Below are 57,671 nucleotides of genomic sequence, written 5' to 3'. Positions count from 1 at the left end.
GCTGGGGGCTCATGCCCAGACGGCGCAGCAACCTGCCGTTCACACGCATCACCGTGCGCCGGTAGCGCAGCAGGCCGATCACCCCGGTCAGTGCCGTGCACAGCAGCAACGCGCTACCCAGCAACATGCTTTCCTGGCTGCGCCCCAGGCTGTGAAACAGCGCATAGCCGGCAATCGCCAGCATCGCGCAGAAAAAGAACACCAGGTCGTTCAGCTGGTCCATGGCAAACACCGCGCCGCTGCGCGCCGGGCCGATACGGTCGCGTGCCAGCAGGGCCATCAGGGTCAATGGGCCGCCGCTGCCGCCGGGGGTGGTGCAGATGGCGAACTCGGTGGCCATCACCACACCCAGGCTGCGCATGCGCCCAAGCCTTGCCCCTTGCTGGCCGAGCAGCAGGCGCAGGCGAATGGCGTTGATGACCCAGCACAGCAGGATCATGCCCAGCAGGGTCAACATCAGGCTGGGGGCGAAGCGCTGCAGCCTTGGTAGCAGCTCGCTGCCTCCCAGCAGGGCCGGCACCAGCACGGCGCCGAGCAGTGCCAGGCCCAGCCAGGCCAGGCGGTTCATGCGGTGGCCTGGCGGTCGAGCCAGGTAGACTTGGTCAGGGGCTCGCGGCCCTGTGCCAGTAGCATGTGCAAGGTATTCAGCCAATAGTCGCGGGACGCGTGATGGCGCATGTCCACCGGGTGCAGGCCCAGTCGCAGCGTGTGGGCATCCCGCCAGCGCCGGCATTGCCAGTCGCACAACACCCGCGACAGGCCGCGGCGCCAGGCGCTGCGGGCACTCCAGACCAGCCCTGGGGCCTTGATCGCGGTGAAGTCCGGCAGGCGGTACAGGTGCTGCGGTGTGCTGGTGTAGCGCAGCGGCAGATGGCGCAGTGCCTGGCGTGTGCCTTCGCTCATCAGCCATGCCGGTGCGACAAAGCCGGCCACTGGCCAGCCCTGCTGGGCGAACAGGCCCAGGCCTTGTTCCAGGCGTTGCAGGGCTTGCTGCTGGTCGAGGGTGTAGAACTCGCCTTCATGGGTATAGATGCGGCGCATGAAGTACTCGGTGGGTGTGCGCGGTGGCGGGCCGTTGTCGGCATGGTAGAAGCCGTGCAGCGCAAGCTCGTCACCCTGGGCCAGGCGCCGTTCGAGCAAGCGGCAGAAGGTAGGCGAGCGCTGCAGCGGGTTGCGGTGGTGGAAGTCCGGCACCACCAGCCAGGTCATGGGAATGCCGCCGATGGCGTCAACGGCCTGGACGAAGGGTTGGTAATCGGGCCAGGTCTCGGGCGCGACATCGTGCAGCACCAGCATCAGGCTGCGTGCGGCCGGCAGTGGCTCAGCCATGGGCACGGACCTGCGGCTGGTGGCCAAGCACGGCCTGGTAGTGCTGCAGCAGGCCGGCGACCACGTGGTCCCACGAATAATGCTGCTCGGCATGGTGCCGGGCCTGTGCGCCGAGCTTGCGCACGCCGGCCTCGAACGCCTCTTGCACGGCCGTCGCCATGGCCTTGCTATCGTTGGGGCGGCACAGGCGCCCGCACTGGTCGTTGACGATTTCGCCGAAAGCGCCGGCGCGCACAGCCACCACCGGCGTGGCGCTGGCCATTGCTTCGAGAATGACCAGGCCGAAGGTTTCCTGGTCACCGGCGTGCACCAGCAGGTCGGCGCTGGCCATCAAGCGGGCAACTTCCGGTGCCGGGCAGAAGTGATCGATCACACTGACGTTGTGCGGCACGTTGGCGGGCATGTTCGAACCTACCAGCAGCAAGTGGTAGGGGTGGCCCAGGTGCTGCATGCACTCGAGCAGCACCGGCAGGTTCTTTTCCCGCGAGCCACGGCCCGCATAGATCAGCAGGCGACTGGTGTCGGCAATGCCCAGTTCGGCACGCAACTGCGGGTCGCGCTGGCTGGGGTGGAAGGTGGCCAGGTCGACGCCCAGGCGTTGCACGTGCACGTCGCGCACCCCCAGGCGGCGCAGTTTGTCGGCCATGACCTGGCTGGGGGCCAGGACCCGGTCGAAATTGCCGTACAGCTTGCTGACATACGCCTCCACATTGGGGGTGAACCAGTTGCCCATGCGGTTGCTGACGAGCAGCGGCAGATCGGAATGGTAGAAGCCGATCACCGGCACATCGAGCTTGCGTCGTGCTTCCAGTGCCGCCCAGGCGGTCAGGTAGGGGTCGCCGACTTCGATCAGGTCGGGCTTGAGCCTGCGCAGTACGTTGCACCAGGGCGCCAGGCGTACCGGGAAGCGGTAGCCGTTGCCAAACGGCAGCGGTGGTGCGGGGACCTGGTAGATACCATCGGCGTGGTGCGCGCTGGCACCGGGTATCAGCAAGCTGTGGCGCACGCACCTGGATGGCGTCGAGGCGGTGGTGTTTGGCATCAAGATAGGTACGTACGCCGCCGCTGGCTGGGGCGTAGAACATGGTGATGTCGGCGATGTGCACGATCAGCATCCCTCCGGGATCGTCTTCGGGTCCGTCATCCGGCGCTAGCGGGCCGGCGATGACGCGCCTAAAGGTTGACCTATCAGAAGGATAGTTTGTTCTATCGGGGTTGGGCGGGGCGGGGGAAGGCGGGGGAGCGGGGCGGGCTTCTTCGCGGGCTTGCCCGCTCCCACAGGGATTACACAGGCCTCAGGGGCTGTGCAGTTCCTGTGGGAGCGGGCGACGCGGATTGAGATCAGATGCGGAAGCTGCCCACCAGCTGCTTCAGGCGGCCGGCCTGCTGCTCCAGGTCGGAGCAGGCGCGCAGGGTGGCCTGCAGGTTTTCCACGCCTTCCTGGTTGAGCATGTTGATCTCGTTGATATCCATGTTGATGGCCTCGACCACGGCGGTCTGCTCTTCGGTGGCGGTGGCCACCGACTGGTTCATGCCGTCGATTTCGCCGATGCGTACGGTAACGCTGTCGAGCCGCTCACCGGCCTGGTTGGCGATCTGCATGCTGTCCTGGCTGTGACGCTGGCTCTGGTCCATGGTCTCGACCGACTCGCGGGCGCCGACCTGCAGTTCTTCGATCATGGTCTGCACTTGCTGCGCCGACTCCTGGGTGCGATGCGCCAGGTTGCGTACTTCATCGGCGACCACGGCAAAACCACGCCCGGCTTCACCGGCACGGGCCGCTTCGATGGCCGCGTTCAGCGCCAGCAGGTTGGTCTGCTGGGAAATGCTGGTGATCACCTCGAGGATCTGGCCGATGTTGACGGTCTTGCTGTTCAGCGTCTCGATGTGCGCGCTGGAGGTGACGATCAGATCCGACAGGCGGTTCATCGCCGCAATGTTGCGCTCCACCACCTGCTGCCCTTCTTCGGCGAGCAACCGCGCCGAACTGGCGTGCTGCGAAGCCTGTGCGGCGTTGCCGGCAATTTCCTGAGCGGCGGCGCCCAGTTCGTTGATGGCGGCGGCCACGCTGTTGGTGCGGTTGGACTGCTCGTCGGAGTTGGTCATCGACGAGTTCGAGGCACTGATGACCCGCAGGGCCACTTCGTTGACCTGTTCCGTGGCCGAGGACACTTCGCGGATCGAGCTGTGAATACGCTCGACAAAACGGTTGAAGGCGCTGCCCAGGATGCCGAATTCGTCGTGGTTGTGGATGCGCAGGCGCTTGGTCAGGTCGCCTTCACCTTCAGCGATGTCTTCCATGGCGCGGGTCATGGTGTGCAGCGGCTGCATCAGCACGCGGATCAGCAGGCCGAGCAGGCCGATGATGATCACCACCGCCACCAGCGTGGCGATCACCGCCGAGGTGCGGAAGCTGCTGAGCATGGAGAAGGCCTTGTCCTTGTCCACCGACAGGCCGATGTACCAGTTGGCCGACGGCAGGCCGGTGATTGGCGTGAAGGTCAGCAGGCGGGCCTGGCCATCGCTCTGCACTTCAGTCAATTCACCGGTCAGTTTCGGCGTGTGCTGTGGGAACAGGTCCGATAGCGACTTCATCACCAGGTCCTTGTCCGGGTGGACCAGGATCTTGCCCTGGTCGTTGACCAGGAAGGCGTAGCCCATGCCGCCGAAGTTCAGCGAGTTGATGATCTGCACCAGACCGTCCAGGGCCAGGTCGCCACCGACCACGCCGACACCACTGGACACCTTGTCGATGATGCCGATGACCATCTTGTTGGTGGCCATGTCGATGTAAGGCTCGGTCAGAATCGCGCCGGCGGCATTCATGCCGTCCTTGTACCAGGGGCGGGTGCGCGGATCGTAGCCGTCGGGCATCTTGGTGTCCGGGCGCACGCTGAAGCCACCGTCGACCTTGCCCACGTATACCGTGAGGAAGCTCGAGATCAGGGCATCCTGGCCCAACAGGGTTTCGGCGCTGGCCGGGTCCTGGGCAATGTTCTGTGCCAGGTTTTCCACCAGCTTGATACGGCCTTCGAACAGGTTGCGGATGTTGGTCGAAGTGGAGGTGCCCATTTCAGCCAGATAGTTTTCCAGGTCTTCGCGGATCGCATTACGCTGGAGGTAATCGTTGTAAAGCGTGAACAGGCTGAAGGCGAGTATCACGATCAGTGAGGCGGCCAAAAGAATCTTGTGGCTGAAACGAAGGCTTTTGTTCATGGCGTAATCGGTTCCGCTAAGGTTTTATATCAGGCGATTGCATGCGTTGAGTCGCAAAGCAATGCAACATCCCGAAAAGTCCCTTTTCGGTTGTCCCTCTCTATTAAGGCGAATATCACCCACAGGTATCGGCCGAATTAAGGTAAAGCTTGAGCAGAGGATTAAAGAGATGTCGGAAATTTCGACCATCGTTGTAGGTGCAGGCCCGGATGGCCAGCCAGTTGGGCAAGTGATGAGGCTGGCCAACCGCCATGGCCTGGTAGCCGGCGCGACGGGTACTGGCAAGACCGTCACCCTGCAGCATCTGGCGGAAGTGTTCAGTGATGCGGGGGTGGCGGTGTTCGCGGCCGATGTCAAAGGCGACCTGTGCGGCCTGGGCGCTGCTGGTTCGCCGCAGGGCAAGGTGGCCGAGCGTATTGCCGGCATGCCCTGGCTGGGGCACAGGCCGCAGGCTTACCCGTTGAGCTTGTGGGACATTGCCGGGCAGTCCGGCCACCCGCTGCGCACCACCCTTAGTGAAATGGGGCCGCTGCTGCTGGGCAACTTGCTGGAGCTGACCGACAGCCAACAGGCGGCGTTGTATGCGGCGTTCAAGGTGGCGGACCGTGAAGGCCTGCTGTTGCTCGACCTCAAGGACCTCAAGGCGTTGCTCGCGCACCTGAAGGACAACCCGCAACTGCTCGGCGAAGACAGCGCGCTGGTGACCACGGCCTCTACCCAGGCCTTGTTGCGCCGGCTGGCGACCCTGGAGCAGCAAGGCGCCGAGGCGCTTTTCGGTGAGCCGGGCCTGCAGCTCGAGGACCTGCTACGGCCAGACCCGGATGGCCGTGGGCGTATCCACCTGCTGGACGCCAGCCGTTTGGTGCACGAGGCACCCAAGGTGTACGCGACCTTCCTGTTGTGGCTACTGGCCGAATTGTTCGAGCAGTTGCCCGAGCGGGGGGATGCCGACAAGCCGGTACTGGCGTTGTTCTTCGATGAAGCGCACTTGCTGTTCAACGATACGCCCAAGGCCTTGCAGGATCGCCTGGAGCAGGTGGTGCGGCTGATCCGCTCCAAGGGCGTGGGAGTGTACTTCGTCACCCAGTCGCCGGGGGACTTGCCGGATGCGGTGCTGGCCCAGTTGGGCTTGCGCATTCAGCATGGCTTGCGGGCGTTTACTGCCAAGGAGCAAAAGTCGCTACGGGCGGTGGCCGATGGCTTCCGCCCCAACCCGGCGTTCGACACCCTGGCGGTACTGACCGAGCTCGGCATTGGCGAAGCGCTGGTTGGGACGCTGGAGGAAAAGGGCACACCTGCGATGGTGCAACGGGTACTGATAGCACCGCCGCAGTCGCGTATCGGGCCGTTGAGCGCGGCTGAGCGCAGTGCGCTGATTGCCGCTTCGCCGCTGGCGGGGCGTTACGACAAACCGGTGGACCGTGAATCGGCCTATGAAATGCTGACCCAGCGCAAGGGCGAACCGCTGGAGCCGGCGCCACAACCCAAGGTGGATGAGGAGAGCTTTGCCGACAAGGCCGGTGAGTTTTTGCAGAGTGCGGCGGGGCAGGCGATCAAGTCGGCGGTGCGCCAGGCGGCCAACCAGTTGGGGCGACAGTTGGTGCGGGGGTTGATGGGGTCGTTGCTGGGGGGCAAGAAAAGGTAGGTTGCCTGTACCGGCCCTATCGCCGGCAAGCCAGCTCCCACAGGTACTGCACAGGTCTTGTGGGCGGTGCAGTACCTGTGGGAGCTGGCTTGCCGGCGATAGGGCCGGTACAAAAATGACACCTATGAAAAAGGCGCCCATGAGGCGCCTTCTTCCTATTGCGGTATCACTCAGCCAATGGCTTTGGACGCCAGCCAGAACAGGCCGGCCGCCAGGCCCATCGACGCAGGCAGGGTCAGTACCCAGGCCAGCAGGATGGTCTTAACGGTGCCGCCCTGCAGGCCGCTCTTGTTGGCGACCATGGTGCCTGCCACACCGGACGACAGCACGTGGGTGGTCGACACCGGCAGGGCGAAGATGTTGGCCATGCCGATGGCGCAAGCCGCGGTGATCTGCGCCGACATGCCTTGGGCATAGGTCATGCCCTGCTTGCCGATCTTCTCGCCAACGGTCAGTACAACGCGCTTCCAACCGACCATGGTACCCAGGCCCAGGGCCAGGGCGACGGCCACGATCACCCAGAACGGAGCGTACTCGGTGGTGGCGGTCAGGTCTTTGCGCAGTTTTTCGAGGTCGGCCTTTTCACGGGCTTCCAGGCCCGGCAGCTTGCCGACCTTCTTCGCCGTGTCGTCCAGGCACAGCAGGTAGCGGCGCACTTCGACACGCTTGTCGGCACTCAGGCTGTGGTAGTCGGTCACGCCCTGAAGCGAGGACTGCAGCGCGGCAATAGTCGGCTCGGTCTGCTGCGGGTTGCAGCTGAACTGCTCCGGCAGGTCGCTGGACTTGGCCTTGCCCAGTGCCAGGAACTCGCCCAGGGTGGCGGCGTTGCGCTGATAGAACTGGCTCATGTGCAGGGTGGCGTCGCGGGTACGCTCGATCTGGTAGGTGGTGCTGTTCAGGTCGAGGACGAACTTGGCCGGAACGATGCCGATCAGCACCAGCATGATCAGGCCGATGCCTTTCTGGCCGTCGTTGGAGCCGTGCACGAAGCTCACGCCCATGGCCGAAACCACCAGTACCAGGCGGTTCCAGAACGGCGGGTGCTTCTTGTCGTCGAGCTTGCGGCGCTGCTCGGGAGTTTTGTGCATCTTCGACAGCGGTCGCCACCACTTCAGGCCAATCAGCACCAGGGCGGCAACGGCGAAGCCGGCCATGGGCGAGACCACCAGCGACATGGCGATGTCGATCGCCTTCTGCCAGTTGACACCGTCGCCCAGCGGGATGTCGTTGATCAGGGCATTGGCCAGGCCGACGCCAAGGATGGAGCCAATCAGGGTGTGCGAACTGGAGGCGGGGATACCGAAGTACCAGGTGCCCAGGTTCCAGGTGATGGCCGCAGCCAGCAGCGAGAAGACCATGGCCAGCCCGTGCCCGGTGTTCACATTTATCAGCAGCTCCACTGGCAGCAGGTGCACGATGGCATAGGCCACCCCGACACCGCCAAGCAGAACGCCAAGGAAGTTGAACACGCCGGAGAAGAACACGGCGAGGTGCGGCGGCATGGCTTTGGTATAGATGACGGTAGCTACCGCGTTGGCGGTGTCATGAAAGCCATTGATGAACTCGAAGGCGAGTACGAAGGTCAGGGCGAGCAGCAGGCTCACCAGTACCCAGGCATCCAGTCCGCTGAATAATTCGATCATGAAGGTTGTCTGGCGGTCTTAGGGGGGCGGGATTATGCCAGAAAACCTTGGCAATCGATGCATCTGCGACAGACCGACGGCAATCTTCCTGATGCGAGCGCGACATGAACGGCAGGGTGAGCGGGTAGGAAAATGCGTGCTAAAAGGCATAAAACAGGGCGAAAAACGAGAAAAAACCGGGGAAAAAACCGCTTCGCAAGCGTTCAAACGATCGTATGAAATTTGTGTGATTCCATTTCATCTTCGGCCTGACAGTAAAGATCGACCGCGCCCGGGCTGGCCGGGCGACGACGCGCTGGCGTGGTCCCGGGGCTAGGAATTGTCGCTGCGCAGCTCCTTTTCCATGCGTTCAAGTTCCTGGCTGAAGGCCTGATCGCGCACGCTGGCACGCTTGCGCCAAGGTTTGCGTTCCGGGTCCGGTTGTGCGGCATAAGTGGTGACTTCGCCACCGTAAACATCCTTGTAACGCTCAGCCTGGCGCTCGAGCTCCGCGCGCAGTTCATCTTTCGTCACATGAGTACCTGAATCAAGTTTGATGAGTGTTGTTGTGCGTTGTACCGAATGCACATGCCTTGCCGGCCGCAACGCTTGATACAGCGGAAGGTTCCATTACACGGAAGCGTCGGGGCCTGCGCTATCGATTATAGCAACCGATATTTCGCCGAACATCGTTATTTACCTGACCCTGACATCACCTGACGCAAGTAACGGGTGCATCCGACAACAGTTTGGGTCTTTTGTACAAGTTTGAAAGGCAAGAACGACAAAAGTTCGCTGCATCGCAGTCGCGAAGCCATTGACCGGATGTGTAATGAAAAACGGCCTCGCCAAAAGGCGAGGCCGTTGCCTGGGGACTTCTACGGTGGGTACCTGACCAGTCTCTCCAAAGAAGCCACAAGTGGCAGGAGAAAGGTATAAGTAAAAGTGTCAGCGGTCAATTGCGATTATCGGCCGTTTGTTCGATAATCGCACGAGTGGGCGCTTTTTTTTGAGGTGTGCGATGAGTGACGAAACCCTGGGCAACGATTCCGTCAATGCCGAATCGGCCAATCCAGAGCTGGCACGGCCTGTCTCGGCAGCCTTGGCACCGCCGATCGTGGCTTCGCCGGCGAAGCGCATCCAGGCCTTTACCGGCGACCCGGACTTCATGACCTCCCTGGCGCGCGGCCTGGCCGTGATCCAGGCCTTCCAGGAACGCAAGCGCCACCTGACCATTGCCCAGATCAGCCACCGCACTGAAATTCCCCGCGCGGCGGTACGCCGTTGCCTGCACACACTGATCAAGCTGGGTTATGCCACCACGGACGGGCGCACTTATTCGCTGTTACCCAAAGTGCTGACGCTGGGGCATGCATACCTGTCCTCGACGCCGCTGGCGATTTCTGCCCAGCCCTACCTGGACCGCATCAGCGACCAGCTGCACGAGGCGGCCAACATGGCCACGCTCGAAGGTGACGACATTCTTTATATAGCCCGTTCGGCCACGGTGGAGCGGCTGATTTCGGTTGACCTGTCGGTGGGTGGACGCCTGCCGGCCTATTGCACATCGATGGGGCGCATTCTGTTGGCGGCCATGGATGACACCAGCCTGCGTGAATACCTGGAACGTGCCGACCTGAAGGCGCGAACCAGCCGTACCTTGCATGATCCCGAGTCGCTGTTCGCCTGTATCCAGCAGGTACGCGCCCAGGGCTGGTGCGTGGTGGACCAGGAGCTGGAGCAGGGGCTGCGCTCGATTGCCGTTCCAGTGTATGACGCTTCGGGGCAGGTGTTGGCGGCGTTGAATGTGAGTACCCATGTAGGGCGGGTGACGCGCAGTGAGCTGGAGCAGCGCTTCTTGCCGATCCTGCTGGCGGCTAGCCGGGACCTTTGCCATCAGTTGTTTGGCTGAGCCCGCCGGGGGCGCAAAGCGCCCCCCTTTCAAATTTTGAACAGGCAAAACCCTTTCCTGTGCGATAAACGCACAGTGTCGTTCGCGGCGAATTGCTTCACCCCCGCCCGCTGATTAATGTCTCTCGCAACGGTCGGCTGCGCCGACCGAACAAGAAAAACCAAGAGGCACTTACCATGAATACTGTCCCCTCGCTGCCGCGGCCGCACCCGCGCGCAGTATCGTTGTATCCAGGCTGACGCCGGCCGCATTACCCCCAAACTATCGTCCTCTGTACCGTTGATCGCGTGCAGTGGCCTGGCTGTGCCCCCATTCTGGATAACAATAATGAACCAAGCGCAAATCAACGTCGGCAAAAGCCTCGACGTCCAGTCGTTCATCAATCAGCAGCCGCTATCCCGCTACCAGTGGCGGGTGGTGTTGCTGTGCTTCCTGATCGTCTTCCTCGATGGCCTGGACACCGCCGCGATGGGCTTCATCGCCCCGGCCCTGTCGCAGGAGTGGGGGATTGACCGTGCCAGCCTCGGCCCGGTCATGAGTGCGGCATTGATCGGCATGGTGTTCGGTGCCCTCGGCTCCGGCCCGTTGGCCGACCGTTTTGGCCGCAAGGGCGTGCTGGTGGGCGCGGTGCTGGTGTTCGGCGGCTTCAGCCTGGCCTCGGCTTATGCCACCAACGTCGACCAGTTGCTGGTGCTGCGCTTTCTGACCGGCCTGGGCCTTGGCGCAGGCATGCCCAATGCCACGACCCTGTTGTCTGAATACACCCCCGAGCGCCTCAAGTCGCTGCTGGTGACCAGCATGTTCTGTGGCTTCAACCTGGGCATGGCCGGTGGTGGATTCATTTCCGCCAAGATGATACCGGCCTACGGCTGGCACAGCCTGCTGGTGATCGGTGGCGTGCTGCCGCTGCTGCTGGCGCTGGTGCTGATGGTGTGGCTGCCAGAGTCGGCGCGGTTTCTGGTGGTGCGCAACCGGGGTACCGACAAGGTGCGCAAGACCTTGTCGCCCATCGCGCCGCAGGTGGTGGCCGAGGCGGGCAGCTTCAGCGTGCCCGAGCAGAAGGCGGTGGCCGCGCGCAATGTGTTTGCGCTGATTTTCTCCGGCACCTACGGCATGGGCACTCTGCTGCTGTGGCTGACCTACTTCATGGGCCTGGTGATCGTCTATCTGCTGACCAGCTGGTTGCCCACCTTGATGCGCGACAGTGGCGCGAGCATGGAGCAGGCTGCCTTCATCGGCGCACTGTTCCAGTTCGGCGGCGTGCTGAGTGCCGTCGGCGTGGGCTGGGCCATGGACCGCTTCAATCCGCACAAGGTGATCGGCATTTTCTACCTGCTGGCCGGGGTGTTCGCCTACGCCGTGGGACAGAGCCTGGGCAATATCACCGTACTGGCCACGCTGGTGCTGGTTGCCGGCATGTGCGTGAACGGCGCCCAGTCGGCGATGCCGTCGCTGGCGGCGCGCTTCTATCCGACCCAGGGGCGTGCCACGGGGGTATCGTGGATGCTGGGGATCGGCCGCTTCGGGGCGATTCTTGGGGCGTGGAGCGGTGCGACGCTGCTGGGGCTGGGCTGGAACTTCGAACAGGTGCTGACGGCGTTGCTGGTGCCGGCGTGGGCTGGCGACCGTGGGTGTGATCGTGAAAGGGCTGGTGAGCCACGCTGACGCGACCTGAGACATTGGGGCCGCTTTGCGGCCCGTCGCGACACAAAGCCGCTGTTACAGGGAAGCGCGATCCCTTGTAGGAGCGGCCTTGTGTCGCGATAGGGCTGCGCAGCAGCCCCAGCGTGGAGATGAATAGTAGGGTAACAAACAGTTCGATAATCGCACGAATAGTCGATTATCGGATTGTAAGCCACCCACCAGTCTCCTTAATCTGAGCTTACCGAAGCACCCTGACCAGGAGTCTCCAAATGGCTGCAATTCTCCCGCTTCACGAAGCCGTGAAGCAGTTCATCCAGGATGGCGATACCGTCGCCCTCGAAGGTTTCACCCACCTGATCCCGACTGCCGCCGGCCACGAGATCATCCGTCAGGGCAAGCGCGACCTGACCTTGGTGCGCATGACTCCGGACCTGATCTACGACCAGCTGATCGGCGCCGGTTGCGCCAGCAAGCTGATCTTCTCCTGGGGTGGCAACCCAGGTGTCGGTTCGCTGCACCGCCTGCGTGATGCCGTCGAGAAGCAGTGGCCACAACCCATCGAAATCGAAGAACACAGCCACGCCGACCTGGCCAACGCCTATGTCGCCGGTGCTTCGGGCCTGCCGTTCGCCGTGCTGCGTGCCTACGCTGGCTCCGACCTGCCGAAGGTCAACCCGCTGATCAAGAGCGTGACCTGCCCGTTCACCGGTGAAGTGCTGGCAGCCGTGCCGTCGGTACGCCCGGACGTGACCGTGATTCACGCGCAAAAAGCCGACCGCAAAGGCAACGTGCTGCTGTGGGGCATCCTCGGTGTGCAGAAGGAAGCCGCCCTGGCCGCCAAGCGCTGCATCGTCACCGTCGAGGAAATCGTCGACGACCTGCAAGCCCCGATGAACGCTTGCGTGCTACCGACCTGGGCGCTGAGCGCGGTATGCCTGGTGCCGGGTGGTGCGCACCCGTCCTATGCCCACGGCTACTACGAGCGTGACAACCGCTTCTACCAGGCCTGGGACCCGATCGCGCGTAGCCGCGAATCGTTCACCGCCTGGATCGACACCTACATCCGTGGCACTGCCGATTTCAACGAATTCAAGGCCAAGCTGGCCAGCACTGCGGAGGCCGCACAATGAGCTACTCCACTTCCGAAATGATGACCGTCGCCGCAGCCCGTCGCCTGCGCAACGGTGCGGTGTGCTTCGTCGGCATCGGCCTGCCGTCCAAGGCCGCCAACCTGGCGCGCCTGACCTCGTCGCCAGATGTGGTGCTGATCTACGAATCCGGCCCGATCGGCGCCAAGCCAAGCGTGCTGCCGCTGTCGATCGGTGACGGCGAGCTGGCCGAAACCGCTGACACCGTGGTGCCGACCGGCGAGATCTTCCGCTACTGGCTGCAAGGTGGGCGCATCGACGTCGGCTTCCTCGGCGCCGCCCAGGTCGACCGTTTCGGCAACATCAACACTACCGTGGTCGGTGACTACCATGCGCCGAAAACCCGCCTGCCGGGTGCCGGGGGCGCACCGGAAATCGCCGGTTCCGCCAAGCAGGTGCTGATCATCCTCAAGCAGTCGCCGCGTGCCTTCGTCGACAAACTGGACTTCATCACCTCGGTTGGCCACGGTGAGGGCGGCGACTCGCGCAAACGCCTTGGCCTGCCAGGCGACGGCCCGGTCGGCATCATCACCGACCTGTGCATCATGGAGCCGGAAGCCGGCACCCACGAATTCGTAGTGACTGCCATCCACCCGGGCGTGACCCGCGAGCAGATCATCGCCGCCACTGGCTGGGCGATCCGCTTTGCCGACGATGTGCAGACCACTGCCGAACCTACCGAAGTCGAGCTGTCCGCCCTGCGCGACCTCGAAGCCCGTACCGCCGCGGCCCATGGCCAGGTGGCAGGAGAAGCCTGATGCGCGACGTATTCATCTGTGACGCCATCCGCACCCCGATCGGCCGCTTCGGCGGCGCCTTGGCCGGCGTGCGGGCCGACGACCTGGCCGCCGTGCCGCTGAAGGCGCTGATCGAGCGCAACCCCGGCGTGCAATGGGACCAGGTTGACGAAGTGTTCTTCGGCTGCGCCAACCAGGCCGGTGAAGACAACCGTAACGTGGCGCGCATGGCGCTGCTGCTGGCCGGCCTGCCGCAGAGCATCCCGGGCGTTACCCTGAACCGCCTCTGCGCGTCGGGCATGGATGCCATCGGCACTGCCTTCCGCGCCATTGCCAGCGGCGAAATGGAGCTGGCGATTGCCGGCGGCGTCGAGTCGATGTCGCGTGCCCCGTTCGTCATGGGCAAGGCCGAAAGCGGCTATTCGCGCAACATGAAGCTCGAAGACACCACCATCGGCTGGCGTTTCATCAACCCACTGATGAAGAGCCAGTACGGCGTGGACTCCATGCCGGAAACCGCCGACAACGTGGCCGACGATTACCAGGTTTCGCGCGCTGACCAGGACGCTTTCGCCCTGCGCAGCCAGCAGAAGGCAGCTGCCGCCCAGGCCGCCGGTTTCTTCGCCGAAGAGATCGTGCCGGTACGTATTGCGCACAAGAAAGGCGAGACCATCGTCGAGCATGACGAACACCTGCGCCCGGAAACCACACTGGAGGCCCTGACCAGGCTCAAGCCGGTCAACGGCCCGGACAAGACCGTCACCGCCGGCAACGCCTCAGGCGTGAACGACGGCGCTGCGGCATTGATCCTGGCTTCGGCCGAAGCAGTGAAGAAACACGGCCTGACCCCACGTGCCCGGGTGCTGGGCATGGCCAGTGCCGGTGTTGCACCGCGGGTGATGGGCATTGGCCCGGTGCCGGCGGTGCGCAAGCTCACCGAGCGCCTGGGTGTGGCGGTGAATGATTTCGATGTGATCGAACTCAACGAAGCCTTTGCCAGCCAGGGGCTGGCGGTGCTGCGTGAGCTGGGTGTGGCTGACGATGCGCCGCAGGTGAACCCCAACGGCGGTGCCATCGCCCTGGGCCACCCGCTGGGCATGAGCGGTGCGCGCCTGGTGCTGACTGCGCTTCACCAGCTGGAGAAAAGCGGTGGGCGTAAAGGCCTGGCGACCATGTGTGTGGGTGTCGGCCAAGGTCTGGCGTTGGCCATCGAACGGATTTGACCTGTACTGGCCTCTTCGCGGGTGAACCCGCTCCCACAGGGGGACCACGCCTCCCACTGTGGGAACGGGTTTACCCGCGAAGAGGCCGGTCTTGCCGGATACAAGGCCAATTGCCAGCCAGCTAGCGGAACGAGTGTGTTACCAGGTGTGTCTAGACTTACCTGCGACCCTCAGGAGTAAACTCACCATGACCTCAACCTATTACACCGGCGAAGAACGCAGCAAACGCATCTTCGCTATCGTTGGTGCCTCTTCAGGCAACCTGGTGGAATGGTTCGACTTCTATGTCTATGCCTTCTGCGCGATCTACTTTGCCCCGGCTTTCTTCCCCTCCGACGATCCCACCGTGCAGTTGTTGAACACGGCGGGCGTGTTCGCCGCGGGGTTTCTGATGCGCCCCATCGGTGGCTGGATCTTCGGCCGCCTCGCTGACCGCCATGGTCGCAAGAATTCCCTGATGATCTCGGTGCTGATGATGTGCTTCGGCTCCCTGATGATCGCCTGCCTGCCTACCTACGCCAGCATCGGCACCTGGGCCCCGGCGCTGTTGCTGCTGGCCCGGCTGATCCAGGGCCTGTCGGTTGGCGGCGAGTACGGCACCACGGCCACTTACATGAGTGAGGTGGCCCTGCGCGGCCAGCGCGGCTTCTTCGCCTCGTTCCAGTACGTGACTTTGATCGGTGGCCAGTTGCTGGCGGTGCTGGTGGTGGTGATCCTTCAGCAGCTGCTCACCGAAGAAGAGCTGCGCGCCTGGGGCTGGCGCATTCCGTTCGTGGTCGGTGCCATCGCCGCGCTGATCTCCCTGATGCTGCGCCGCTCGCTGCATGAGACCAGCAGCGCCGAAACCCGCCAGGACAAGGACGCCGGCACCATCAAGGGCCTGTTCCGCAACCATGCGGCGGCCTTCATCACCGTACTCGGCTACACCGCAGGTGGTTCGCTGATCTTCTACACCTTCACCACCTACATGCAGAAGTACCTGGTCAACACCGCCGGCATGACCGCGAAAAACGCCAGCTACGTGATGACTGGCGCGCTGTTTCTGTTCATGGTGCTGCAGCCGTTCTTCGGCATGCTCTCCGACCGCATCGGCCGGCGTAATTCGATGATGCTGTTCGGTGCCTTGGGTACGCTGTTCACCGTGCCGCTGCTGATGGCGCTGAAAACCGTGAGCAGCCCGTTCATGGCCTTCGTGCTGATTAGCCTGGCGTTGTGTATCGTCAGTTTCTACACCTCGATCAGCGGCCTGGTGAAGGCCGAGATGTTTCCGCCGCAAGTACGCGCACTGGGTGTGGGCCTTGCCTATGCCGTGGCCAACGCGGCTTTCGGCGGTTCGGCCGAGTACGTTGCCCTGGGCCTGAAGACCCTGGGCATGGAAAACACTTTCTACTGGTACGTGACGGCGATGATGGCGATTGCCTTCCTGTTCAGCCTGCGCCTGCCAAAGCAGGCGGCGTATCTGCACCACGATGATTAAGGACGTGGCATGACCAACCAACTGTTCGACGCCTATTTCACCGCACCAGCCATGCGCGAGATTTTCTCCGACCGTGGCCGCCTGCAGGGCATGCTCGATTTCGAAGCGGCGCTGGCGCGGGCCGAGGCGGCTGCCGGGCTGGTCCCGCACAGCGCGGTAGCGGCCATCGAGGCGGCATGCCACGCCGAGCGTTATGACGTCGGTGCGCTGGCCAACGCCATCGCCACTGCCGGCAACTCGGCGATCCCGCTGGTGAAGGCGTTGGGCAAGGTGATTGCCAGTGGCGTGCCCGAGGCCGAGCGCTATGTGCACCTGGGCGCCACCAGCCAGGATGCGATGGACACTGGCCTGGTCCTGCAGTTGCGTGCTGCCCTCGACCTGATCGAAGCCGACCTCGGCAAGCTCGCCGGTACCCTGTCGCGCCAGGCTTTGCAGCACGCCGACACACCGCTGGTGGGGCGCACCTGGCTGCAGCACGCTACCCCGGTGACGCTGGGGATGAAACTGGCCGGTGTGCTGGGCGCGTTGACCCGTCACCGCCAGCGCCTGCGGGAGCTGCGTCCACGCTTGCTGGTGCTGCAGTTCGGCGGCGCCTCGGGCAGCCTGGCGGCTTTGGGCAGCAAGGCGATGCCCGTGGCCGAAGCCCTGGCCGAGCAGCTCAAGCTGACCTTGCCCGAGCAGCCTTGGCACACCCAGCGCGACCGCCTGGTGGAGTTTGCCTCGGTGCTGGGCCTGGTCGCCGGTAGCCTGGGCAAGTTCGGCCGTGATGTCAGCTTGCTGATGCAGACCGAGGCGGGGGAGCTGTTCGAGCCTTCCGCGCCGGGCAAGGGTGGCTCTTCGACCATGCCGCACAAGCGCAACCCGGTCGGCGCCGCGGTGCTGATCGGTGCGGCGACCCGGGTGCCAGGGCTGGTCTCGACGTTGTTCGCCGCCATGCCCCAGGAGCACGAGCGCAGCCTTGGTCTGTGGCATGCCGAATGGGAAACCCTGCCCGACATCTGCTGCCTGGTATCCGGGGCGCTGCGCCAGGCCCAGGTGATTGCCGAGGGCATGGAGGTGGATGCCACGCGTATGCGCCGTAACCTCGACCTGACTCAGGGCCTGGTGCTGGCCGAAGCGGTGAGCATCGTCCTCGCCCAGCGCCTGGGCCGCGACCACGCCCACCACCTGCTGGAGCAATGCTGCCAGCGTGCGGTGGCCGAACAGCGCCACCTGCGCAGCGTGCTGGGCGAGGAGCCGCAGGTCAGTGCCGAACTGTCCGCCGAAGAGCTCGATCGCTTGCTCGACCCTGCCCATTACCTGGGCCAGGCCCGCGTCTGGGTGGCGCGCGCCGTGTCCGAACATCAACGTTTCACTGCCTGAAGGAGACCGCTGTGGCGCATTTGGCAACTGGCCGATGGCGTTTTGAATTACCAGATCGATGGCCCGGAAAACGCCCCGGTGCTGGTCCTGTCCAACTCGCTCGGTACCGACCTGGGCATGTGGGACACGCAGATTCCACTGTGGAGCCAGCATTTCCGTGTGCTGCGCTATGACACACGTGGCCACGGTGGGTCGCTGGTCACTGAAGGCCCTTACAGCATCGAACAGCTGGGCCGTGACGTGCTGGCCCTGCTCGATGGGCTGGATATCGCCAAGGCGCACTTCGTCGGCCTGTCGATGGGTGGCCTCATCGGCCAGTGGCTGGGCATCCATGCCGGCGAGCGCCTGCACAGCCTGACCCTGTGCAACACCGCCGCCAAGATTGCCAACGACGAGGTGTGGAACACCCGTATCGACACCGTGCTCAAAGGCGGCCAGCAGGCCATGGTCGACTTGCGCGATGCTTCCATTGCCCGCTGGTTCACCCCGGGCTTCGCCCAGGCCCAGCCAGCGCAGGCCCAGCGCATCTGCCAGATGCTGGCGCAAACCAGCCCGCAAGGTTATGCCGGCAACTGCGCGGCTGTGCGTGATGCCGATTACCGCGAGCAACTGGGCCGCATCCAGGTGCCGGCGCTGATTGTTGCCGGTACCGAGGACGTGGTCACCACCCCGGAGCACGGCCGCTTCATGCAGGCCGGTATCGCGGGTGCCGAGTACGTCGACTTCCCGGCGGCGCACCTGTCCAACGTCGAAATCGGCGAGGCGTTCAGCCGCCGCGTGCTCGACTTCCTGCTGGCTCACTGAGGACACTGCCATGGACGAGAAACAACGTTACGACGCCGGCATGCAAGTACGCCGCGCCGTGCTTGGCGATGCCCATGTGGACCGCAGCCTGGAGAAGCTCAACGACTTCAACGGCGAGTTCCAGGAGATGATCACCCGCCACGCCTGGGGTGACATCTGGACCCGCCCAGGCCTGCCGCGTCATACCCGTAGCCTGATCACCATCGCCATGCTGATCGGCAATGAACCGCAACGACGAACTGAAGCTGCACCTGCGCGCGGCGGCCAACAACGGCGTGACCCGTGACGAGATCAAGGAAGTGCTGATGCAGAGCGCGATCTATTGCGGCATTCCGGCGGCCAATGCCACCTTTCACCTGGCTGAGTCGGTGTGGGATGAGTTGGGTGTAGAGTCGCGACAACAGTAATGCCTGTACCGGCCCTATCGCCGGCAAGCCAGCTCCCACAGGGATTGCATCAGGCCTGAGGACAGTGCAGGTCTTGAGGGCAGCGCGGTCGGTGTGGGAGCTGGCTTGCCGGCGATGGGGCCATTGAATGTTTACAGGGTCGCATTCTTCTGCCGCATGGCCACCGGGCCGGCGCTGCTTTCCACATCGCGCTTGAGGGCCGGGCACAGGCCCAACATGAACGCCGCTTCTGCCACCACGAACAACGGCCCGATGATCAGGCCGCTGACATCGTCTACAAACGCCGGCTTGCGGCCCTCGTAATAATGGCCGACGAACTGGATGATCCAGCCCACCACGAACGCTCCCAGGCCAGCGCCTAGCCATAGCCCTGTCGTCTGCATGGCCAGCACCTGGCCGACCCACAGGCACAGCCCCAGCAACAACCCCATCACCAGGCCGAAACGCAGGTCCAGACGCAGGTAGAACCATACCGAGGCGGCCGCTGCCAGCAGGGCAGGGGACAGCCACAGGCCGGCCACGTCCCAGCCAGGGCGCGACAGCAGGATGGTGACCGCCAGCACGATCATGGGGATGCCGATGAAGTGGGTGGCGATGTTGCGTGGGTCGCGGTGGTAGCTGGCGTATTGGCTCAGGTGGTCGACGAGGGTTTTCATTGTTGTGTCTCCCTGTTCAGCTTTGTTGTGCCTGAACCGGCCTCTTCGCGGGCTTGCCCGCTCCCACAGGATCACCACAGTTTTCAAGCTTGGTGGATTACCTGTGGGAGCGGGCGAGCCCGCGAAGGGGCCAGTACAGGCAACTTGTGACCGGATAGTGATCAGGATAGCCCGCAGCCACCACCATCATCAGCTCAGCGAATGGCAGCAGCCCGAACTGGCATATCCAGCCCCACCAGCGTCTCGATCATCGCCCGCGCCGCCGGCGACAGTCGGTAACCGCTGCGGCTGACCACGCCACAGCGCACGCTCAGCACTTCCAGCGCCGGTGGCAGGTTGCGCCAGTGCAGGCGCACCAGGCGGCCGCTGGCCAGGTCTTCGGCCACGGCTTCCTCGCTGGCGGTGCCAATCGCATCGCTGGCCTGCACCACGCTACGCAGCACGGCCAGGTGCTCGGTTTGCAGGTGCGGGGTGAAATCGCTGCGCCCGCTCAGGTTGGCCAGGCGCTTGCGCACCCCAGGGGCGAGCAGGGCGCTGGCCAGCGGGTAACTGAACAGGTCGTTGGTCGACAAGCTGTCCTTGGCCAGCAACGGGTGCCCCGGGCGGCAGAAGAACAGGCCGGGGCGTGGTGACAGGGGTTCGGTGTGGAAGTTGGGGTCGGCTTCGAACGGGCGGATGTCGTCGACGAAAAACTCGATCTGCTCGCGGCGCAGGGCCTGGCCCAGGCGTTCGGCGTTGTCCACCAGCAGCGAGGTGCGGATGCCCGGGTGGCGTTCGATGAAGTGGCGCAGGGCATCGGGCACCAGGCGTACGGCCAGCGCAGGGCCGCTGCCGAAATGCAGCTCGCCGGCGTCGAGCTTGGTCATTTGCAGCACTTCGTTGCTCAGCTGTGCGGCACCTTGTACCAGGCGGCGAGCATGTTGCAGCACCACCAGCCCTTCGGGGGTGGGCAGCAGGGCTTTGCTGGCGCGGTCGACCAGGGGGCAACCGAAGCTGTGTTCCAGGCTCTGGATGGCTCGGCTGAAGGCGGGCTGGGTAATGCCCATGGCCTCGGCGGCACGGACGAAGCTGCGGTATTCGGTGAGGGCGATGAAGTAACGCAGCTGACGGAGGTCCATTTCACGGCTCTGGGGCGGGGATCAGGGGCCTATTCAAGCGGTTGCTGCATATGTCGTCAAAGAAGGTTTTTTGATTTGTTTATATCTTCAGGTTATTTGTTGTGGCTTTTGGACTCTTCGCGGGCTCGCCCGCTCCCACAGGGACCGCACAGGTTTCAAGGCTGGTGCGGCCCTTGTGGGAGCGGGCGTGCCCGCGAAGAATTCAAAGCAGATTCAGCGGATAACTCACGATCAACCGGTTCTCATCGAACGAGTTGGTGCTGAAGTCGCGGCGCATGGTGGAGTTGCGCCACTTCACCGACAGGTCCTTGAAGCTGCCCGACTGCACCACATAGGCCAACTCGGTTTCCCGTGCCCATTCCTTGCCATCGTCCACCCCCCCAGCGGTGACGTTGTCACCCTTGATGTAGCGGTTCATCAGGGTCAGGCCTGGCACGCCGACGGTGGCGAAGTTGAAGTCATGGCGCACCTGCCATGAGCGTTCCTTGGCGTTGTCGAAGCTGGAGTTGTAGCTGTCGTTTGCCAGAGTGCCGCCGCTGGTGCCGTTCACCCGCATCCAGGCGTCGTCGCCGCTGACCTTCTGCAGGCCGACGTAGAAGGTGTGGCCCTGGTAGCGTGCCGAGAGCATGGCCGAGGCGGTGCGGTTGTCCAGTTCGCCGGCGCGTTCGGCGCCGTCTTCCTTGCCGATGAAGTAGCCCAGGTTGGCGCCCAGGGTCCAGTCGCCCAAGGGTTGGCTGTGCACCAGGTTGAGGTACTGCTGGCGGTAGATGTCCTTGAGCTGGGCATTCCACAGGCCGATCATGGTGCGCTTGTCGTTGAAGGTGTATTCGCCGCCGCCAAAGTTGAAACGGTCGGAGGTGAACGCTGCCTTGCCGTTCATCGACATGTCTTCCATGCTGGCGTCGTTGCGCGGGCTGTTGCCGCGGAATTGGCCGGCGTACAGGGTCAGGCCGGCGATTTCCTTCGAGGTCAGCTGACCGCCGCGGAAGGTCTGCGGCAGCGAGCGGCCATCGTCCGAGCGCAGGATCGGCAGTACCGGCATCCACTCGCCCACTTTCAGCTCGGTTTCGGACAGCTTGGCTTTCAGTGCCACGCCCAGGCGGCCGAAGTCATCGGCGGGGCGGCCATCGTCGTGCACCGGCAGCAGGTGGGTATTGGTGGTGCCTTTGCCGCCATCGAGCTTGACCGAATACAGGCCCAGTACGTCCACGCCGAAACCGATGGTGCCCTGGGTAAAGCCGGAGCGGGCGTCGAGGATGAAGCTTTGTGTCCATTCCTCGGCTTTGGCCTGCGGATGGGCCGGGTCGACGAAGTTGCGGTTTATGTAGAAGTTGCGCAGGTTGAGGGTGGCCTTGGCATCTTCCAGAAAACCGCCGTTGTCGGCGGCGAACACCGGGAGTGCGCAGGACATGGCCAACAGGCCGGGCAGCAGCTGGCGTGCGGGTTGCAAAGTGCTCATCTGTCGTGGATCTCTTGTTTTTATGGGCGAGCCGGTACGCTGCAGGATGCGGCCTGCAGGTGCGGGTCTTTTGGGATGAACCGGGGCAACGTTGCGTGGGGAGGATGGTGCGGGGTAGGGCTGGGGTGAGGCAATTCGCCGCAAACGGAAGCGGGCGATAATCGAACGGAATGTTCCGGTTGGTTAATTGTTTCCTGTGCTGGCCTCTTCGCGGGCTTGCCCGCTCCCACAGAGGGAGGCGTGGTTCCCCTGTGGGAGCGGGCAAGCCCGCGAAGAGGCCGGTTCAGGCAACACAAAACAAAAAGCCCACCGCGAGGGTGGGCTTGATGTTTGACAGCTTCAATCAGCTCTTCGGTGCTTCCACCGCTGCCTGCTGGTTGTTGGCCTGCCCGGTCTGCTCGTACCAGCCACCGCCAAGCGCCTTGTACAGGTTGACCTCGCTGGTCAGCTGCGACAGGCGGTCGCCGATCAGCGCCTGCTGGGCACTGAACAGGTTGCGCTGGGCGTCGAGGAAGGTCAGGTTGCTGTCGATACCGATGCGATAGCGGCGTTCGGCCAGACGGTAGTAGTCCTGGTTCGCCTGCACCAGGTCGCGTTGCGCCTGCAGCTGCTCTTCGAAGGTCTTGCGCGCCGCCAGGCCATCGGAGACTTCCTGGAAGGCGGTCTGGATGGTCTTTTCGTACTTGGCGACGTTGATGTCCTTCTGGATCTTCGAGTAGTCCAGGCTGGCCTTCAGGCTGCCGGCATTGAAGATCGGCAGGTTGATCTGCGGCTGGAACAACCAGGTGCCCTGGCCGCCCGAGAACAGGTGGCCCATGTCGGGGCTCAGGCTGCCGGCATTGGCGGTCAGGCTGATGCTCGGGAAGAACGCTGCGCGGGCCGCGCCAATGTTGGCATTGGCGGCCTTGAGCAGGTGCTCGGCTTCCTGGATGTCCGGGCGCCGCTGGAGGATGTCCGACGGCAGGCCGGCCGGTACTTCGGCCAGCTGGTCGGCATCGAGCTCGAGCGGCTTGGCCAGGTTGGCGGGAATGCCGGTGCCCAGCAGCACGGTCAGGCTGTTGACGTCCTGGGCGACCAGGCGCTGGTACTGCGAGTACTTGACCCGGGCGCCTTCCACGGCGGTACGCGCCTGGCTGACGTCGAGTGCCGAGGCCACGCCGACTTCGTTGCTGCGACGGGTGAGGTTGTAGCTTTCCTCGTAGGTCTTCAGCGTTTCTTCGGTCAGCTTGAACAGCGCCTGGTCGGCCTGCCAGGTGTAATAGGCGTTGGCCACGCTGGCCACCAGGCTGATCTGCGTGGAGCGACGCGCCTGCTCGCTGGACAGGTAGGTTTCCAGGGCCTGCTCGGTCAGGCTGCGCACGCGGCCGAACAGGTCCAGCTCATAGGCACTGACGCCCAGGGTGGCCGAGTACTGGCTGGTGATGCCTGCTTCGCCGGTCTGCGACATGTTCGCCGGTACGCGTTGGCGGCTGCCGCTGCCGTTGGCCGAAACCGCCGGGAACAGGTCGGCACGCTGGATGCGGTACTGCGCACGATAGGCATCGATGTTCAACGCGGCAACGCGCAGGTCGCGGTTGTTGACCAACGCGGTCTGGATCAGCTGCTGCAGTGCCGGGTCGTGGAAGAACTGACGCCAGCCTTGCTCGGCGGCGGCGACCTCGGCCGATTGCGTCGGCGAGTATGCAGGGCCTTGCGGCCACTGCGCAGCCACCGGCGATTCCGGGGTCTGGTAGTCAGGGATCAGCGAGCAGCCGCCAAGAATGAAAGCGGTTACTGCCAGGGACAACAAAGACTTGGTCATTGCCCAGCCTCATAACGTGGAGTTTCAGGGGTGACGTCTTTTTCCGGCGCTTTGCTACCGAACAGTGACGACACTGCGACGAAGAACAGTGGTACCCAGAAGATAGCCAGCACGGTCGCACTGATCATGCCGCCGATCACGCCAGTACCGATGGCGTGCTGGCTGCCGGCGCCGGCGCCGCTGGCGATAGTCAACGGTACCACGCCGAGGATGAACGCCAGCGAGGTCATGATGATCGGGCGCAGACGCATGCGGCACGCCTCGATCGCCGCGTCGTACAAGGCTGCGGCCTTGTTCATGCAGTTCCTTGGCGAACTCGACGATCAGAATGGCGTTTTTCGCCGCCAGGCCGATGGTGGTCAACAAGCCGACCAGGAAGTACACGTCGTTGGACAACCCGCGCAGGCTGGTAGCGATCAGGGCACCGATGATACCCAGCGGTACCACCAGCACCACGGCGATCGGGATCGACCAGCTTTCGTACAGGGCTGCCAGGCACAGGAACACGAACAGTACCGAGAGGGCGAACAGCGCCGGCATCTGCGAACCGGAGAGTTTTTCCTCGTAGGACATGCCGGTCCAGGAGAAGCCGATGCCGCTTGGCAGTTCGCCAGCAATGCGCTCGACCTCGGCCATGGCTTCACCGGTACTGTAGCCCGGGGCCGGCGCACCAAGGATTTCCATTGCCTCGACGCCGTTGTAACGCGATAGCTTCGGCGAACCGTAGGTCCATTCGCCCTTGGCGAAGGAGGAGAACGGCACCATTTCGCCGGCGCCATTGCGCACGTACCACTTCTGCAGGTCTTCCGGGCTCATCCGCGCGTTTGGCTCGCCCTGGATGTACACCTTCTTGACCCGGCCACGGTCGATGAAGTCGTTGACGTAGCTGGCACCCAGGGCAATCGACAGGGTGTTGTTGATGTCGGCGATGGTCACGCCCAGGGCGCTGGCACGTTCGTCATCAATGGTCAGCTGGTACTGCGGCTCGTCGTTCAGGCCGTTCGGGCGCACGGCGCTGAGGATCTTGCTCTGCGCGGCCTTGGCCAGGAACTGGTTGCGCGCTTCCATCAGCTTGGCATGGCCGACACCGCCGCGGTCCTGCAGGAACACATCGAAGCCGGTGGCGTTACCCAGCTCCAGCACCGCAGGCGGGGCAAAGGCGAACACCATCGCATCGCGGAAGGTGAAGAAGTGCTGCTGGGCGCGCTGGGCAAGGGCGAACACGCTGTTTTCCTTGGAGCGCTCGTCCCACGGCTTGAGCATGATGAACGCCATGCCCGAGCTCTGGCCACGGCCGGCGAAGTTGAAGCCGTTGACGGTGAACACCGAAGCCACGGTGTCGGCCTCTTCGCTGAGCAGGTACTCACGCATCTGGTCGACCACCACCTGGGTGCGCTCGGCACTGGAACCGGCCGGGGTCTGTACCTGGGCGAACAGTACGCCCTGGTCCTCTTCCGGCAGGAACGCGGTAGGGATGCGGGCGAACAGCCAGATCATGCCGACCACGATCAACGCGTAGGCCAGCAGGAACGGTACCTTGTTGCGCAGGATGGTACCCACGCTGCGCTCGTAGCCAGTAACGCTGCGGTCGAAGTTGCGGTTGAACCAGCCAAAGAAGCCGCGCTTGGCCACATGGTGTTCACCCTTCTTCAGCGGCTTGAGCATGGTGGCGCACAGGGCCGGGGTGAAGATGAGCGCCACCAGCACCGACAGGCCCATGGCCGAGACGATGGTGATGGAGAACTGCCGGTAGATCACACCCGTGGAGCCGCCGAAGAACGCCATGGGCAGCAGTACCGCCGACAGCACCAGGGCGATACCCACCAGGGCACCCTGGATCTGCTCCATCGAGCGCTTGGTCGCTTCCTTGGGCGGCAAACCTTCCTCGGACATCACCCGCTCGACGTTCTCCACCACGACGATGGCGTCGTCCACCAGCAAGCCGATGGCCAGGACCATGGCGAACATGGTCAGGGTGTTGATGCTGAAGCCTGCTGCGGCAAGGATGCCGAAGGTGCCCAGCAATACCACCGGTACGGTCATGGTGGTGATGATGGTAGCGCGGAAGTTCTGCAGGAACAGGTACATCACCAGGAACACCAGGACCACGGCTTCGATCAGGGTGTGGATCACGCCGCTGATCGATTCGGTGACCACCGGGGTGGTGTCATACGGGAATACTGCCTTCACCCCGGGCGGGAAGAACGGTTCCAGGTCGGCGATGGTCTTGCGCAAGGCCTTGGCGGTGTCCAGGGCGTTGGCGCCGGTGGCCAGCTTGACTGCCAGACCGGACGCCGGCTTGCCGTTGAACTGGGCGCTGACGGCATAGTTTTCACCACCCAGGCCAACCTGGGCGACGTCTCCCAGACGTACCTGCGAACCGTCACTGTTGACCTTGAGCAGGATCTTCTCGAACTGCTCGGCCGTCTGCAGGCGGGTCTTGCCGATGATGGTGGCGTTCAGCTGGGTACCCGGCATGGCCGGCAGGCCGCCAAGCTGGCCGGAGGACACCTGCACGTTCTGCGCAGCCACGGCGGTCTTGACGTCGACCGGGGTCAGCTGGAACTTGTTCAGCTTGGCCGGATCGAGCCAGATACGCATGGCGTACTGTGCACCGAACACCTGGAAGTCACCCACACCTGCGGTACGCGAGATCGGGTCCTGCATGTTGGAAACGATGTAGTTGGCCAGGTCGTCCTTGGTCATGCTGCCGTCTTCGGACACCAGGCCGATCACCAGCAGGAAGTTCTTCACTGCCTTGGTGACGCGGATACCTTGCTGCTGCACTTCCTGCGGCAGCAGCGGGGTGGCCAGGTTCAGCTTGTTCTGCACCTGTACCTGCGCGGTGTCGGGGTTGGTGCCCTGCTCGAAGGTGGCGGTAATGGTCATGCTGCCGTCGGAGTTGCTTTCCGACGACACATAACGCAGGTTGTCGATACCGTTGAGCTGCTGCTCGATCACCTGGACCACGGTGTCCTGCACGGTTTGCGCCGAGGCGCCCGGGTAGGTCACGGCGATGGCGATGGCCGGTGGCGCGATGCTGGGGTACTGGTTGATCGGCAGCTTCAGGATCGACAAGGCGCCGACCAGCATGATCACCAAGGCGATCACCCAGGCGAAGATCGGGCGATCGATAAAGAACTTCGACATGGTTTACTCCGCTTTGGCGTCTGCTTTCGCCGCGTTGGCCTGATCAGGGCTGCCCGGCTTCTTGACGTTGGTGGCTTCGCTGACCTTGACCTCGACGCCCGGGCGCACGTACTGCAGCCCTTCGGTGATCAGGCGGTCACCCGGGTTCAGGCCTTCCTCGATCAGCCAGTCGCTGCCCAGGGTACGGTTGGCCTTGAGCTGGCGCAGTTCGACCTTGTTCTCCTGGTTGACCACCAGCGCGGTCGGCGCACCTTTCAGGTCGCGGGTCACGCCCTGTTGCGGGGCCAGGATGGCGTTGGCGTTGACCCCGGCCTTGAGCCGCGCATGCACGAACATGCCTGGCAGCAGGGTGTGATCGGGGTTGGGGAACAGGGCGCGCAGGGTGACCGAGCCGGTGGTCTCGTCAACCGCGACTTCGGAGAACTCCAGGCGGCCTTCCTGCTTGAACAGGCTGCCGTCTTCCAGCACCAGCTGCACCGAGGCGGCGTTGTCGCCGGCCTTTTGCAGCTGGCCGCTTTCCAGGTCACGGCGCAGCTTGAGCAGCTCGGCGGTGGACTGGGTGACGTCGACGTAGATCGGGTCGAGTTGCTGGATGGTGGCCATGGCGTTGGCCTGGCCATTGCTCACCAGTGCACCTTCGGTGAACGAAGAACGGCCGATACGGCCGCTGATCGGTGCCAGGACCTTGGTGTAGCGCAGGTCGATCTGCGCGCTCTTGAGCGAAGCCTCGGCCTGCAATCGTTTGGCATTGGCGTCGTCGTATTCCTGTTTGGAGACAGCCTGTTCGTCGATCAGCTGCTTGTAACGCTCGGCCAGCGAGCGGGTAGCCTGCAGGTTGGCCTGGGCATTGGCCAGGTTGGCTTCGTACACGGCAGGGTCGATCTGGTAGAGCTGCTGGCCTTCCTTGACCTCACTGCCTTCCTTGAACAGGCGCTTGAGGATGATGCCGTTGACCTGCGGGCGCACTTCGGCGACGCGGTAGGCACTGGTACGCCCCGGCAGTTCCGAGGTCAGGGTGAAGGCTTGGGGCTGGATGGTCACGACGCCGACCTGAGGAGCCTGCGCCGCTGGCGCTGCTTCTTCTTTCTTACAGCCACTGAGCAGGGTTGCCAGGGCGACGGCGGAAACCAGAGCGGTAACGGCTGGCTTGAATTGCATGAGGATCCTCGGGTCGCTGGAGCTGGGAGACGCTCAAGAGTAATGGAAGAGTCTTGATCTGGAAAAATTGCTATCCGGTGGATAAATAGCTTGCTAAGGAATATACTTACATTCATGGTTGTTTGTAAATACCGCTGGGTTGTACTTGGGTACTGCCACAGTCCTTGATTAGCTGCTCCGCGCGGCACCCTGCAGAGGTGCCCCCGGAGTGTTCCCCGCACGCGCCGCGCGTTCGGGGCAGATGAGGTTTGTACTGCCATGGTCCGTCGAACCAAAGAAGAAGCCCAGGAAACCCGCGCCCAGATCATCGAGGCGGCGGAAAAGGCCTTCTACAAGCGCGGGGTTGCGCGAACCACCCTGGCCGACATCGCCGAACTGGCAGGTGTGACGCGAGGGGCGATTTACTGGCACTTCAACAACAAGGCCGAGTTGGTGCAGGCGCTGCTCGACAGCCTGCATGAAACCCATGACCACCTGGCGCGGGCGAGCGAAAGCGAGGACGAAGTGGACCCGCTTGGCTGCATGCGCAAGCTGTTGTTGCAAGTGTTCAACGAGCTGGTGCTCGATGCCCGAACCCGGCGTATCAATGAAATCCTGCATCACAAGTGCGAGTTCACCGATGACATGTGTGAAATTCGCCAGCAGCGCCAGGGTGCGGTGCTGGATTGCCACAAGGGCATCACCCTGGCGTTGGCCAATGCCGTGCGCCGGGGCCAGTTGCCAGGCGAGCTGGATGTCGAGCGCGCGGCGGTGGCCATGTTCGCCTATGTCGATGGCCTGATCGGGCGCTGGCTGTTGCTGCCTGACAGTGTCGATCTGTTGAAGGATGTCGAAAAATGGGTCGACACCGGGCTGGATATGCTGCGCTTGAGCCCGGCTCTGCGCAAATGACACTTTGTTAAGGATTGTGAGGGAGTGTTACCCCTTTGTGTTAAGGGGAGATTAATGCCTTCGGGTGGCAGGGACAGGTGCAAATCCTGTAGGAGCGGCCTCTTAGCGTCCGCGAAGTTGCCGATCCGGCAATGCCACTGCCGCTAGCAGTCCGAGCACAGCCACCCCGGCACTCCCCATCAGCAACTGCCGGAACGTCTCCAGCAACCGCCCTTGGGTCACGAGGTCCACCTCACCAGCAGTCAGGCTCCCCAGCAACGGATTACCCAGCGAGTCGAACCCGCCCTGGTGCAGCAGTGCCAGCAGCAGGCTGGACATGCACGCCACGCCCATGGCCCCGCCCAGCGAGCGGAACAGGTTGGTGGTGCTGGTGGCGACGCCGATGTCCTTGCTGTCCACCGCGCTTTGCGTACCTACCAGCGAGGTCGGGAACTGCAGACCGCAAGCGATACCGGTCAGCAGCATGAACAGTGCACTGGGCAAGGCGGACTGCGGCGGGGTCAGCGCCATGGCGAAAATGGCCAGCGGCATCAGCAGTGCCCCGGCCAGGATCTGCGGCTTGTAGCGCCCGGTCAGGCTGGTCATGCGCCCGCCGGTGAAGGCCCCGACAGGCAGCCCCATCACCAGCGGCAGGAGGTGCAGGGCCGCGCTGTCGGCGCCGGCGCCGGTGATGCCCTGGTAGCGCAACGGCATGAGCATGGTCAGGGAGATCGACTGGAAGCTGGCGAAGAAGATCACGCCCCAGCACAGTACCGCCACGCGGTTGCCGAACAGGCCGAGCGGCAGCAGTGGCTCCGGGCAGCGGCGTTCATGGGCGATGAACAGTACCAGGCCGAGTGTGGCGCAGGCGAACAGGGTCAGCACGGCCGGGTCGGCCCAGGCATGGCCCTGGCCGACCAGGGTAATGCCCAGCAACAGGCTGCCCAGGCCGAGTATCAGCAGCACGGCGCCGAGGTAGTCCACCTGCGCCTCGCGGCGCTGCGCCGGCATGCCGCCGAGGGCGCGACGGATCGCCCACAGTGCAACCAGCCCCAGCGGCAGGTTGATCCAGAATACCCCGCGCCATGAAAGGTATTCGGTCAGCCACCCGCCCAGCACCGGCCCTGCGACACTGGCCACCGCGTACATGCTGCTGAAGTAGCCCTGGTAGCGGCCGCGCTCTCGCGGGGGCACGAAGTCGCCGATGATCGCCTGGCTCACCGAGACCATGCCGCCGGCGCCAATGCCCTGCAGTACCCGGGCCAGTACCAGTTGCTGCATGTCCTGGGCCAGGGCGCAGGCGATCGAGGCCAGGGTGAACAGGCTGATGCCGGTGAGAATCATCCGACGCCGCCCGTACAAGTCGCCCAGCTTGCCGTAGATGGGGACGGCCACGGTCATCGCCACCATGTAGCCGGAGATGACCCACGCCAGCAGGCCGACATCGTTGAACTGCGCCGAGATCGCTGGCAGCGAGACAGCGACGATGGTCTGGTCCAGGGCGCCGAGGAAGATCGCCAGCATCAGGGCGGTGAGCACGTTGCGCAGGGTTGTGGGGGGCAGGGCGGCGGTCACGGGGATACCTTGTTCATCGGTTGAGGCCTCTTCGCGGGCACGCCCGCTCCCACAAGGGCAACACAGGTCTTGAAGGTAGTGGTTTACCTGTGGGAGCGGGCGTGCCCGCGAAATGGCCCCGGAATTGTAACCTGAGTTAGGTAGCTTCCTATGTACTATCTGCATCCCCTATGCAAGATCGGCATTGGCGCATTCATCCAGTGCTGCATGGCTGCGTGATATCGTTGGTATGCCACAGAGGCTGAAAACCGGGGCTTGCACCAGCATGGTGCAGCATTATGCCGCGGGGTTTTCAAGCCGCTGTCTCCCACACCTTTTATTCCTCTGCCTGCATGTCGAGCATGACCGCCCGGATGGCGACGGTTGGAACAGCCAGGTAGACCCGATTACAGGGGTCGGTAGTTACCGTTCGAATTTCAATTTATTTTGCGGAGTGATCATGCCCAAGGCTTCCCATCAAGATCTGCGTTTTGCCTTCCGCGAGCTGCTCGCTTCAGGTTCCTGTTATCACACCGCATCGGTGTTCGACCCGATGTCGGCGCGCATTGCCGCAGACCTGGGCTTCGAGGTCGGCATCCTCGGTGGTTCCGTCGCTTCGTTGCAGGTATTGGCTGCGCCGGACTTCGCCCTCATCACTCTCAGTGAGTTCGTCGAGCAGGCCACCCGTATCGGTCGTGTGGCGCAACTGCCCGTGCTGGCGGACGCCGACCATGGCTATGGCAACGCGCTGAACGTCATGCGCACGGTCATCGAACTGGAGCGCGCTGGCGTGGCAGCACTGACCATCGAGGACACCCTGCTGCCGGCCCAGTTCGGGCGCAAGTCCACCGACCTGATCCCGGTTGAAGAGGGCGTCGGCAAGATCCGTGCAGCGCTGGAGGCGCGGGTCGACTCGTCGTTGTCGATCATTGCCCGGACCAACGCTGGCGTACTCTCCACTGAAGAAATCATCGTGCGCACCCAGAGCTACCAGAAGGCCGGGGCCGACGGTATCTGCATGGTGGGGGTGAAGGATTTCGCGCAGCTCGAGCAGATTGCCGAGCACCTGACGGTGCCGCTGATGCTGGTGACCTACGGCAACCCGAACCTGCGCGATGACGAGCGCCTGGCACGCCTGGGCGTACGCATCGTGGTCGATGGTCACGCGGCCTACTTTGCCGCCATCAAGGCCACCTACGACTGCCTGCGGCTGCAGCGCGGCCAGCAGAACAAGTCGGAAAACCTCAGCGCCACCGAACTCTCGCATACCTACACCCAGCCCGAGGACTACATCCGCTGGGCCAAGGAATACATGAGCGTCGAGGAGTGATGGCGCGATCCCGCTAGGAGCGTCACAGGCCCTGGTCCCACTCCGGTTCGTCCTTGAACCGCTGCACCAGAAAGTCCAGCATGCTGCGCAGGGTCGCCGGCATGTGCTTGCGCGAGGTGTACACCGCATTGAGGTTCAGCTCGCGTGGCTTCGCCTCGGGCAGCAAGCGCACCAGCTCGCCGCAGCGCAAGGCCTGTGCGGCCTGGTAGGTCGGCAACATGGCGATACCTGCGCCGGCCAGCGCCGCCTTCTGTAGTGTCATCGCCTCGTTGGCACTGATATTCCCGCCCACCGGCACGGCGACCTGCTGGCCGGCCACCTCGAAATGCCACAGGCTGTGGCCGAAGTAGGCATGGGTCAGGCAGTTGTGCTGGCTCAATTCCTCGACCCGTTGCGGCGTGCCGTGCTCGCGCAGGTACGCCGGTGCCGCACACACCGCCGAGCGGCACACGCTCAAGCGCCGGGCGATCAGGTTGGGGTCCAGGTCATTGCTGGTGCGAATGGCCAGGTCGATGCGCTCGTCCACCAGATTCACCGTGCGATCGAGCATCTGCAGTTCCACCTTCACCCCGGGGTAACGCCGGACGTAGTCGGCCACTGCATCCACCAGCTGGGCCTGGCCAAACGAAGTGCTGACACTGATGCGCAGCGCGCCCTTGGGTGCGTCATCCGGTTGCTGCACCGCGGCCTGCAGGTCGCCTGCCAGTTCCAGCAGTTGGCGGCAGCGGGGCAGGGTTTCCTGACCGGCGGCGGTGAGGCTGAGCTTGCGTGTGGTGCGCTGCATCAGCCGTGCGCCAACCCAGTCTTCCAGCTCCGCCAGGTAGCGCGACACCACCGGCCGGGACAGTTGCAGATGATCTGCCGCTGCCGACTGGCTGCCCAGGTCGACAACGGTGACGAAAACGCGCATGGCGTTGAGACGGTCCATGATTTGCCCGGTTTCAGAAACAAACTATGTTCGAGCATCGCATTTTTTGTGATGGATCGGGCAACTAAGCTGTTGGGCATTGTTCATCTGACGGGTGTTTGCGATGTCTCTTTTCCCTCCCTTGCGTGGCCTGCTGCTGGCCTGCGTGACCTTGGCCGGGCCGGTGCTGGCTGCCGAACCCTTGCGGCTGGAGGTATACAACCCCGGACATGAGGCGATCTTCCCGGTCAGTTCGGTGATCGTCAGCGGCGAGCACGATGCCATTCTTGTCGATGCCCAGTTCGGCAAGGCACAGGCAGAGCAACTGGTGCAGCGCCTGCGGGCAGGTGGCAAGCAGCTGACCAGCATCTACATCAGCCACGGCGACCCGGACTACTACTTCGGCCTGGATACCCTGACCCAGGCCTTCCCCGACGCCAAGGTGCTGGCGTCGGCCGCCACGGTTGCCCATATCCGCCAGACCATGGATGCCAAACTGGCCTACTGGGGCCCGCAGATGGGCGCGGACAAACCGGCGCGTCTGGTGCTGCCACAGGTGCTCGAAGGCAACCGCCTGACGCTGGAAGGGCAGGCCCTCGATGTGGTCGGCCTGGACGGCCCGCAACCTGATCGCAGTTTTGTGTGGATCCCGTCGATCAAGGCGGTGGTCGGTGGCGTGGTGGTGTCGGAGAACATCCATGTATGGATGGCCGACACGCAAACGGCCAAGTCCCACGCCGACTGGCTCGGCACCCTGGCGCACATCGAAGCGCTGGCGCCGCGCACGGTCATCCCGGGGCATTACCTGGGCGACAGCAGCCGATCGCTCGAGGCCGTGCGTTTCACGGCGAACTACATACGTGACTTCGATGCCGAGACCGCCAAGGCGAAGGACGCCGGCGCGTTGATCGCGGCGATGAAGCGACGTTACCCGGGCCTGGCCGATGAAAGCTCGCTGGAGCTGGGGGCCAAGGTCGCCAAGGGCGAGATGAAATGGTAATTCCGTTCAATTGATGGAGAGTATCCCATGAGCAAGATTGCAATCATCGGTGCCACTGGCCGCGCTGGCAGCCAGTTGCTGGAGGAGGCCCTGCGCCGTGGCCACAGTGTGCTGGCCATCGCCCGCGACCCGTCGCGCTTGCAAGGGCGGGACGGGGTCACCGTCAAGGCGCTGGATGTGAAGGACAGCGCAGCCCTGCAAGCGGCGGTCGCGGATGTGGATGCGGTGCTGAGTGCGGCGCATTTCTCGACCATCGAGCCACACGCCATCATCGAGCCGGTCAAGCACGCCGGGGTCAGGCGATTGCTGGTGGTTGGCGGTGCCGGCAGCCTGTTGCTGCCATCGGGCCATCGGGTGATCGACAGCCCGGACTTCCCCGAGGCGTACAAGGCCGAGGCCAATGCCGGTGTGCATTTTCTGGAGGTGTTGCAGCGGGAGCCGAACCTGGACTGGACCTTCCTGTCGCCGTCGGCGGAGTTCGTTGAAGGTGAGCGCAGCGGGCATTACAAACTGGGCAAGGATCATCTGCTGATCGGCGCGGATGGCAGAAGCTGGATCACCTTCGCCGATTACGCGATTGCCATGCTCGACGAACTGGAAAAGCCGCAGCACTCGCGGCAGCGTTTCACTGTCGGCTACTGAGTCGCCTGCTTCGCGGGCTTGCCCGCTCCCACAGGTACAGTGCAGGTCCTGGATTTTGTGCGGTACCTGTGGGAGCGGGCGTGCCCGCGAAGGGGCACTCACTGGCTGGCCTGGCCCTCCAGCCAGTCCAGCAACTCCACCAACCCCGACGGCAAGCTCTTGCTCTGGCTCACCAGGTAATACCCCTTGCCGGTCATCACCTTCAGCGCAAACGGCATGCACAGCCGCCCTCCGCGCAAGTCATCGCCGATCAGCGACCAGTCGCCGATGGCCACGCCGGTCCCCTGCGAGGCCATGGCCATGGCCATGTCCAGCGTTTCGAAATGCTGTTTCGGCCCTTGAGTGCCCAGCGTCACCCCGGCTGCCTGCAGCCATAACCGCCAGTCATGCTCATCTCGCGACGGGTGCAGCAGCATGTGTCGCGCCAGGTCCTCGACCTGCTGCAACGGTACCGGCCCCTCTCGCAGTGACGGCGCGCACACCGGCGTCAGCTGTTCATCGAACAACTTGCGCACGCGCAACCCGTGGTTCGGTGCATCGCCGTAGACCACCGCCGCATCGAAACCCTCGCGGCGGAAATCCACCCCATGCTGCACGGTGGTGGTCAGCTCCACCGGCACATCCGGGCGTAACGCCTGCCATTCCATCAGGCGCGGCAGCAGCCAGCGCATCACGCAGGTCGGAGCCTTGAGCTGCAAGGTAGCGGTGCGTCCACCCACCTCGCGCACCCCTTGTTCGATCAGCGTGAACACCTGCTGCACCCTTGGCAGCCAGTCCTGGCCTTCACGGGTCAGGCTCAGCCCACGGGCCTGGCGCTGGAACAAGGCATAACCCAGATGTTCCTCGAGGGCTGCAATCTGCCGGCTGACCGCGCCCTGGGTGATATGCAACTGCTGCCCGGCACGGGTGAAATTGCAGTGTTGGGCGGTGACCAGAAAGGTATGCAGGGCAGGCAGGGGCGGGAGGCGTTTCATTGTGCTGAGCCATGAGTACAGGACATGGCTAGTATGTGTTTTTTTGCATTGTGGCGATAGCCGTGGCTGGGTCCAATAAGGCATAACCCAACCAAGATTCATGGTGAAACCGATGGCAACCTGCGGCGAAGTACTGGTAAAACTCCTTGAAGGCTATGGCGTGGACCATGTCTTCGGCATTCCTGGTGTACATACCGTGGAGCTCTACCGCGGCCTGGCGGGATCGTCGATCCGCCATGTCACCCCGCGCCACGAGCAGGGCGCCGGGTTCATGGCCGACGGCTATGCGCGCACCCGCGGCAAACCGGGAGTGTGCTTCATCATCACCGGCCCGGGCATGACCAACATCACCACTGCCATGGGCCAGGCCTATGCCGACTCGATCCCGATGCTGGTGATTTCCAGCGTGCAGTCGCGCGACCAGCTGGGCGGTGGCCGCGGCAAGCTGCACGAGTTGCCCAACCAGGCAGCGCTGGTCTCGGGTGTGGCGGCGTTTTCCCACACCCTGATGAGTGCCGATGACCTGCCGCAGGTGCTGGCCCGGGCATTCGCCGTGTTCGAAGGTGCCCGACCGCGCCCGGTGCACATCGAGATCCCGCTCGACGTGCTGGTCGAGCCGGCCGATCACCTGTTGCCGGGGCGCGTGGTGCGTAGCAGCAGGGCAGGGGCAGCGCCGCAGGCCGTGGCGCAGATGGCCGAGCGCCTGGCCAATGCAAGGCGGCCATTGGTCCTGGCCGGTGGCGGCGCATTGGCCGCGGGCGCTGCGCTGGCGCGCCTGGCTGAACACCTGCAGGCGCCGGTGGCGCTGACCATCAATGCCAAGGGGCTGCTGCCGGCCAGCCACCCGCTGCAGATCGGCTCGACCCAGTCTCTGCCGGCCACGCGGGCACTGGTGGCCGAGGCCGATGTGGTACTGGCGATCGGCACCGAACTGGCCGAAACCGACTATGACGTGACCTTCAAAGGTGGTTTCGAAATCCCCGGCAGCCTCTTGCGCATCGACATCGACCCGGACCAGACCGTGCGCAATTACCTGCCGACGCTGTCGCTGGTGGCCGATGCCGAACTGGCCGCCGAGGCGCTGCTCGGCGCCTTGCAGCCACTGCCGCAACCTGTGCGTGAAAACACGTGGGGGGCGGCCCGGGTGGCCAAGCTGCGCCAGGCACTGGCGGCGGGTTGGGACCAGCCGACCTTGAGCCAGACGCGTTTGTTGAATGCGATTCTCGAGCGCCTGCCCAACGCCATTCTGGTGGGCGATTCGACCCAGCCGGTGTACACCGGCAACCTGACCCTGGACATGGAGCAGCCACGGCGCTGGTTCAATGCCTCGACCGGCTACGGCACCTTGGGGTATGCACTGCCGGCGGCCATGGGTGCCTGGCTGGGTAGTGCGGAACAGGTCGACGAGCGTGCGCCTGCGGTGTGCCTGATTGGTGATGGCGGTTTGCAATTCACCTTGCCGGAGCTGGCCAGTGCGGTGGAGGCGCAAGTGCCGCTGATCGTGCTGCTGTGGAACAACCAGGGGTACGAGGAAATCAAGAAGTACATGGTCAACCGGGCGATCGAGCCGGTCGGAGTGGATATCCATACGCCGGACTTCATTGGTGTGGCGCGGGCCCTGGGCGCGGCAGCGGAGCAGGTGGCGGATGTGGCGCAGTTGCAAGCGGCTTTGGGGCACGCGGTGGAGCGCAAGGGGCCGACCCTGATCCAGGTTGACCAGAATCAGTGGCAGGGGGCTGTGCGGGGCTGACGTAGCGCTGTTGCCTGTACGGGCCCTTTCGCGGGCTTGCCCGCTCCCACAGGATTCTGCACAGATTCTGAATGTTGTGCTGTACCTGTGGGAGCGGGCAAGCCCGCGAAGAGGCCAGTACTGCCATCCAGAACTTCAGCCAGCAGACGCCCGCAACCTGGCCACATCACGAATCGGCGGCGCGCCATACAGCCTGCTGTACTCACGGCTGAACTGTGACGGGCTTTCATAGCCTACCCTGTAAGCCGCCACCGCTGCCTCAAGCCCGTCATTGAGCATCAACCGCCGCGCCTCCTGCAGGCGCAGTTGCTTCTGGTACTGCAACGGGCTCATCGACGTCACGGCCTTGAACCGGTGGTGCAAGGTCGAGATGCTGAGGTTGACCTCCCGGGCCAGGTCCTCGATGCGCAAAGGCATTTGATAATTCTGGTTGAGCCAGGTGATGGCCTGGCAAACCCGGTGGGTCTGGCTGTTGGCCAAGGCGATTTCGTACAACCGATAGCCCTGCGGCCCACGCAGCAGGCGGTAGAGGATCTCCCGACGGAACAGCGGCGCCAGCATCGCGATGTCACGCGGGGTATCCAGCAGGCGGATCAGGCGCAGCAGAGCGTCGAGCAACGCGGCATCGGTTCTTTCCACATACAGGCCACGACCGGAAGGCCGGTTGGGCACCAGCATCGGCCCGCTTTCGGCGATCAGCTGGCTGATTTCGGCCGGGTCCAGGTCCATGCGCAGGCCGAGGCTCGGGTGCTCGGGGCTGGCGTCGAGCCTGACACCGCTAAGCGGCAAGGTGACCGAGACCACCATGTAGTGCAGCGGGTCGTAGGCGTACTGCTCGTCCCCGAGAAACAGGCTTTTACTGCCTTGGGCGAGGATGCACAGCGCGGGTTGCGCCAGGGTCGGCACCGAGCGCACGTTTTCGGTGTAGCGCACCAGGTACAGATCATCGATGGCCGATGCCGGGCCGTGGGGTTCGCCGGCGTGGCGGCTGATCAGCTCGGCCAGCTCCTGGCGTTGCAGTTCCAGGCTCGGGTCGATGGACGTGGCGGTGGTCATGATGGCTTTCCTCTGCTGACCGACGCAGCATAGGTTTGGGCAATGGCGGGCGCTAGTCAAAAGCTGCACGTCGATTGCCTGATCCTGCCGCGCTGCAGGATCAGGCAATCGGCGAGCAGTAATGGCCTAACGCGCTGCGCGGGTGAGTCTCTAACCTTGGCAGCCTGGCTTTCCCGTCCGCCTGCTTCAAGGAGATCGTGCAATGACCTCGACACAACCGGTCACCCACCTTGCTTTCATCCGTGCCAGCAGCGGGCGCTCGGCGGAGTTGGGCGCGCGTCTGCGTGACTTGCTCGAGCCCTCGCTGCGGGCACCGGGTTGCCTGAGTTTCACCGTGCAGCGTTCGCAGGCTGATGCCGACTTGTGGTTGCTCAGTGGCAGCTGGCGGGACCAGCAGGCGATGAGTGGGTACTTTGCTTCGCCGACGCTGCAGGTGTTTGGTGAGTTGGTACAGGCACAGGTGGTCAGCAGCCTGGACTTGCATACCTTTGACTGATCTGTCGCTGGTACCGGCGATAGGGCCGGAACAGGCAAATAGGGTAAAATGCCAGCCCTCGATCAACGAAGCGGATAGCAACATGGCACGTAGGGAGTTCCCGCATTTCGAAGCGGTTTCGGCGATGGTCCCGGTTGAAGGCGGCGGCTACAACGCGGCCATCGCGGTCAAGGCCCTGGGCATGGGCGGCGCGCCGCGTTTTCACAAGATTCTCGACGGCCAGGTGTTCAAGGGCGCCGTGGCCGCCGACGAAGCGGCCACAGCCGAGCTGCAACGCCTGCAGGGCGTCAGCGAAGAAGGTGAGCTGGTCTGGTGATCAGGCCGGCGGCCGGGCCATCTTGAACAGGTTGCCCAGTTCGAAATAGTCCGCCGGGCCACCGCCACGCAGGATCGGTTCGGCAGCAGCGGTATCGTAGATGCCGTTCTTCAACAGGTGCTCGGCAATGTGCACCGCCACCACTTCACCCAGGATCAGCCAGCTGGGCACCAGTTCCTGATCGGCCCGCTTGAGCTGGACGATCTGGCTGACCTTGCACTCGAAGGCCACCGGGGTTTCGCCAACACGCGGCACCTTGACGATGCGCGATGGCGTGGCGGTGAGGCCGCTCAATTCGAATTCGTTTATTTCGGCGGCAACCGGTGCGCAGCTCTGGTTCATCTGCTCGGCCAACGGGCGGGTGGCCAGGTTCCAGACGAATTCGCCGGTCTGCTCGATGTTGTTCAGGCTGTCTTTGCGCCCGACGCTGCAGAAACCGATGATCGGCGGAATGTAGTTGAAGGCGTTGAAGAAGCTGTAGGGCGCCAGGTTCAGGCGGCCTTCGCGGTCCTGTGAGGAAATCCAGCCGATAGGGCGGGGGCCGACGATGGCGTTGAACGGGTCGTGGGGCAGGGCCGTGGCCTTTGGCGGGTTCGTAGTAATGCATCTGTGCTGGGCTTGTTGGCCCTACCTCCTGGTGGACAATGTGCCTAGTGTGCCAAGCCTTTGCCCGCCTGCAAATGATCAAGCCCGGCCGAAGCCGGGCTGGGTGCACGCATCAGGGATCAGCTGATGCGGTGGGCGTTGGTGCGCTCGAAGCCGTCTTCAGCGAAGCGTTGGCCGCCAGTGCGATCGAAACCGTCCTCAGCGAAGCGCTGGCCACCGGTGCGGTCGAAGCCGTCTTCAGCGAAGCGCTGGCCACCGGTGCGGTCGAAGCCGTCTTCAGCGAAGCGCTGGCCGCCGGTGCGGTCGAAACCGTCTTCAGCGAAGCGCTGGCCGCCAGTGCGGTCGAAACCATCTTCAGCGTAGGCAGCGGATTGGCTTTGGGCCGCTGCGAAGGTGTGGGCGTTGGTGCGGTTGAAACCATCTTCGGCGAAGGCGCCAGTAGCGAAAACCGAGAGGGCGAGGGTGAGGATCAGTTTGTTTTTCATGGTCGTTGCTCCAGAGGGTGCTTGAGGTTGTTTGTTTCTATGGGTTTAATCCTACGCCGATTAATTTGATTAAAAAGCGCAAATAATTGCGCTTAAGAATCGACTATTTCGATATGTATTGGCGCGCATCGCGTGGATCAGGCAGTGGTTCTGCTCACGACGCGTCTGCTGCTTGCCGACGCTCTGCCAAGTAGTTGCAGGTTGAGGGGGTGGAATTAACGAGGCATTACGGATGAAGATTTCAGCGTGTTCGTGCTGACCTTGCTCGGCCAGCTGTACTCGCGCCGCTACCATCCGATGCTGTACTGGCTGGTAATCCTCTCCACCAGCACCGCTGGCACCACCATGTCCGACTTCATGGACCGTACCCTGGGCCTGGGCTATGCCGCGGGTTCGGCCATCCTCATTGGCATTCTGCTGCTGGCCTTCGTGATATGGCGCCTGAGCGGCAACCCGCTGGATGTCACCCGCATCAAGAACCGCACGGGTGAATTGTTCTACTGGGTGGCGATCCTGTTCTCCAACACCCTCGGCACCGCGCTGGGCGATTACCTGGCCGATGACTCGGGGCTAGGTTTTGCCGGTGGTGCACTGCTGATCGGCAGCGCCATCGCCGTTGTGGTAGTGGCGCTGGGACTGGTGCTGATGGCCACCTGGTGCCAGCGCCGTGAACCGCGTCAGGCGTTGGAGATGTCCTGAGACTGCTATCCAATACCGGTGAGCAGATTAACTGGGGCCTCAAGCCGTACATCTTGGTTGCATGATGCATTCGCATGTATGAAAAAAGGCGCCCCGAAAACGGGGCGCCCTTCTTCATTACCGCAAGCTCACACTCACTCAGTGGTAATCCGCGAGTGCTGCTTGGTGTCCTTCATGGTCGCGTAAACCAGCAGCGAGCAGGCGATGCAGGCGGTGACATACCAGTAGAAGCCACTCTCCATGCCGGCGCTCTTGAACCACAGGGCCACGTACTCGGCGGTGCCGCCGAAGATCGACACGGTCAGGGCGTACGGCAGGCCCACGCCCAGGGCGCGGATTTCGGTGGGGAACAGCTCGGCTTTGACCACGGCGTTGATCGAGGTGTAGCCGCTGACGATGATCAGCGCCGCCATGATCAGGAAGAACGCGCCCCACCAGGTCTGGATGGTGTGCAGAGTGCTGAGGATCGGTACGGTGAACAGGGTACCGAGTACACCGAAGGCGATCAGGATCGGGCGCCGACCGATCTTGTCGGACAGGCCACCGATCACTGGCTGCAGGCACATGAACAGGAACAGCGTGGCAGCCGAGATGGTGGTCGAGTCGCTGATGCTCATGCCGACGGTGTTGACCAGGTACTTCTGCATGTAGGTGGTGTAGGTGTAGAAGGCCAGGGTGCCGCCCATGGTCAGGCCGACTACGGTCATCAGCTCCTTGGGGTGGCGCAGCAGGGTACGCATCAGGCTTTCCTTGGCCTTTTCCTTCTTGGTGAAGGAGGCGGTTTCTTCCATGCCGCGACGCAGGTACAGGGCAACCACGGCGCACAGCGCACCGATCACGAACGGTACGCGCCAGCCCCAGGCATACAGCTGCTCGGTGGTCAGGGTCTGTTGCAGAACGATCAGTACTGCCAGGGCGATGAGCTGGCCGGAGATCAAGGTCACGTACTGGAAGCTGGAGAAGAAGCCACGGCGGTCCTTGCTGGCCATTTCACTGAGGTAGGTGGCCGAGGTGCCATATTCACCACCCACCGACAGGCCCTGCATCAGGCGGGCGATGACCAGCAGGATTGGCGCGGCGACGCCGATGGTTTCGTAGCCCGGGGTCAGGGCGATGACCAGGGAGCCGGCGCACATCAGCAGCACCGAAGCCATCAGTGCAGCCTTGCGGCCTTTGCGGTCGGCGTACAGGCCCATCAGCCAGCCACCGATCGGGCGCATGAGGAAGCCCACGGCGAAGATCGCAGCGGTATTGAGCAATTGTGCGGTGGAATCGCCGGCCGGGAAGAAGGCCTTGGCGAAGTACAGCGAGAATGCGGCGTAGACGTACCAGTCGTACCATTCGACCATGTTGCCGATGGACCCGCTGAAGATCGACTTCAGGCGGCTGGCGGTGGTTTTTTCTGCGGCAGGCGCGGTGGCCGCCCCGGTGGGCAGGGAGGTGGCGTTATCCATCAGGGATACCTTCTCGTTGTTTTTGTGGAGCGCGCCGTGGCGCAGCTTGCCAAGGCGATTGCAGAAGGTGTGCCAAATGGGTGCGGCATGACCCAGATGGGGGCGCCTTGCGCCCTTCGCGGGCGCGCCCGCTCCCACAGGGACTGCGTGATGTCTGGCTTGTCGCGTTTCTCTGTGGGAGCGGGCATGCCCGCGAAGGGCTGCAACGCAGCCCCCCTCCCAACCCTATGCGTGAGCGGACTTTTGCTTACTGGCCAAGCGTGATAGGCGGATTTCCGCTCATTCTCGCCCGATAAAATCCTCGCGCACCAAGCCATGCCGTTGCATCTTCTCGTTCAGCGTACGCCGCGGCAGTTGCAAGGCTTCCATCACCGCCTTGATCTCGCCCCCATACTGGCGCAGCGCCGCGCGCAGGCATTGCGCCTCGAACGCTTCCATCTGCTCGCCAAGCGATTGCCCGGCAGGCGCCACCTCGATGTTCAGCGAACCCAGCCCCAGCGCATGGCGTTCCGCCGCATTGGCCAGCTCACGCACGTTGCCCGGCCAGTCATGCGACAGCAACTGCGCCAGTTGCGCGCCCGACAGCGGCGGGGCCGTACGGCCAAGCTTGTCGCCAGCAGCACGGGCAAAGTGCTCGAACAGCAGCGGAATATCCTCACGCCGCTCGCGCAACGGCGCCAGGCGCAATTCGGCCACGTTCAGGCGATAGGCAAGGTCTTCGCGGAAGCGCCCGGCGCGGGCCTCTTCGAGCAGGTCGGGCTTGGTCGCGGCAATGATGCGCAGGTCGACGTCGATGCTCTGGTTGGCCCCCAGGCGCTCCAGCTTCTGTTCCTGGATCACCCGCAGCAGCTTTGCCTGTTGGGCCAGTGGCATGCTTTCGATTTCGTCGAGGAACACCGTACCACCGTTGGCGTACTCCAGCTTGCCGATGCGCTTGCCCTGGGCCCCGGTAAAGGCACCGCTTTCATGGCCGAACAGCTCGGCCTCGAACAGCGACTCGGGGATGGCTGCACAGTTGAGGGCGACGAACGGCTTGTCGGCGCGCGGGCCAAAATCGTGCAGGCAGCGGGCCACGCGCTCCTTGCCACTGCCGGTTTCGCCGCGAATCAGCACATTGACCGGCAGGCTGGCCAGGTCCAGCACTTGTCGCCGCAGTTGTTGCAGGCCCTGGGACATGCCCAGCAGCGTGCCTTCCAGGCGTGACTTGAGATCGGCCTGCTCGTGGAGCCGGCGGTTTTCCAGCACCAGCTGGCGCTTTTCCAGGGCCCGGCGCAGGCTACCCAGCAGGTGCTGCGGGGTGAAGGGTTTCTCCAGAAAGTCGTAGGCCCCGCTGCGCATGGCTTCCACCGCCATGGGCACATCGCCGTGGCCGGTCAGCAGGATCACCGGCAAGTCGGGGTCGTCCGCCTGCAGGCGTTCGAGCAATTGCAGACCATCCATGCCCGGCATGCGCACATCGCTGATGATCACCCCGGGAAAGTGCCGCGGCAGATGCGCCAGGCATTCCTCGGCGCGGGCGAACAGTTGCACGCTGAAGCCGGACAGGCTCAGCCATTGTTCGACCGCGGTGCGGATACTGGCTTCATCATCAATGACGATCACTGAATTCAACATACAGGCTCCAGGTCACTGGGTAGGGTAAGGCTCAGGCGCGCGCCGCCGGGCAGGTTTTCGGCCTGCAGCTGGCCACCGGCCTCATGAACGATACCGTAAGAAATGGCCAGGCCCAGCCCCAGGCCTTCGCCTACCGGCTTGGTAGTGAAGAACGGGTCGAAAACCTTGGCCAGGTCGGCCTCGGCAATGCCGCCACCCGAATCCAGCACGCTCAGCCGCCACTGCTCGCCGTCGGGCTCGATGCGGATCTCCAGGCGTTTGTAGCGCTTGTCGGCCATGGCGTCGAGGGCATTGCGCAGCAGGTTGATCAGCACCTGTTCCAGGCGAATGGCATCGCCGCGTACCCAGGCCGGGCGCGCGAGGTAAAGGGCTACCTCCACGTCTTCGCTGCGGATGCGCGCTTCCAGCAGGTGCAGGGCCTGGTCGACCACGGTGGCCAGGTCGAGGCGTTCGCGCAGGCCGACCGGGCTGTTGCGGGCGAAGGTTTTCAGGTGGCTGGTGAGTGCGGCCATGCGCGTGAGCATCTGCTCCAATGGTTCCAGTGCCTGGCGTGCTTCGTCATATCGGCCATGGTCGAGCAGCAGACGCAGGGTTTCCAGTTGCATGCGCTGGGTAGTCAGCGGCTGGTTGATTTCATGGGCCATGGCTGCCGACATCTGCCCCAGTGCGGCCAGCTTGGCCGATTGCACCAGTCCCTCCTGGGCGGTGCGCAGCTCACGGGTGCGCTCCTCGACCTGGCGCTTGAGCTCCTCCCGGCTGCGCTGGCGCAGGCGGGCCAGGCGCAGGCGCTGGCTGACGAACAGCGCAGCGAACACCAGGCTCAGCCATACGGCGGCGGCGCCGAGGGCAGCATTGCGGCCGTCGGCGGCGACCTGCGGCTTGCGCAGCAGGTGCAAGGTCCAGTTTTCACCTTCCAGCGGCAGGCTTTCCCACAGGTACTCGATGCTGCCCTCCGGGCCTTGCACGCGGCTGAGGGTGCTGTTGGCGGCAAAACGGCTCAGCACCTGGTGCTGCAGCGGCACCAGCGGTTGCTTGTCATACTGACGGGTTTCGGCCAGTTCGGCACGGTCGGCACCACTGAGTGGCTGCAGTTCGCGGTAGCGCCAGCCGTCCTGGTTGGCGATGAAGGTGATGCCACGGGCATCGCTGACCAGCAGGATATCGCTGCCCTGGCGCCACTCGCGTTCCAGTTCGGGGAATTCCAGTTTCACCACCATGGCACCAAGGAAGCGGCCATGCTCGTCGTTCACCGCGCTGGCGAGGAAGTAGCCCGGCACGCCACTGGTCACACCCACGGCGTAGAAGCGGCCACTGCCCTGGCTGCGGGTTTGCTTGAAGTAGGGGCGGAAACCGTAGTTGGAGCCCACGTAGCTGCTGGGCAGCCGCCAGTTGCTGGCGGCGATGGCCAGGCCGGTGCGATCGAGCAGTTCGAGGGTGGAGGAATTGGCGGCACCGTTGATGCGTTCGAGCTTGCGGTTCAGGGCGTCCTGCACCGGTTCGCTGACCGGGCCACGCAGGGCAGCGATCAGTTCCGGGTCCAGCGCCAGCACGGCGGGCAGGGCGCGGTAACGGTCGATCAGCGTGTGCAGGGTATTGGCATACAGGCTCAACTGCTGGCTGGCACGCTGGGCGTCGGCTTCCATGGCCTGGCGCTTGGCCTGGTACATGGCCCAGCCGGCGCTGAGGGCAGTGCCCAGCACGATCAACAAGGTGATCAGCCCCAGACGCAGGGCGCGAACGGAAAAGGGCATGGGGCGGATCCGGATGATTGGATATCGGGGCCGGCCTCTTCGCGGGCTTGCCCGCTCCCACAGGAAATTCACAGCCCGATGGACTTGTGCAGTACCTGTGGGAGCGGGCAAGCCCGCGAAGGGGCCGGTACAGGCAAAACCTGTCAGTTACAGCAGTTCAAAGCTCTGCTGTTGCACCGCCTGGGAATCCAGCCCGACCTGGACATTGAATTCCCCAGGCTCGGCAACCCGCTGCAGTTGGCCATTGTAGAACTTCAGGTCTTCTTCGCTGATGCGGAAGCTCAACGTGCGCGACTCGCCAGGCTTGAGCATCAGCTTCTGGAAATTCTTCAGTTCCTTCACCGGGCGGCTCATCGACGCCGATACATCCTGCAGGTACAGCTGCACCACGGTCTCGCCTGCCAGCTTGCCGGTGTTCTTCACCGTCACCCTGGCCTCCAGCGTGTCGCCACGCTTGAGGTCCTTGTTCGACAGCTTCAGCCCCGACAGCTCGAAGCTGCTGTAGCTCAGGCCATAGCCGAACGGGTACAGCGGGCCATTGGGCTCCTCGAAGTACTGCGAGGTGTAGTTGCCCGGCTTGCCCGGCGTGAAGGGCCGGCCAATACGGGTGTGGTTGTAGTACATCGGGATCTGCCCGACCGAACGCGGGAAGGTGATGGCCAGCTTGCCAGACGGGTTGTAATCGCCGAACAGCACGTCGGCGATCGCGTTGCCACCTTCGGTACCGGCGAACCAGGTTTCCAGGATGGCGTCGGCCTGCTCACGCTCCCAGGCAATCGACAGCGGGCGGCCGTTCATCAGCACCAGCACCAGAGGCTTGCCGGTGGCCTTCAGGGCCTTGATCAGCTCCCGCTGGCTGGCCGGGATTTCGAGGGTGGTGCGGCTCGACGACTCGTGGGACATGCCGCGGGATTCGCCGACCACTGCCACCACCACATCGGACTGCTTCGCCGCCTTCACCGCCTCGTCGATCAGCACCGCAGGCGGGCGCGGGTCGTCGACGATTTCCGGAGCATCGAAGTTGAGGAAGTTCAGGTAATCGAACATCGCCTTGTCGCCGGTGACATTGGAGCCTTTGGCGTAGACCAGCCTGGCCTTGCCCTCCACGGCGCGGCGCAGGCCTTCGCGCACGGTCACCGAGTGCATCGGTTTGCCGTCGGCAGCCCAGCTGCCCATCATGTCGATCGGGGCATCGGCCAGTGGGCCGACCAAGGCGATGGTGCCGGCCTTTTTCAGCGGCAGGGTCTGGTTGCGGTTTTCCAGCAGCACCAGGCTGCGGCGCGCCACGTCACGCGCGGCGTCGCGGTGCAGACGGTCGTTGCCGTAGTAGTCCTTCAGGTCGGTTTCGGCCTTGCCGATGCGCACGTACGGGTCCTTGAACAGGCCCATGTCGTACTTGGCACCGAGCACTTCGCGCACTGCCTGGTCCAGTTCGGCCTGGGTCACTTCGCCAGACTTCAGCAGGCCTGGCAGCTCTTCGCCGTACAGGGTGTCGTTCATGCTCATGTCGATGCCGGCCTTGATCGCCAGCTTGGCGGCTTCGCGCCCGTCGCGGGCGACGCCATGGCGGATCAGTTCCTGGATGGCACCGTGGTCGCTGATGGTCACGCCCTTGAAGCCCCACTCCTTGCGCAGCAGGTCGTTCATCAGCCAGGTGTTGGAGGTGGCCGGCACGCCGTTGATCGAGTTCAGCGCCACCATCACTCCGCCGGCACCCGCGTCGAGCGCGGCGCGATAGGGTGGCAGGTAGTCGTTGTACATTTTTGGCAGGCTCATATCGACCGTGTTGTAGTCGCGCCCGCCTTCCACCGCGCCATACAGGGCGAAGTGCTTGACGATGGCCATGATGCTGTCGGGGTTGGCCGGGCTGCTGCCCTGGAACGAGCGGACCATCACCTGGCCGATCTTCGAAGTCAGATAGGTGTCTTCGCCAAAGCCTTCACTGGTGCGGCCCCAGCGCGGGTCGCGGGCGATATCGACCATTGGTGCGAAGGTCATGTCCAGGGCGTCGGCCGCGGCCTCGATGGCAGCGGTGCGGCCGACCTTGGCGACGGCGTCCATGTCCCAGGTCGCGGCCATGCCCAGGCCGATCGGGAAAATGGTGCGTTCGCCGTGGACGGTATCGTAGGCGAAGAACATCGGAATCTTCAGCCGGCTACGCATCGCCGCGTCCTGCATGGGGCGGTTCTCGGGGGCCGTGCGTGAGTTGAAGGTACCGCCGATGCGCCCGGCGGCAATTTCCTCGCGGATCTTATCCTTGGGCATTTCCGGCCCGATACTGATCAGGCGCAGTTGGCCGATCTTCTCGGCTTCGGTCATCTGGCTGATCAGATGGTCGATGAACGCCTGCTTGTCCTGCAGGGGCGGGGCGGAGGGGGCGGCGAGGGCCGCCTGACTGGCAAGGCCCATGGCCAGGCCCAGCAAAGACAGTTTCATCATCAATTCCGTTATGGGGCCTCTGCCGTATCCGCGGTGATACGTGCGCGGCCGAAGTTTTCAGGCGGCTATTGTTGTACGATTTGCAGGCATTTCTTCCAGCGGCGGATTATGCCTGAATATAGCGCCTGCGGATGAAGCCCCGAATGCCGGGACAACAACTATAAGAACGCCCAAGAGACCGACGGCATGACCCCCCTAGACGAGTATCACCAGCGCCAGATCGCCGAAGCCATTGCCCGTGCCGAACGGCGTACCGATGCCGAGCTGGTGACAGTGCTGGCCCGCCGGGCCGATGACTACGCCTACTGGCCTTTGCTCTGTGCCGCCGTGCTGGCGCTGGCCGTGCCGGCCCTGTTGCACTGGCTGCTGGGCTGGCCCGGCGTGCGTGGCCTGCTGGTGGCCAATGTGTTGCTGTTCGTCAGCCTGTGCCTGCTGCTGCGCAACCCGCGCCTGGCCGGCTGGCTGATCCCCCGGGCATTGCGCCGCTGGCGCGCTTCGCGCCTGGCCCGCCAGCAGTTTCGCGAGCAGAACCTGCAGGGCACGGCAGGCGCCACGGGTGTGCTGATTTTTGTCAGCGAGGCGGAGCGGCACGTGGAAATCCTGGTCGACCGCGGCATTGAGCACTACCTGGATGCCACGGTCCGCGCGGCCATCGTCGCCCGCTTTGCCGAACAGGTACGCCAGGGCCGCACCTTGCAGGGTTTTGTCGAATGCATCGAGGCGTGCGGCGAACTGCTCAGCGAGCACGTGCCGCCTACCCATGCGCGTAACGAGTTGCCCAACCGGCTGGTGATTCTCGATTGAGTCGGCCTCCGATGGCTTGACGCTTCCCCTGTGGGAGCGGGCGCGCCCGCGAAACTGGCGACGCGGTGTGTGGCACCGGCTTCGCCGGTGTTCGCGGGCAAGCCCGCTCCCACAGGAAGTTGAGCACCCTGTAGAATGCGTGCATTGCGCCATGCGCTCCCCGCTATCCGAGGCACCGTTTTTCCATGTCCGCCAGTTCTTCCGCCCCCTCCGCGCCAGATGCGCGCGCCCAGTTTCTCGACCTGCTGAACGCCGCCCTGCACGGCAATACCTTGGTCAAACTGGTGCTGGCGCGCCATGTAGGTGCCGACCAGACCTTGCAGCGGATCGTTGCCAAGCCGCTGCAGGTCAAGGGCCAGCCGTGCCTGTCGCTGGTCTACCGCCACCAGACCCGCGACATCACCCGCAACCTGGCGCTGGACCAGGCCCAGGCGCTGGTCGCCGAGCTGTTGCCGGACAGCTTCCGTAACGCCCACTTGTTCGACGCCGACGGTGAAGTGCAGCTGACCTTCAGCAAGAAGGGCAAGCCCATGCTCCAGCGCCACGGCGCACAGGCACCGCGCGAAGCAGCCACCAGCAATAGCCATGACCGCGAGAAGAAGCGCTACCTGGAGCTGTCACGGCCGTTCCTGCGCGACCTCGGCGTGACGGATGCACAAGGTGCGCTGATCCCGTCCATGTCGCGCAAGTGGAAGCAGATCAACAAGTTCATCGAAGTCTTCGACCACGCCCTGGCCGGCGCCCCGGTGCCGGCGGATCAGGCGCTGCGGGTGGCCGACTTCGGTTCGGGCAAGGGCTACCTGACCTTTGCCATGCACGACTACCTGCGCAACAGCCTGGGCCGCGAGGCACAGGTAACCGGCGTCGAGTTGCGCCAGGACATGGTCGACCTGTGCAACGCCGCCGCCTCGCGCCTGGAGCACCCGGGCCTGGAGTTCCAGTGTGGCGATGTGCGCAGCGTGGTGCCCGAGGCCATCGAGGTGATGATCGCCCTGCATGCCTGCGACATCGCCACCGATTACGCCATTCATACCGGCATCCGTTGCAACGCCGCGATCATCATGTGCTCGCCGTGCTGCCACAAACAGATCCGCCCGCAACTGCACAGCCCGGGTTTGTTGCAACCGATGCTGCAGTACGGCCTGCACCTGGGCCAGCAGGCCGAGATGCTGACCGACAGCCTGCGCGCGCTGTACCTGGAAGCCTGCGGGTACGAGACCAAGGTGTTCGAGTTCATCTCGCTGGAGCACACCAACAAGAACAAGATGATTCTTGCAGTGAAGCGGCGGCAGGTGGGGGACAACGGCGCGTTGCTGGAAAAGATTGCCCAGCTCAAGGCGTTCTACGGGGTACAGGAGCATTGCCTGGAGACCTTGTTGCGGGCTGATGGGTTGCTCTGATAGCACTGCTTGCTTCTACGGGCCTACAAGCATTCTTAGGGTCGAAGCCCCGATTCCGCGTAGGACAATTCCCAACAGACACTTACAGCGACCCCCAGCATCATCAATTCTGTAGTGTGGCGTGCATGCTTGCCGATTGGGTGGTTGTCATTTGACAACCATTGGCATGCAAGTCCACACTGGAGAAAATCTGATGTCACGCCCCAGTCACGCCAGGAAGGAGGTTGAGCAGGCCCTGAGGCACGCTGAGTCAAAGGGATGGAGAGTAGTGGTGGGTGGGGGACATTGTTGGGGGAAAATGTACTGCCCGTGGAACGCTGCCGATTGTCGGTGTGGGGAATTTTGTATTACCAGTATCTGGAGCACCCCGAGGAACCCTGGCAATTTGGCGCGTCAGCTGAGGCGTGTGGTTGATAACTGTTCGGGTAGCAAAGTTGCCTCAGGCGCACCAAATGCCCGAGAGGAGTAGAAACGGTGGAATATGAGTTCACCCTCAAGTATCAATTGAGCGAAAATGAAGAAACCGATGCGCTACTGGAGCGTCTGGCTGACGGCGGATGCGATGATGCGGTGGTTGGCGTAGGTCAACCGGGCCGCTTGGCGCTTGCCTTCATCCGCGAGTCCCCTACAGCGAAAGAGGCTATCGAGAGCGCTTTGAAAGATGTTTGCAGAGTGCTGCCAGGCGCTCGCCTCATCGAAGCGACCCCCGATCTTGTAGGGCTTTCTGACGTCGCTGAAATAATAGGCGTATCTCGGCAAAACATGCGGAAATTGATGTTGGCGCATTCACATAACTTCCCTGTCCCCGTGCACGATGGCAGCACTGCTCTCTGGCATCTTGCCGACATTCTGGTTTGGTTGCAGGCGCGGGGTAGTTACTCAATTGGCCAAGGCACCCTTGAGCTGGCTCGCATAGCGATGGCAGTCAATATTTCGAGCGCATATGAACGGGTAGTGCGTCAGCGATACTTGTGAGTCCCCGCACCCTGCAACAAATTGTCTGCCACCGCTGCATTGGTATCTTTCAGGGGCTCGGTTTCACTGACCGACGCACCGAGCTGGCGGGCCTGGCGGTACTCGCTGGGCGTGCAGTTGCTGACCTGCTTGAAGGCACGGGCGAAGTAGGAAGGGTCCTTGAAGCCGGCCTCATAGCCGATGCTGGTAATCGGCATCTGGCTGTTGACGAGCAGGTCCATGGCCAGGTTCATGCGCTTGCTCAGGATGTAATCCAGAAACCCCACGCCGTTGACTTCCTTGAACAGGCGGCTGAAGCGGGCCGTGGTCATGCCGCAGCGCTGCGCGAGGTCCTTTTGATCGACGCATTCGCGAAAGTGCTGGTCGATGTACGGCATGACCTTGCTGAGCGCCTGATGCTTGTGGTGTTCGCCGGTCAGGCGAATGCTGTCGGGCAGGGAGGGAAGGTGATCGATGCGCTGCGCATTGCCTGAGGCCTTGCTGGCGCGGCGGATGTCGCAAAGCTGCTTGAGTACATCGATGTAGCGACTTTTCTCACCGCTCGTCAGCGGCAATACCAGATATTCCCAGACCCGCGAACGCATGGCCCACACGGCCAACTCTTCGGAGTGCTGCACGGTGAACATGGTGACCGGGATGGACGGTGAGTTGCGTTTCACTTCCAGCAGCAGGTTGAGGTTGAGCGTGTCGGGACGATCGAAATGCATGCAGATCATGTCTGCCTGCTGGCGTTCGGAATGCGCCACGGCCTTCGCCAATTTGCAATCGCAGACATGACTGAACTGTGCCATCAGCGCTTCGGTGGAATGATCGCGTGTCAGATCGAACCACAACAGCAGCGGCTTTGTGCCCGGGTTAGACATCGTGACTTAACCTTATGCTGGGGAGTTTCCCTACGAGCAGCAGTATTGCCAATACCGTACTAACCCGATGATTGTTTTGGTTATTACCTTAGATCTTTTTGATTTAAGGCCTGCCGAGGATTTCTAAAACGCTGATGTTAGAGGGGTTCTGCAGGTGCTCGGCTTTTTGAGCGAGACGACCGTTTGTCGGCTTGAACAAACGTACCAGGAACTTTTCTCTGACTGGCCGTGAATGCACACCGAAGTGCTTCTCGTACTCAGCTATCCCGCCTGTTTTCCTTGGGCCTGGCCTGCCTTTCCGATGATGGCTAATGGCCGCAAAAAAGTCCTGGTGATTCGCAAAAATCTCCTAACCCCCGTTGCCACCCTCTGACTAGCATTCGCAACAGGTAGTGCAAAACACCACTGCCCGGGAAGAAAGATAATGTCCTTAGCGAGGTGAGCGAAATGAATCTGCAAACAATCAAGGCTTCGGTCGTGAAGTTCGTCAAAGATGAAGATGGCCTGACCGTTGTGGAATATGCGGTGGCTGGTGGGTTGGTGACGGCACTTGTTGTCGGGATATTCACTAGTCTCGGAACTGCAGTGCAAACAAAGATGCAGACTCTCTGCACTGCCATTAAAGGGTCGGCGTGCTAATAGAAATAATCATCCAGCAGGGAGAGGCGGTGATGACCAGAGAGCAGTTGGTTATGACTGTTTTGCTGATGGGGCTGCTGGGTATCGCGGTGGCTAGCGACCTTCGTCGCCACCGCATTCCCAACCTCCTGATTCTGGTTGGGCTGGGGTTGGGCTTGGCTGGTCAGGCTTACTTGGCCGGAGTCAGTGGTTTCGGTGATGGGGTGCTGGGCGGGCTGATTGGCTTTGCCGTTTTTCTCCCGATGTATGCCTTGGGGGGGATGGCTGCCGGTGATGTAAAGCTGATGGCCATGGTCGGCGCTTTTCTTTCTTTGAATGGCGCGCTTGGCGCGGCACTCCTGAGTCTGATTGCCGGATGTCTGTGCGGTCTTTTACTGATCCTGGTGCGTGGCCAGTTACCGATGACGTTGTCACGTTACTGGTTGATGTTGAAAGCACAGGCGTATTTGGCACCGGTTGCTGACGAGGTGGCCGGAAAGCCCTTCCCATACGCCGTGGCAATTCTACTCGGAACCCTTGTCAGCCTTTTCTGGCAACCGCTCGGCCTATAGCCTGGGAGGCTGTAAATGTACGCACTCAGAGACAGCGGTGCCTGCGCCTGTGACAAGGGTGCAGTGCAGAGCCTGGCACCTCAGCCACGTACAGTTCAAGAGACTGGCCTGGCAGAAAGCTTTCTCGGTGATTTGCTGTGCAAGCACCTGCACGACGCCGGTACGCTGGACCTGTCGCGTCTGGTGGAGCGACTGGCGTTGACCGGTGCGGTGGTGGAAGAAGTACTGGCCTTTCTGCGCAAGGATGGCCGCGTCGAAGTACTGGGCCAGGTCGGTGTGCAAACGGGGGGGCAGGTGCTGCGCTATGGCTTGACCGAACGTGGCCGCAGTACCGCCCGTGATGCACTGGCGCGCAGCGGCTATATCGGCGCGGCGCCTTTCCCGGTGAGTGCCTACCGTGAACTGCTAAAGCTGCAGACCATTCACCATGGCCGCATCACGACACAGGACATGCACACGGCCTTCAATGGCGTCGTGCTCTCCGAGAGCATGCTCGATCAACTGGGCGTAGCGTTGAACTCCGGGCGCGCGATCATGATTTACGGCCCCGCAGGCACCGGCAAGACCTACGTCAGCAGCCGCTTGATCCGCCTGTTCGGCGAAGCCATCTGGGTCCCCCATGCCATCGAGATCAACGAGTCGGTCATTGAGGTGTATGACCCCCAGGTGCACCAGCGTCTGGAGGAGGATGGCCAACCTGCCAGCCTGTTGCTGAACGAAGGCATCGACCGGCGGCTGGTACGCTGTAAACGCCCAGTGGTGATCACTGGCGGCGAACTGGGCATGGAGCAACTGGATGTCCGTTTCGATCCTGCTACTCGTCAGCACCAGGCCTCCCTGCAACTCAAGGCCAGCAATGGCCTGTTCATCATCGACGACATGGGGCGCCAGCGCATGGCCCCGGCCGAACTGTTCAACCGCTGGATCGTGCCGATGGAAGAGAAGCGCGACTTCCTCAACCTTGGGGGGGGGCGTCATTGCGAAGTGCCCTTCGATCTGGTGCTGGTGTTTTCCACCAACCTCAATCCCCTGGAGCTGGCCGACGAAGCCTTCCTGCGCCGCATCGGCTACAAGCTGCAGTTCAGCTACCTGAAGGTCGATGAATACGAACGCATCTGGCGCCAGGAATGCGAACGCCTTGGCCTGGCTTACGACCCGTCGCTGTTGCGCCATGCGCTACAGGCACTGTACGAGGTCGAAGGCGTGCCGCTGGTGCCCTGCCACCCTCGCGACCTGCTGAACATGGCGCTCGACCGCCAGCGTTACCTGGGCGGCGAGGGGCCACTATCGGCGCAGGAGCTGGAATGGGCCTGGCATAGCTACTTCGTCCAGATCGACTTCCTTGGATAAGGAGATGCAGAGATGAGTGCCCGTACGCTGACCCTGGTTGCCGTTTCCCTGACGTTGGGGCTTGGTGCTGCCTTGATGGCCAACAATTGGCTCAATGATCGGCTCAACGCTTCCCCGGATGACAACATGAAGAATGTGGTGGTGGCCACGGTGGAGATCCCGTTCGGGCAGATGATCGAAGCCCAGCAGGTCGCCATCGTGCGCATGCCCAGGGATGCGGTACCTGACGATGCCTTTGACAGCAATGAGAAGGTGGTAGGCAAGATTGCCACTTTCGCCCTGCTGCGCGGCGACGTGTTGCGTAGCGCACGCCTGGCAGAGCACCTGGGTGGCAGTACTCTGGCTTCGCTGATTGCTCCAGACAAGCGCGCCATTTCAGTACGTGTGGACGACGTGGTCGGGGTGGGCGGGTTCCTGTTGCCGGGTAACCGCGTCGATGTGCTGGCGACCAGGCAAAGCAATGGCGGTAGTAATGACGCTGAATCCAGAACCATCCTTCAGGACCTCCGGGTATTGGCCGTGGACCAGACGGCAGGGACGGACAAGACCCAGCCGGTGGTGGTACGCGCCGTAACCCTGGAAATGTCGGCCAAAGAGGCCGAAGTGCTGGTCAAGGCGCAATCCGAAGGAAGATTGCAACTGGCCCTGCGCAACCCGCTGGACGCTCAGAAACAGGCGCCAGCCGTCGCAGCTGTCGAGCCGGTGAAGGCGGCACCGCCAGCATTCAAACCCCAGCCAAGACCGGTGGTAAATCGCAGTAGTGACGGTGGCGCGGTCACCATCATCCGTGGGACCGAAGTTGAAGTGGCGAAAGCACGGTTCTAAGGCAGCTGGCGTCCGAATGGCGAACTTTCGGCAGGAACAAGATCACCTCGCAAGGAGTTGTGCATGAATACTTTGCAGAGACTAGGGATGTACCTGTTGTGCGGGCTGGGTACGCAGCTGTTGTTCGTTGGCGTGACGCAGGCTGCAGAATCGGGAGCGGGATACAGCGCCATGCCGGCGGCCAATACCAACATGGTCCAGGTCCCCATCTACAAGTCGCGGACGATCAGCGCTCGTACGCCGGTGAGGAAAATCTCCGTCGGCAACCCGGATATCGCCGATATCCTGATCACCAGCCCCACCCAGCTCTACCTGCTCGGCCGCTCCCTCGGCACTACAAACGTATTGCTGTGGGACAGCAACAACCGCTTGATCGACACCTTGGATGTGGAGGTCGTGCATGACCTCACCGGGCTCAAGACCAAACTGCATCAGTTGTTGCCCGAGGAGAACATCGAAGTGTTCAGTGCCCAAGGCGCGCTGGTGCTGCGCGGCCAGGTGCGCAGTGCTGCCGCCATGGACACGGCGATGAAGGTTGCCAAGACCTATGCCGCGCAAACTGCCAGCGTGGTGCAAGGCAAAGGCGAAGCCGCCGAGGTGGCACCGGCCCAGTCGCTGGAAGTGATCAACCTGCTCAGCGTTGGTGGCAGCCAGCAGGTAATGCTGGAAGTGAAAGTCGCAGAGATGCAGCGCAGCCTGATCAAGAACCTCAACGTGCGCTTCAATGCCCTGGGCTCCTCGGGCAACTGGAGCGGTGGCGGCTTCAACAATGGTCAAGGGCTGGGGCTGAGCCCCGGCGGCGGGTCGATCCTTTCGCCTGGTTCACTGATTGGTGGCGGTAAAGGGCTGTTCGCCCAGTTCCTGTCCGACGACTTCCTCTTCAACGTAGTGCTGGAGGCGTCCAAGGACAATGGCTCGGCCAAGGTGCTGGCGGAGCCCACGCTGACCACATTGACTGGGCAACAGGCGGAATTCATTTCGGGTGGCGAATTCCCGGTGCCGATCACCGAGGATGATGGCATCACCATCGAATACAAGGAATTTGGCGTTGGCGTTAAATTCCTGCCGGTGGTGCTCGACTCCGGGCGCATCAATCTCAACCTGAATGTCTCGGTGAGCGAACTTTCCAACGTCAACTCGCTGGTGCTCGACACGGGCCTGAGCAGCGTCCTGGGCGATGGTGTTACCCAGGTCATTCCGTCACTGACCAAGCGCAGCGCCGAATCCACGGTTGAGCTTGGCAATGGCCAGACCATCGCCATTGCCGGCCTGATCAGTGAAAACACGCGCGATTTCGTCAGCCGTTTCCCGGGTTTGGGGGACCTGCCCATCCTGGGGCACCTGTTCCGCAGCCAGTCGTTCATCAATGGTGAAACCGAACTGGTGATTCTGGTAACGCCGCACCTGGCCAAGCCAGTGGATGCCAAGGCGGTGCGCCTGCCCACCGAGAAGTTCGTTGAGCCCAGTGACCTGGACTTCTACCTGCTAGGCAAGACCAAGGGCAGCGAGCCTGGGCGCGCGGTGCCTGTCAGCCTTGGGGTCAGCGGCGGCAATTTTGGCCATGATCTGAACTGATCGGAGAGAACCAGCATGAAAACCATGATCGTGTTTTGCGCGCTTGTATCGGGGTTGGCTGGCTGCATGTCGTACGACGAAGGGCGCGTTGGCCCGTTGGGGTACAGCGTTTACCAGACCACCTACCAGCAGATTGCCGACAAGCAGGTGGCCGCTAACCCGGGCACCGACCTGCCGCCCGCCGGCCCCGATGGACCGTTGCTGGAAAAGGTGCTCAATGATTATCGGGGGGCAACCGGCGATGCGCAGCAGGTCAGTCAGCCGATCCAGATCCAGGTCAGTGGCTCAAATCGCTGATTGAGGGCGTGACATGACTCCTCGAGCTCAACGGATGTTCACCGCGCCACCAGGCCAACAGCGGGGGGCAGTAGCCGTCATCATCGTGATCGCCTTGTTGGCGATATTGATGATTGGCGCGTTGGTGCTCGATGGTGCTCACCTGTTGTTGAACAAGACCCGACTGCAAAATGCCGTGGATGCCGCTGCACTCAGTGGCGCCAAGACCCTGAGCCAGGTGATGGGCTCTGGCAATGCCGCGAGTACCGCGCGAGCCGCCGCGCTCTTTACCCTGAACGAAAATGCCAAGGCCGCGGGCAACAACGAACTGTTAACGGCAATCGGCGGCAACCCCGGAGCGTTCGCTGTGGTGGAGTTGGCAGACAATGTCTATGGACCTTTCTCCTTCCCCGGGCCGGCCAATGCCACCTATGTACGGGTCTCGGTATCGAATTACTCACTGGCGGGCTTTTTCTGGAGCTTCGCCCAGTCAATCGGTACAGAAACCGTGGGGACCAAGGGTGTGGCGGCGATTGCTACTGCCGGGCCAAGCCCGACCAGTCCATGTGATCTTGCGCCGCTGCTGGTGTGTGGCGACCCGA

At 63.1% G+C, this 57,671-nt stretch carries 45 protein-coding genes and 7 pseudogenes (2 of these 52 cut by a window edge); 29 read left to right on the top strand and 23 right to left on the bottom strand.

Annotated elements, in window-relative coordinates; all coding sequences use genetic code 11:
- The 4 genes and pseudogenes from QIY50_05520 to QIY50_05505 form a co-directional block, all read right to left on the bottom strand.
- Positions 1 to 568, bottom strand: a pseudogene (locus QIY50_05520) (lysylphosphatidylglycerol synthase transmembrane domain-containing protein); it reaches 465 nt to the left of the window's first position.
- Positions 565 to 1,329 (bottom strand): DUF2334 domain-containing protein, encoded by a 765-nt coding sequence (locus QIY50_05515; GenBank protein WGV21690.1) that lies wholly within the window; start codon positions 1,327 to 1,329, stop codon positions 565 to 567. The pseudogene QIY50_05520 and the gene QIY50_05515 overlap by 4 nt, the downstream one beginning before the upstream one ends.
- A pseudogene (locus QIY50_05510) lies at positions 1,322 to 2,444 on the bottom strand (glycosyltransferase family 1 protein). Before QIY50_05510 ends, QIY50_05515 begins: the two are co-directional and overlap by 8 nt.
- Before the next feature lie 226 nt (positions 2,445 to 2,670).
- Positions 2,671 to 4,545: a methyl-accepting chemotaxis protein gene (locus QIY50_05505; GenBank protein ID WGV21689.1), complete on the bottom strand. Its 1,875-nt coding sequence runs from the start codon at positions 4,543 to 4,545 to the stop codon at positions 2,671 to 2,673.
- Between the two features lie 169 nt (positions 4,546 to 4,714).
- On the opposite strand from QIY50_05505, the gene QIY50_05500 reads away from it, so the two are divergent.
- Positions 4,715 to 6,190, top strand: coding sequence for a DUF853 family protein (locus tag QIY50_05500; protein WGV21688.1), 1,476 nt, complete (start codon positions 4,715 to 4,717; stop codon positions 6,188 to 6,190).
- A 170-nt stretch (positions 6,191 to 6,360) separates the two neighbouring features.
- Here QIY50_05500 and QIY50_05495 read toward each other — a convergent pair whose 3' ends face one another.
- Together QIY50_05495 and QIY50_05490 are read right to left on the bottom strand one after the other, a co-directional pair.
- Positions 6,361 to 7,833, bottom strand: coding sequence for an inorganic phosphate transporter (locus QIY50_05495; protein WGV21687.1), 1,473 nt, complete (start codon positions 7,831 to 7,833; stop codon positions 6,361 to 6,363).
- A gap of 312 nt (positions 7,834 to 8,145) precedes the next feature.
- Entirely contained in the window at positions 8,146 to 8,346 is a 201-nt protein-coding gene (locus QIY50_05490; protein ID WGV21686.1) for a hypothetical protein, read from the bottom strand.
- 487 nt (positions 8,347 to 8,833) lie between these two features.
- On the opposite strand from QIY50_05490, the gene pcaR reads away from it, so the two are divergent.
- The 9 genes and pseudogenes from pcaR (at position 8,834) to pcaC (ending at position 18,526) form a co-directional block, all read left to right on the top strand.
- Entirely contained in the window at positions 8,834 to 9,724 is an 891-nt protein-coding gene (gene pcaR, locus QIY50_05485) for a pca regulon transcriptional regulator PcaR (protein ID WGV21685.1), read from the top strand.
- Between the two features lie 327 nt (positions 9,725 to 10,051).
- A pseudogene (locus tag QIY50_05480) lies at positions 10,052 to 11,399 on the top strand (MFS transporter).
- A gap of 238 nt (positions 11,400 to 11,637) precedes the next feature.
- Positions 11,638 to 12,498, top strand: a complete 861-nt coding sequence (locus QIY50_05475) for a CoA transferase subunit A (GenBank protein WGV21684.1) — start codon at positions 11,638 to 11,640, stop codon at positions 12,496 to 12,498.
- Positions 12,495 to 13,274: a CoA-transferase subunit beta gene (locus tag QIY50_05470; GenBank protein WGV21683.1), complete on the top strand. Its 780-nt coding sequence runs from the start codon at positions 12,495 to 12,497 to the stop codon at positions 13,272 to 13,274. Before QIY50_05475 ends, QIY50_05470 begins: the two co-directional genes overlap by 4 nt.
- Entirely contained in the window at positions 13,271 to 14,476 is a 1,206-nt protein-coding gene (pcaF, locus tag QIY50_05465) for a 3-oxoadipyl-CoA thiolase (protein WGV23004.1), read from the top strand. Before QIY50_05470 ends, pcaF begins: the two co-directional genes overlap by 4 nt.
- A 187-nt stretch (positions 14,477 to 14,663) precedes the next feature.
- Positions 14,664 to 15,953, top strand: coding sequence for an MFS family transporter (locus QIY50_05460; protein ID WGV21682.1), 1,290 nt, complete (start codon positions 14,664 to 14,666; stop codon positions 15,951 to 15,953).
- A 9-nt stretch (positions 15,954 to 15,962) separates the two neighbouring features.
- A complete protein-coding gene (locus QIY50_05455; GenBank protein WGV21681.1) occupies positions 15,963 to 17,315 on the top strand; it encodes a 3-carboxy-cis,cis-muconate cycloisomerase in 1,353 nt (450 codons plus the stop codon).
- An 18-nt stretch (positions 17,316 to 17,333) separates the two neighbouring features.
- Positions 17,334 to 18,119: a 3-oxoadipate enol-lactonase gene (gene pcaD, locus QIY50_05450; protein ID WGV23003.1), complete on the top strand. Its 786-nt coding sequence runs from the start codon at positions 17,334 to 17,336 to the stop codon at positions 18,117 to 18,119.
- Between the two features lie 10 nt (positions 18,120 to 18,129).
- Positions 18,130 to 18,526 (top strand): annotated as a pseudogene (pcaC, locus tag QIY50_05445) (4-carboxymuconolactone decarboxylase).
- 131 nt (positions 18,527 to 18,657) lie between these two features.
- On the opposite strand, the gene QIY50_05440 reads toward pcaC, so the two are convergent.
- From QIY50_05440 to ttgA, 6 genes and pseudogenes are all read right to left on the bottom strand, one after another.
- A complete protein-coding gene (locus QIY50_05440) occupies positions 18,658 to 19,182 on the bottom strand; it encodes a DUF962 domain-containing protein (GenBank protein WGV21680.1) in 525 nt (174 codons plus the stop codon).
- A 194-nt stretch (positions 19,183 to 19,376) separates the two neighbouring features.
- A complete protein-coding gene (locus QIY50_05435; protein ID WGV21679.1) occupies positions 19,377 to 20,300 on the bottom strand; it encodes a LysR family transcriptional regulator in 924 nt (307 codons plus the stop codon).
- A gap of 202 nt (positions 20,301 to 20,502) precedes the next feature.
- The gene (locus QIY50_05430) at positions 20,503 to 21,759 is read right to left on the bottom strand and encodes an OprD family porin (GenBank protein ID WGV21678.1); all 1,257 of its coding nucleotides are present in this window, start codon (positions 21,757 to 21,759) and stop codon (positions 20,503 to 20,505) included.
- 343 nt (positions 21,760 to 22,102) lie between these two features.
- Positions 22,103 to 23,560, bottom strand: coding sequence for an AdeC/AdeK/OprM family multidrug efflux complex outer membrane factor (locus QIY50_05425; protein ID WGV21677.1), 1,458 nt, complete (start codon positions 23,558 to 23,560; stop codon positions 22,103 to 22,105).
- A pseudogene (gene ttgB / locus QIY50_05420) lies at positions 23,557 to 26,710 on the bottom strand (multidrug efflux RND transporter permease subunit TtgB). Before ttgB ends, QIY50_05425 begins: the two are co-directional and overlap by 4 nt.
- Before the next feature lie 3 nt (positions 26,711 to 26,713).
- Complete coding sequence (gene ttgA / locus QIY50_05415) at positions 26,714 to 27,868, bottom strand: toluene efflux RND transporter periplasmic adaptor subunit TtgA (protein ID WGV21676.1); 1,155 nt, start codon at positions 27,866 to 27,868, stop codon at positions 26,714 to 26,716.
- A 258-nt stretch (positions 27,869 to 28,126) separates the two neighbouring features.
- Between ttgA and ttgR the strand changes: the two genes are divergently transcribed.
- Positions 28,127 to 28,759 carry an efflux transport transcriptional regulator TtgR gene (ttgR, locus tag QIY50_05410; GenBank protein ID WGV21675.1) on the top strand — a complete coding sequence of 211 codons (633 nt, stop codon included), beginning with the start codon at positions 28,127 to 28,129 and terminating at the stop codon, positions 28,757 to 28,759.
- Positions 28,760 to 28,861: 102 nt separating this feature from the next.
- Here ttgR and QIY50_05405 read toward each other — a convergent pair whose 3' ends face one another.
- A complete protein-coding gene (locus QIY50_05405) occupies positions 28,862 to 30,313 on the bottom strand; it encodes an MDR family MFS transporter (protein WGV21674.1) in 1,452 nt (483 codons plus the stop codon).
- A gap of 439 nt (positions 30,314 to 30,752) precedes the next feature.
- Here QIY50_05405 and QIY50_05400 point away from each other — a divergent pair, with 439 nt between their 5' ends.
- Positions 30,753 to 31,622, top strand: a complete 870-nt coding sequence (locus tag QIY50_05400; GenBank protein ID WGV21673.1) for an oxaloacetate decarboxylase — start codon at positions 30,753 to 30,755, stop codon at positions 31,620 to 31,622.
- A gap of 22 nt (positions 31,623 to 31,644) precedes the next feature.
- Here the strand turns inward: QIY50_05400 and QIY50_05395 are convergent, their stop codons facing one another.
- Positions 31,645 to 32,550 (bottom strand): LysR family transcriptional regulator, encoded by a 906-nt coding sequence (locus QIY50_05395; protein WGV21672.1) that lies wholly within the window; start codon positions 32,548 to 32,550, stop codon positions 31,645 to 31,647.
- A gap of 103 nt (positions 32,551 to 32,653) precedes the next feature.
- Between QIY50_05395 and QIY50_05390 the strand changes: the two genes are divergently transcribed.
- Entirely contained in the window at positions 32,654 to 33,529 is an 876-nt protein-coding gene (locus tag QIY50_05390) for an MBL fold metallo-hydrolase (protein ID WGV21671.1), read from the top strand.
- A 27-nt stretch (positions 33,530 to 33,556) separates the two neighbouring features.
- On the top strand, positions 33,557 to 34,171 hold the full coding sequence (locus tag QIY50_05385; GenBank protein ID WGV21670.1) for an NAD(P)-dependent oxidoreductase: 615 nt from the start codon (positions 33,557 to 33,559) through the stop codon (positions 34,169 to 34,171).
- A gap of 98 nt (positions 34,172 to 34,269) precedes the next feature.
- Here the strand turns inward: QIY50_05385 and QIY50_05380 are convergent, their stop codons facing one another.
- A complete protein-coding gene (locus tag QIY50_05380; GenBank protein WGV21669.1) occupies positions 34,270 to 35,145 on the bottom strand; it encodes a LysR substrate-binding domain-containing protein in 876 nt (291 codons plus the stop codon).
- Between the two features lie 112 nt (positions 35,146 to 35,257).
- Between QIY50_05380 and QIY50_05375 the strand changes: the two genes are divergently transcribed.
- On the top strand, positions 35,258 to 36,895 hold the full coding sequence (locus QIY50_05375) for a 5-guanidino-2-oxopentanoate decarboxylase (protein WGV21668.1): 1,638 nt from the start codon (positions 35,258 to 35,260) through the stop codon (positions 36,893 to 36,895).
- A 135-nt stretch (positions 36,896 to 37,030) separates the two neighbouring features.
- Here QIY50_05375 and QIY50_05370 read toward each other — a convergent pair whose 3' ends face one another.
- Positions 37,031 to 37,951 (bottom strand): AraC family transcriptional regulator, encoded by a 921-nt coding sequence (locus tag QIY50_05370; GenBank protein ID WGV21667.1) that lies wholly within the window; start codon positions 37,949 to 37,951, stop codon positions 37,031 to 37,033.
- Between the two features lie 202 nt (positions 37,952 to 38,153).
- Here QIY50_05370 and QIY50_05365 point away from each other — a divergent pair, with 202 nt between their 5' ends.
- On the top strand, positions 38,154 to 38,447 hold the full coding sequence (locus QIY50_05365) for a putative quinol monooxygenase (protein WGV21666.1): 294 nt from the start codon (positions 38,154 to 38,156) through the stop codon (positions 38,445 to 38,447).
- An 82-nt stretch (positions 38,448 to 38,529) separates the two neighbouring features.
- A complete protein-coding gene (locus QIY50_05360; protein ID WGV21665.1) occupies positions 38,530 to 38,763 on the top strand; it encodes a hypothetical protein in 234 nt (77 codons plus the stop codon).
- On the opposite strand, the pseudogene QIY50_05355 reads toward QIY50_05360, so the two are convergent.
- Positions 38,764 to 39,370, bottom strand: a pseudogene (locus QIY50_05355) (flavin reductase family protein).
- Positions 39,371 to 39,488: 118 nt separating this feature from the next.
- On the bottom strand, positions 39,489 to 39,854 hold the full coding sequence (locus QIY50_05350; GenBank protein WGV21664.1) for a heme utilization protein: 366 nt from the start codon (positions 39,852 to 39,854) through the stop codon (positions 39,489 to 39,491).
- A gap of 243 nt (positions 39,855 to 40,097) precedes the next feature.
- Between QIY50_05350 and QIY50_05345 the strand changes: the two are divergent.
- Positions 40,098 to 40,553: pseudogene (locus tag QIY50_05345) on the top strand (hypothetical protein).
- Between the two features lie 134 nt (positions 40,554 to 40,687).
- Here QIY50_05345 and QIY50_05340 read toward each other — a convergent pair.
- The 4 genes from QIY50_05340 to bglX form a co-directional block, all read right to left on the bottom strand.
- Entirely contained in the window at positions 40,688 to 42,007 is a 1,320-nt protein-coding gene (locus QIY50_05340) for an MFS transporter (protein ID WGV21663.1), read from the bottom strand.
- 279 nt (positions 42,008 to 42,286) lie between these two features.
- A complete protein-coding gene (locus QIY50_05335; protein WGV21662.1) occupies positions 42,287 to 43,621 on the bottom strand; it encodes a sigma-54 dependent transcriptional regulator in 1,335 nt (444 codons plus the stop codon).
- Positions 43,615 to 45,372, bottom strand: a complete 1,758-nt coding sequence (locus tag QIY50_05330) for an ATP-binding protein (GenBank protein ID WGV21661.1) — start codon at positions 45,370 to 45,372, stop codon at positions 43,615 to 43,617. The genes QIY50_05335 and QIY50_05330 overlap by 7 nt, the downstream gene beginning before the upstream one ends.
- Before the next feature lie 147 nt (positions 45,373 to 45,519).
- Positions 45,520 to 47,811, bottom strand: a complete 2,292-nt coding sequence (bglX, locus tag QIY50_05325; GenBank protein WGV21660.1) for a beta-glucosidase BglX — start codon at positions 47,809 to 47,811, stop codon at positions 45,520 to 45,522.
- A 186-nt stretch (positions 47,812 to 47,997) separates the two neighbouring features.
- On the opposite strand from bglX, the gene QIY50_05320 reads away from it, so the two are divergent.
- The 4 genes from QIY50_05320 to QIY50_05305 all read left to right on the top strand — a co-directional run bounded on the left by QIY50_05320 (position 47,998) and on the right by QIY50_05305 (position 50,990).
- Complete coding sequence (locus QIY50_05320; protein WGV21659.1) at positions 47,998 to 48,615, top strand: TPM domain-containing protein; 618 nt, start codon at positions 47,998 to 48,000, stop codon at positions 48,613 to 48,615.
- 185 nt (positions 48,616 to 48,800) lie between these two features.
- Entirely contained in the window at positions 48,801 to 50,015 is a 1,215-nt protein-coding gene (locus QIY50_05315) for an SAM-dependent methyltransferase (protein WGV21658.1), read from the top strand.
- 193 nt (positions 50,016 to 50,208) lie between these two features.
- Complete coding sequence (locus QIY50_05310) at positions 50,209 to 50,484, top strand: hypothetical protein (protein ID WGV21657.1); 276 nt, start codon at positions 50,209 to 50,211, stop codon at positions 50,482 to 50,484.
- Between the two features lie 5 nt (positions 50,485 to 50,489).
- Entirely contained in the window at positions 50,490 to 50,990 is a 501-nt protein-coding gene (locus tag QIY50_05305) for a DNA-binding protein (GenBank protein ID WGV21656.1), read from the top strand.
- Here QIY50_05305 and QIY50_05300 read toward each other — a convergent pair.
- On the bottom strand, positions 50,975 to 51,853 hold the full coding sequence (locus tag QIY50_05300) for a DNA-binding response regulator (GenBank protein WGV21655.1): 879 nt from the start codon (positions 51,851 to 51,853) through the stop codon (positions 50,975 to 50,977). The two genes, QIY50_05305 and QIY50_05300, sit on opposite strands and share 16 nt — an antisense overlap.
- A 447-nt stretch (positions 51,854 to 52,300) precedes the next feature.
- Here QIY50_05300 and QIY50_05295 point away from each other — a divergent pair, with 447 nt between their 5' ends.
- The 7 genes from QIY50_05295 to QIY50_05265 form a co-directional block, all read left to right on the top strand.
- A complete protein-coding gene (locus QIY50_05295) occupies positions 52,301 to 52,492 on the top strand; it encodes a Flp family type IVb pilin (protein ID WGV21654.1) in 192 nt (63 codons plus the stop codon).
- Between the two features lie 32 nt (positions 52,493 to 52,524).
- Positions 52,525 to 53,043 (top strand): prepilin peptidase, encoded by a 519-nt coding sequence (locus QIY50_05290; protein WGV21653.1) that lies wholly within the window; start codon positions 52,525 to 52,527, stop codon positions 53,041 to 53,043.
- A 15-nt stretch (positions 53,044 to 53,058) separates the two neighbouring features.
- On the top strand, positions 53,059 to 54,393 hold the full coding sequence (locus tag QIY50_05285; protein ID WGV21652.1) for an AAA family ATPase: 1,335 nt from the start codon (positions 53,059 to 53,061) through the stop codon (positions 54,391 to 54,393).
- Positions 54,394 to 54,405: 12 nt separating this feature from the next.
- Positions 54,406 to 55,218 carry a Flp pilus assembly protein CpaB gene (cpaB, locus tag QIY50_05280; protein WGV21651.1) on the top strand — a complete coding sequence of 271 codons (813 nt, stop codon included), beginning with the start codon at positions 54,406 to 54,408 and terminating at the stop codon, positions 55,216 to 55,218.
- 63 nt (positions 55,219 to 55,281) lie between these two features.
- Positions 55,282 to 56,793 carry a type II and III secretion system protein family protein gene (locus tag QIY50_05275; GenBank protein ID WGV21650.1) on the top strand — a complete coding sequence of 504 codons (1,512 nt, stop codon included), beginning with the start codon at positions 55,282 to 55,284 and terminating at the stop codon, positions 56,791 to 56,793.
- A 15-nt stretch (positions 56,794 to 56,808) separates the two neighbouring features.
- The gene (locus QIY50_05270) at positions 56,809 to 57,090 is read left to right on the top strand and encodes a hypothetical protein (protein ID WGV21649.1); all 282 of its coding nucleotides are present in this window, start codon (positions 56,809 to 56,811) and stop codon (positions 57,088 to 57,090) included.
- 13 nt (positions 57,091 to 57,103) lie between these two features.
- Positions 57,104 to 57,671, top strand: the start of a protein-coding gene (locus QIY50_05265) for a pilus assembly protein TadG-related protein (protein WGV21648.1). It continues 773 nt past the right edge of the window; the window shows 568 of its 1,341 coding nt (coding positions 1-568); its start codon is at positions 57,104 to 57,106; its stop codon lies beyond the right edge, outside the window.

This window comes from Pseudomonas putida, from assembly GCA_029953615.1.
Lineage (GTDB): Bacteria > Pseudomonadota > Gammaproteobacteria > Pseudomonadales > Pseudomonadaceae > Aquipseudomonas.
The sequence above is the reverse complement of the archived record's forward strand: the minus strand, read 5'-3'. Positions and strand labels throughout refer to the sequence as shown.

Excerpts from the sequence above, each read along its gene's own strand:
- QIY50_05515 (WGV21690.1), bottom strand. The coding sequence starts at position 1,329 with ATGGCTGAGCCACTGCCGGCCGCACGCAGCCTGATGCTGGTGCTGCAC.
- QIY50_05505 (WGV21689.1), bottom strand. The coding sequence starts at position 4,545 with ATGAACAAAAGCCTTCGTTTCAGCCACAAGATTCTTTTGGCCGCCTCA.
- QIY50_05500 (WGV21688.1), top strand. The coding sequence starts at position 4,715 with ATGTCGGAAATTTCGACCATCGTTGTAGGTGCAGGCCCGGATGGCCAG.
- QIY50_05495 (WGV21687.1), bottom strand. The coding sequence starts at position 7,833 with ATGATCGAATTATTCAGCGGACTGGATGCCTGGGTACTGGTGAGCCTG.
- pcaR (WGV21685.1), top strand. The coding sequence starts at position 8,834 with ATGAGTGACGAAACCCTGGGCAACGATTCCGTCAATGCCGAATCGGCC.
- QIY50_05475 (WGV21684.1), top strand. The coding sequence starts at position 11,638 with ATGGCTGCAATTCTCCCGCTTCACGAAGCCGTGAAGCAGTTCATCCAG.
- QIY50_05470 (WGV21683.1), top strand. The coding sequence starts at position 12,495 with ATGAGCTACTCCACTTCCGAAATGATGACCGTCGCCGCAGCCCGTCGC.
- QIY50_05460 (WGV21682.1), top strand. The coding sequence starts at position 14,664 with ATGACCTCAACCTATTACACCGGCGAAGAACGCAGCAAACGCATCTTC.
- QIY50_05455 (WGV21681.1), top strand. The coding sequence starts at position 15,963 with ATGACCAACCAACTGTTCGACGCCTATTTCACCGCACCAGCCATGCGC.
- QIY50_05440 (WGV21680.1), bottom strand. The coding sequence starts at position 19,182 with ATGAAAACCCTCGTCGACCACCTGAGCCAATACGCCAGCTACCACCGC.
- QIY50_05435 (WGV21679.1), bottom strand. The coding sequence starts at position 20,300 with ATGGACCTCCGTCAGCTGCGTTACTTCATCGCCCTCACCGAATACCGC.
- QIY50_05430 (WGV21678.1), bottom strand. The coding sequence starts at position 21,759 with ATGAGCACTTTGCAACCCGCACGCCAGCTGCTGCCCGGCCTGTTGGCC.
- QIY50_05425 (WGV21677.1), bottom strand. The coding sequence starts at position 23,560 with ATGACCAAGTCTTTGTTGTCCCTGGCAGTAACCGCTTTCATTCTTGGC.
- ttgA (WGV21676.1), bottom strand. The coding sequence starts at position 27,868 with ATGCAATTCAAGCCAGCCGTTACCGCTCTGGTTTCCGCCGTCGCCCTG.
- ttgR (WGV21675.1), top strand. The coding sequence starts at position 28,127 with ATGGTCCGTCGAACCAAAGAAGAAGCCCAGGAAACCCGCGCCCAGATC.
- QIY50_05400 (WGV21673.1), top strand. The coding sequence starts at position 30,753 with ATGCCCAAGGCTTCCCATCAAGATCTGCGTTTTGCCTTCCGCGAGCTG.
- QIY50_05395 (WGV21672.1), bottom strand. The coding sequence starts at position 32,550 with ATGGACCGTCTCAACGCCATGCGCGTTTTCGTCACCGTTGTCGACCTG.
- QIY50_05390 (WGV21671.1), top strand. The coding sequence starts at position 32,654 with ATGTCTCTTTTCCCTCCCTTGCGTGGCCTGCTGCTGGCCTGCGTGACC.
- QIY50_05385 (WGV21670.1), top strand. The coding sequence starts at position 33,557 with ATGAGCAAGATTGCAATCATCGGTGCCACTGGCCGCGCTGGCAGCCAG.
- QIY50_05380 (WGV21669.1), bottom strand. The coding sequence starts at position 35,145 with ATGAAACGCCTCCCGCCCCTGCCTGCCCTGCATACCTTTCTGGTCACC.
- QIY50_05375 (WGV21668.1), top strand. The coding sequence starts at position 35,258 with ATGGCAACCTGCGGCGAAGTACTGGTAAAACTCCTTGAAGGCTATGGC.
- QIY50_05370 (WGV21667.1), bottom strand. The coding sequence starts at position 37,951 with ATGACCACCGCCACGTCCATCGACCCGAGCCTGGAACTGCAACGCCAG.
- QIY50_05365 (WGV21666.1), top strand. The coding sequence starts at position 38,154 with ATGACCTCGACACAACCGGTCACCCACCTTGCTTTCATCCGTGCCAGC.
- QIY50_05360 (WGV21665.1), top strand. The coding sequence starts at position 38,530 with ATGGCACGTAGGGAGTTCCCGCATTTCGAAGCGGTTTCGGCGATGGTC.
- QIY50_05350 (WGV21664.1), bottom strand. The coding sequence starts at position 39,854 with ATGAAAAACAAACTGATCCTCACCCTCGCCCTCTCGGTTTTCGCTACT.
- QIY50_05340 (WGV21663.1), bottom strand. The coding sequence starts at position 42,007 with ATGGATAACGCCACCTCCCTGCCCACCGGGGCGGCCACCGCGCCTGCC.
- QIY50_05335 (WGV21662.1), bottom strand. The coding sequence starts at position 43,621 with ATGTTGAATTCAGTGATCGTCATTGATGATGAAGCCAGTATCCGCACC.
- QIY50_05330 (WGV21661.1), bottom strand. The coding sequence starts at position 45,372 with ATGCCCTTTTCCGTTCGCGCCCTGCGTCTGGGGCTGATCACCTTGTTG.
- bglX (WGV21660.1), bottom strand. The coding sequence starts at position 47,811 with ATGATGAAACTGTCTTTGCTGGGCCTGGCCATGGGCCTTGCCAGTCAG.
- QIY50_05320 (WGV21659.1), top strand. The coding sequence starts at position 47,998 with ATGACCCCCCTAGACGAGTATCACCAGCGCCAGATCGCCGAAGCCATT.
- QIY50_05315 (WGV21658.1), top strand. The coding sequence starts at position 48,801 with ATGTCCGCCAGTTCTTCCGCCCCCTCCGCGCCAGATGCGCGCGCCCAG.
- QIY50_05310 (WGV21657.1), top strand. The coding sequence starts at position 50,209 with ATGTCACGCCCCAGTCACGCCAGGAAGGAGGTTGAGCAGGCCCTGAGG.
- QIY50_05300 (WGV21655.1), bottom strand. The coding sequence starts at position 51,853 with ATGTCTAACCCGGGCACAAAGCCGCTGCTGTTGTGGTTCGATCTGACA.
- QIY50_05295 (WGV21654.1), top strand. The coding sequence starts at position 52,301 with ATGAATCTGCAAACAATCAAGGCTTCGGTCGTGAAGTTCGTCAAAGAT.
- QIY50_05290 (WGV21653.1), top strand. The coding sequence starts at position 52,525 with ATGACCAGAGAGCAGTTGGTTATGACTGTTTTGCTGATGGGGCTGCTG.
- QIY50_05285 (WGV21652.1), top strand. The coding sequence starts at position 53,059 with ATGTACGCACTCAGAGACAGCGGTGCCTGCGCCTGTGACAAGGGTGCA.
- cpaB (WGV21651.1), top strand. The coding sequence starts at position 54,406 with ATGAGTGCCCGTACGCTGACCCTGGTTGCCGTTTCCCTGACGTTGGGG.
- QIY50_05275 (WGV21650.1), top strand. The coding sequence starts at position 55,282 with ATGAATACTTTGCAGAGACTAGGGATGTACCTGTTGTGCGGGCTGGGT.
- QIY50_05270 (WGV21649.1), top strand. The coding sequence starts at position 56,809 with ATGAAAACCATGATCGTGTTTTGCGCGCTTGTATCGGGGTTGGCTGGC.